Annotated in this window: 44 protein-coding genes, 2 tRNA genes and 1 riboswitch (1 of these 47 only partly in view); of the genes, 26 read left to right on the forward strand and 20 right to left on the reverse strand. The window is 55.8% G+C overall.

Annotation, left to right across the window (positions count from 1 at the left end; all coding sequences use genetic code 11):
- The 4 genes from WJU22_RS10850 to nagB form a co-directional block, all read right to left on the reverse strand.
- Positions 1 to 574 carry the 5' portion of a type 1 glutamine amidotransferase gene (locus tag WJU22_RS10850; protein ID WP_341843257.1) on the reverse strand. The gene continues 104 nt to the left of window position 1, outside the view, so the window shows 574 of its 678 coding nt (coding positions 1-574); its start codon is at positions 572 to 574; its stop codon lies off the left edge, out of view.
- A gap of 6 nt (positions 575 to 580) precedes the next feature.
- A complete protein-coding gene (locus tag WJU22_RS10855; RefSeq protein ID WP_341843258.1) occupies positions 581 to 1,060 on the reverse strand; it encodes a GNAT family N-acetyltransferase in 480 nt (159 codons plus the stop codon).
- 54 nt (positions 1,061 to 1,114) lie between these two features.
- Positions 1,115 to 2,488 carry a DNA recombination protein RmuC gene (locus tag WJU22_RS10860; RefSeq protein WP_341843259.1) on the reverse strand — a complete coding sequence of 458 codons (1,374 nt, stop codon included), beginning with the start codon at positions 2,486 to 2,488 and terminating at the stop codon, positions 1,115 to 1,117.
- A gap of 125 nt (positions 2,489 to 2,613) precedes the next feature.
- The gene (gene nagB / locus WJU22_RS10865; protein ID WP_341843260.1) at positions 2,614 to 4,539 is read right to left on the reverse strand and encodes a glucosamine-6-phosphate deaminase; all 1,926 of its coding nucleotides are present in this window, start codon (positions 4,537 to 4,539) and stop codon (positions 2,614 to 2,616) included.
- Positions 4,540 to 4,763: 224 nt separating this feature from the next.
- On the opposite strand from nagB, the gene WJU22_RS10870 reads away from it, so the two are divergent.
- On the forward strand, positions 4,764 to 5,168 hold the full coding sequence (locus WJU22_RS10870; RefSeq protein WP_341843261.1) for a hypothetical protein: 405 nt from the start codon (positions 4,764 to 4,766) through the stop codon (positions 5,166 to 5,168).
- 235 nt (positions 5,169 to 5,403) lie between these two features.
- On the opposite strand, the gene WJU22_RS10875 is transcribed toward WJU22_RS10870, so the two are convergent.
- Positions 5,404 to 7,701 carry a glycoside hydrolase family 20 protein gene (locus WJU22_RS10875; protein WP_341843262.1) on the reverse strand — a complete coding sequence of 766 codons (2,298 nt, stop codon included), beginning with the start codon at positions 7,699 to 7,701 and terminating at the stop codon, positions 5,404 to 5,406.
- A 237-nt stretch (positions 7,702 to 7,938) separates the two neighbouring features.
- Between WJU22_RS10875 and WJU22_RS10880 the strand changes: the two genes are divergently transcribed.
- The 3 genes from WJU22_RS10880 to WJU22_RS10890 are packed head-to-tail and all read left to right on the forward strand — an operon-like array spanning position 7,939 to position 9,698.
- Positions 7,939 to 9,114, forward strand: coding sequence for an MFS transporter (locus WJU22_RS10880; RefSeq protein ID WP_341843263.1), 1,176 nt, complete (start codon positions 7,939 to 7,941; stop codon positions 9,112 to 9,114).
- Positions 9,115 to 9,129: 15 nt separating this feature from the next.
- Positions 9,130 to 9,312 (forward strand): hypothetical protein, encoded by a 183-nt coding sequence (locus WJU22_RS10885; RefSeq protein ID WP_341843264.1) that lies wholly within the window; start codon positions 9,130 to 9,132, stop codon positions 9,310 to 9,312.
- A complete protein-coding gene (locus WJU22_RS10890; protein WP_341843265.1) occupies positions 9,291 to 9,698 on the forward strand; it encodes a hypothetical protein in 408 nt (135 codons plus the stop codon). The genes WJU22_RS10885 and WJU22_RS10890 overlap by 22 nt, the downstream gene beginning before the upstream one ends.
- A gap of 191 nt (positions 9,699 to 9,889) precedes the next feature.
- Here the strand turns inward: WJU22_RS10890 and WJU22_RS10895 are convergent, their stop codons facing one another.
- Positions 9,890 to 12,817, reverse strand: coding sequence for a GH92 family glycosyl hydrolase (locus WJU22_RS10895; protein ID WP_341843266.1), 2,928 nt, complete (start codon positions 12,815 to 12,817; stop codon positions 9,890 to 9,892).
- Between the two features lie 322 nt (positions 12,818 to 13,139).
- Here WJU22_RS10895 and WJU22_RS10900 point away from each other — a divergent pair, with 322 nt between their 5' ends.
- A complete protein-coding gene (locus WJU22_RS10900) occupies positions 13,140 to 13,901 on the forward strand; it encodes a hypothetical protein (protein WP_341843267.1) in 762 nt (253 codons plus the stop codon).
- Positions 13,902 to 13,962: 61 nt separating this feature from the next.
- Here the strand turns inward: WJU22_RS10900 and WJU22_RS10905 are convergent, their stop codons facing one another.
- From WJU22_RS10905 to WJU22_RS10930, 6 genes are all read right to left on the reverse strand, one after another.
- Entirely contained in the window at positions 13,963 to 14,739 is a 777-nt protein-coding gene (locus WJU22_RS10905; protein ID WP_341843268.1) for an endonuclease/exonuclease/phosphatase family protein, read from the reverse strand.
- Between the two features lie 60 nt (positions 14,740 to 14,799).
- A complete protein-coding gene (locus WJU22_RS10910) occupies positions 14,800 to 15,681 on the reverse strand; it encodes an alkaline phosphatase (protein ID WP_341843269.1) in 882 nt (293 codons plus the stop codon).
- Between the two features lie 165 nt (positions 15,682 to 15,846).
- The gene (locus WJU22_RS10915; RefSeq protein ID WP_341843270.1) at positions 15,847 to 16,605 is read right to left on the reverse strand and encodes a copper homeostasis protein CutC; all 759 of its coding nucleotides are present in this window, start codon (positions 16,603 to 16,605) and stop codon (positions 15,847 to 15,849) included.
- Between the two features lie 75 nt (positions 16,606 to 16,680).
- The gene (locus WJU22_RS10920; RefSeq protein ID WP_341843271.1) at positions 16,681 to 17,721 is read right to left on the reverse strand and encodes a N(4)-(beta-N-acetylglucosaminyl)-L-asparaginase; all 1,041 of its coding nucleotides are present in this window, start codon (positions 17,719 to 17,721) and stop codon (positions 16,681 to 16,683) included.
- Positions 17,722 to 17,745: 24 nt separating this feature from the next.
- Positions 17,746 to 18,711, reverse strand: a complete 966-nt coding sequence (locus WJU22_RS10925) for an ROK family protein (protein ID WP_341843272.1) — start codon at positions 18,709 to 18,711, stop codon at positions 17,746 to 17,748.
- The gene (locus WJU22_RS10930; protein ID WP_341843273.1) at positions 18,683 to 20,311 is read right to left on the reverse strand and encodes an MFS transporter; all 1,629 of its coding nucleotides are present in this window, start codon (positions 20,309 to 20,311) and stop codon (positions 18,683 to 18,685) included. The genes WJU22_RS10925 and WJU22_RS10930 overlap by 29 nt, the downstream gene beginning before the upstream one ends.
- A gap of 186 nt (positions 20,312 to 20,497) precedes the next feature.
- On the opposite strand from WJU22_RS10930, the gene WJU22_RS10935 reads away from it, so the two are divergent.
- Both WJU22_RS10935 and galK read left to right on the forward strand, forming a co-directional pair.
- The gene (locus tag WJU22_RS10935; RefSeq protein ID WP_341843274.1) at positions 20,498 to 21,799 is read left to right on the forward strand and encodes a sugar MFS transporter; all 1,302 of its coding nucleotides are present in this window, start codon (positions 20,498 to 20,500) and stop codon (positions 21,797 to 21,799) included.
- A gap of 141 nt (positions 21,800 to 21,940) precedes the next feature.
- Complete coding sequence (gene galK / locus WJU22_RS10940) at positions 21,941 to 23,107, forward strand: galactokinase (protein ID WP_341843275.1); 1,167 nt, start codon at positions 21,941 to 21,943, stop codon at positions 23,105 to 23,107.
- A gap of 67 nt (positions 23,108 to 23,174) precedes the next feature.
- On the opposite strand, the gene porV is transcribed toward galK, so the two are convergent.
- The 6 genes from porV to WJU22_RS10970 form a co-directional block, all read right to left on the reverse strand.
- The gene (gene porV / locus WJU22_RS10945; protein ID WP_341843276.1) at positions 23,175 to 24,278 is read right to left on the reverse strand and encodes a type IX secretion system outer membrane channel protein PorV; all 1,104 of its coding nucleotides are present in this window, start codon (positions 24,276 to 24,278) and stop codon (positions 23,175 to 23,177) included.
- A 44-nt stretch (positions 24,279 to 24,322) separates the two neighbouring features.
- Positions 24,323 to 24,733 (reverse strand): T9SS type A sorting domain-containing protein, encoded by a 411-nt coding sequence (locus WJU22_RS10950; RefSeq protein WP_341843277.1) that lies wholly within the window; start codon positions 24,731 to 24,733, stop codon positions 24,323 to 24,325.
- The gene (locus WJU22_RS10955; protein ID WP_341843278.1) at positions 24,730 to 29,745 is read right to left on the reverse strand and encodes an MBG domain-containing protein; all 5,016 of its coding nucleotides are present in this window, start codon (positions 29,743 to 29,745) and stop codon (positions 24,730 to 24,732) included. The genes WJU22_RS10950 and WJU22_RS10955 overlap by 4 nt, the downstream gene beginning before the upstream one ends.
- Positions 29,746 to 29,824: 79 nt before the next feature.
- The gene (locus WJU22_RS10960) at positions 29,825 to 31,153 is read right to left on the reverse strand and encodes a RagB/SusD family nutrient uptake outer membrane protein (protein WP_341843279.1); all 1,329 of its coding nucleotides are present in this window, start codon (positions 31,151 to 31,153) and stop codon (positions 29,825 to 29,827) included.
- Between the two features lie 14 nt (positions 31,154 to 31,167).
- On the reverse strand, positions 31,168 to 34,020 hold the full coding sequence (locus WJU22_RS10965; protein WP_341843280.1) for a SusC/RagA family TonB-linked outer membrane protein: 2,853 nt from the start codon (positions 34,018 to 34,020) through the stop codon (positions 31,168 to 31,170).
- 431 nt (positions 34,021 to 34,451) lie between these two features.
- Positions 34,452 to 35,849 carry a Gfo/Idh/MocA family protein gene (locus tag WJU22_RS10970; protein ID WP_341843281.1) on the reverse strand — a complete coding sequence of 466 codons (1,398 nt, stop codon included), beginning with the start codon at positions 35,847 to 35,849 and terminating at the stop codon, positions 34,452 to 34,454.
- A 224-nt stretch (positions 35,850 to 36,073) separates the two neighbouring features.
- Here WJU22_RS10970 and WJU22_RS10975 point away from each other — a divergent pair, with 224 nt between their 5' ends.
- From WJU22_RS10975 to argH, 10 genes are all read left to right on the forward strand, one after another.
- Positions 36,074 to 38,101, forward strand: coding sequence for an alpha-L-fucosidase (locus WJU22_RS10975; RefSeq protein WP_341843282.1), 2,028 nt, complete (start codon positions 36,074 to 36,076; stop codon positions 38,099 to 38,101).
- Positions 38,102 to 38,498: 397 nt separating this feature from the next.
- Complete coding sequence (locus WJU22_RS10980) at positions 38,499 to 39,284, forward strand: GNAT family N-acetyltransferase (RefSeq protein WP_341843283.1); 786 nt, start codon at positions 38,499 to 38,501, stop codon at positions 39,282 to 39,284.
- Positions 39,285 to 39,333: 49 nt separating this feature from the next.
- A complete protein-coding gene (locus tag WJU22_RS10985; protein ID WP_341843284.1) occupies positions 39,334 to 40,530 on the forward strand; it encodes an argininosuccinate synthase in 1,197 nt (398 codons plus the stop codon).
- Between the two features lie 5 nt (positions 40,531 to 40,535).
- Positions 40,536 to 41,510: an N-acetyl-gamma-glutamyl-phosphate reductase gene (argC, locus tag WJU22_RS10990; RefSeq protein ID WP_341843285.1), complete on the forward strand. Its 975-nt coding sequence runs from the start codon at positions 40,536 to 40,538 to the stop codon at positions 41,508 to 41,510.
- Between the two features lie 66 nt (positions 41,511 to 41,576).
- Positions 41,577 to 42,713: an aspartate aminotransferase family protein gene (locus tag WJU22_RS10995; RefSeq protein ID WP_341843286.1), complete on the forward strand. Its 1,137-nt coding sequence runs from the start codon at positions 41,577 to 41,579 to the stop codon at positions 42,711 to 42,713.
- On the forward strand, positions 42,713 to 43,666 hold the full coding sequence (locus WJU22_RS11000) for an acetylornithine carbamoyltransferase (protein ID WP_341843287.1): 954 nt from the start codon (positions 42,713 to 42,715) through the stop codon (positions 43,664 to 43,666). Before WJU22_RS10995 ends, WJU22_RS11000 begins: the two co-directional genes overlap by 1 nt.
- Positions 43,666 to 44,463 (forward strand): acetylglutamate kinase, encoded by a 798-nt coding sequence (argB, locus tag WJU22_RS11005; RefSeq protein ID WP_341843288.1) that lies wholly within the window; start codon positions 43,666 to 43,668, stop codon positions 44,461 to 44,463. The genes WJU22_RS11000 and argB overlap by 1 nt, the downstream gene beginning before the upstream one ends.
- A 4-nt stretch (positions 44,464 to 44,467) precedes the next feature.
- A complete protein-coding gene (locus tag WJU22_RS11010) occupies positions 44,468 to 45,541 on the forward strand; it encodes a M20 family metallo-hydrolase (RefSeq protein WP_341843289.1) in 1,074 nt (357 codons plus the stop codon).
- 5 nt (positions 45,542 to 45,546) lie between these two features.
- On the forward strand, positions 45,547 to 46,125 hold the full coding sequence (locus WJU22_RS11015; protein WP_341843290.1) for a GNAT family protein: 579 nt from the start codon (positions 45,547 to 45,549) through the stop codon (positions 46,123 to 46,125).
- 11 nt (positions 46,126 to 46,136) lie between these two features.
- Positions 46,137 to 47,468 carry an argininosuccinate lyase gene (gene argH, locus WJU22_RS11020; protein ID WP_341843291.1) on the forward strand — a complete coding sequence of 444 codons (1,332 nt, stop codon included), beginning with the start codon at positions 46,137 to 46,139 and terminating at the stop codon, positions 47,466 to 47,468.
- Positions 47,469 to 47,543: 75 nt separating this feature from the next.
- Here the strand turns inward: argH and WJU22_RS11025 are convergent, their stop codons facing one another.
- Positions 47,544 to 47,918: a hypothetical protein gene (locus WJU22_RS11025; RefSeq protein ID WP_341843292.1), complete on the reverse strand. Its 375-nt coding sequence runs from the start codon at positions 47,916 to 47,918 to the stop codon at positions 47,544 to 47,546.
- Positions 47,919 to 48,077: 159 nt separating this feature from the next.
- On the opposite strand from WJU22_RS11025, the gene WJU22_RS11030 reads away from it, so the two are divergent.
- On the forward strand, positions 48,078 to 49,085 hold the full coding sequence (locus WJU22_RS11030) for an AraC family transcriptional regulator (RefSeq protein WP_341843293.1): 1,008 nt from the start codon (positions 48,078 to 48,080) through the stop codon (positions 49,083 to 49,085).
- 63 nt (positions 49,086 to 49,148) lie between these two features.
- Here the strand turns inward: WJU22_RS11030 and WJU22_RS11035 are convergent, their stop codons facing one another.
- Positions 49,149 to 51,521: a TonB-dependent receptor gene (locus tag WJU22_RS11035; protein WP_341843294.1), complete on the reverse strand. Its 2,373-nt coding sequence runs from the start codon at positions 51,519 to 51,521 to the stop codon at positions 49,149 to 49,151.
- A gap of 105 nt (positions 51,522 to 51,626) precedes the next feature.
- Positions 51,627 to 51,719, reverse strand: a riboswitch (TPP riboswitch).
- Between the two features lie 174 nt (positions 51,720 to 51,893).
- Between WJU22_RS11035 and WJU22_RS11040 the strand changes: the two genes are divergently transcribed.
- From WJU22_RS11040 to WJU22_RS11070, 8 genes are all read left to right on the forward strand, one after another.
- Positions 51,894 to 52,301, forward strand: a complete 408-nt coding sequence (locus tag WJU22_RS11040; RefSeq protein WP_341843295.1) for a single-stranded DNA-binding protein — start codon at positions 51,894 to 51,896, stop codon at positions 52,299 to 52,301.
- 827 nt (positions 52,302 to 53,128) lie between these two features.
- Positions 53,129 to 53,362 (forward strand): type II toxin-antitoxin system MqsA family antitoxin, encoded by a 234-nt coding sequence (locus WJU22_RS27255; protein ID WP_425165450.1) that lies wholly within the window; start codon positions 53,129 to 53,131, stop codon positions 53,360 to 53,362.
- Between the two features lie 867 nt (positions 53,363 to 54,229).
- A tRNA-Met gene (locus tag WJU22_RS11045) sits at positions 54,230 to 54,301 on the forward strand.
- 204 nt (positions 54,302 to 54,505) lie between these two features.
- Positions 54,506 to 54,865 (forward strand): hypothetical protein, encoded by a 360-nt coding sequence (locus tag WJU22_RS11050; RefSeq protein ID WP_341843296.1) that lies wholly within the window; start codon positions 54,506 to 54,508, stop codon positions 54,863 to 54,865.
- Positions 54,845 to 54,916: transfer RNA gene (locus WJU22_RS11055), tRNA-Met, on the forward strand. The genes WJU22_RS11050 and WJU22_RS11055 overlap by 21 nt, the downstream gene beginning before the upstream one ends.
- A 199-nt stretch (positions 54,917 to 55,115) precedes the next feature.
- Entirely contained in the window at positions 55,116 to 55,991 is an 876-nt protein-coding gene (gene era / locus WJU22_RS11060) for a GTPase Era (protein ID WP_341843297.1), read from the forward strand.
- Between the two features lie 25 nt (positions 55,992 to 56,016).
- Positions 56,017 to 57,330 carry a ribosome biogenesis GTPase Der gene (gene der, locus WJU22_RS11065; RefSeq protein WP_341843298.1) on the forward strand — a complete coding sequence of 438 codons (1,314 nt, stop codon included), beginning with the start codon at positions 56,017 to 56,019 and terminating at the stop codon, positions 57,328 to 57,330.
- Between the two features lie 80 nt (positions 57,331 to 57,410).
- Positions 57,411 to 57,611 carry a hypothetical protein gene (locus WJU22_RS11070; RefSeq protein WP_341843299.1) on the forward strand — a complete coding sequence of 67 codons (201 nt, stop codon included), beginning with the start codon at positions 57,411 to 57,413 and terminating at the stop codon, positions 57,609 to 57,611.
- Positions 57,612 to 57,671: the final 60 nt, after the last annotated feature.

Genomic DNA, 57,671 nt, shown 5'->3' on the forward strand with positions numbered 1-57,671 from the left:
CCCAATCGCCCGGTTCCAGATCGTGGCCGCAGGCTTTGATCATGCCTTCCATCGATTCCGTCGTCACTTCCAGATGAAATTGCAGCCCCACGGCGTTTTGCCCGAACTGGAAGGCCTGGTGCTTAGTCACGGGCGATTCCGCCAGCAGCTGCGCACCTTCCGGCAGATCGAACGTATCTCCGTGCCAGTGGAACACCACCAGCGAAGCAGGGGCCCATTCGGCGTGGAAGGTTACCGGGAACCACCCGATCTCTTTTTCGCGGTTGGGATACACGTCGGCACCCAATGCGGCGGCGAGCAGTTGCGATCCGAGGCATACGCCCAGAACGGGTTTGCCGGATTCCACGGCATCCGTTATAAAAGCGATTTCATTGCGGATCCAGGGGAATTCGTCGGTATCGTATACGCCCATCGGTCCGCCCATCACCACCAACATATCCAGGTCAGACGCGGCCGGCAGCGGATCGTTGTCGTAAAAGCGGGTATACTCCAGGGTGTGGCCTTTACTTTCCGCCCATTCCGCGATGGCGGCGGGCCCTTCGAACGGTACATGCTGAAAAATGCGGATGCGCATAGGTTGTCAGAGTTGAAAATGATAGAATTTGGTATCTACGGGCAGGATGTACGGCCCGTCGGGGATCGCGCCCCTGCTCACCTGCACGAAGCCGTTCTTTTCGTAAAAGCGGTGCGCGGCGTGGAGGATGTCGGCGGTGCCGAGATAGATGTCGCTGTAATCGTGGCTGCGGGCCCATTCTTTCAAAGTTTCCAGCAAACGGTTGGCCACACCATGCTCGCGGCCCCGGAAATCCTGGTGAACGAACATCTTGCGCAAAGCGCCCTTCCCTTCGCCGAGGTCCATCAGCGCGATGGTCCCGATCAACCGGCCTTCCTGTACCGCGATCCAGAAATTGCTGACGCCCTGCTGGTACACTTCCGGGATGATCGCCAGGTCGGGCTGCTGTTCGCGGGTAACGGGCAGGCCGAATTCCTGCTGCTGGATGTGGAGAATGAAATCGTAAATCTGGTCCGCATAGTCGGACGAAAACGGCTGTACTTGCATATGTTTCGATTTGGGGTTTTTCCTTTTGACGCAAACATCCCGTCATCCATCGGGTCATACATTCCCGTGGACCGCTTTCAGCCCGTCGTCGGGAAAGCGGATGTCCATGTCGTTGGCAACGTCTCTCGGCAGGGATTTGGTCGTTTTGGCGTCCAGTTCCCGGATTTGTTCCAGTTTGCCGATGATGGTATCGCCTTTTCGTTTGCCTTCCTTCAGCCTGTTCATGGCTTCGGCATAGGCAACGCCGGCTTTATTGATATGTTCGCCCATTCCCTGCATTTCTTCCAGGAAGAGGATGAATTTGTCGTACAGTAATCCGCACTGGCGGAAGATCTCATCTACGTTCCGCGCCCTGTTTTCATGCTGCCACAGCTGGCGGATGATCTTGAACGTAGCCACGAGGGTAGACGGTGTGATGAGCACCACTTTTTTGCTGAGCGCGCGGTTGAAAATCTCCGGGCTTTCGTTCAAAGCCAATGTGAGCGCGGGCTCGAAGTGCATGAACATGAATACGAAGTCGGGAGACTTGAGGGTGCCCAAACGCTGGTAATTCCTGGCGCCGAGCTCATCGATATGTTCGTTGATATTGCGGACGAGTTGTTTGAGATGGATTTTTTTCTCTGCGGGGTCCTGCGTGTTGAAATAGGCGACGTAAGCGTTGAGGCTCACTTTGCTGTCGATCACCAGGTGTTTGCCGTCGGGCAGTTTCAGGATGAAATCCGGCCTGAAGTTGCGTTGCTGGTCGTGATCGCGGTGCACTTCTTCGCTGGTGTAATCGATGTATTTCTGGAGGCCTTCGGCTTCGAGGATGAGGCGGAGGCGGTCTTCGCCCCAGTTGCCCTGCACTTTGACGTCGGATTTGAGGGCGCTCGCCAGGCGCTGTGCATCTTCGCTGAGGCGGAGGTTCAGTTGCTGGAGGGATTCGATTTCTTTCTTGAGGGAAGTGAGGTCGTGGATGTCTTCTTTCCGCGTTTGCTCGATGGTTTTTCGGAACTGCCCGATGTCGGTCTGCAAGGGCGTCAGCAGGTGGTCGAGGGAAAGTTTGTTCGTTTCCAGGAGGTCGCGGCTTTTTTGGCGGAGGATGTCGGCCGCGAGGTTCGAGAATTCCTGCCGGTTGCTTTCGTGGATTTTTTTCAGTTGTTCGCCCAGGCCGGATAACTGTTCCTTTTCCTTGTCTGCCGCGGCGAGCCTGGCGGTGAGGGTGCGCAATTCGCTTTCCTGTGCTTTCAGTTCCTGGTCGCGCTGGTGGAGGGTGAACAGCGTGCTGTCGTACATTTCCCGGCTCACATATCCTTCGTCTACCTGTTCGCGGCTCAGCCTTTTGGCCAGTTCGTCTTTCGGGGCGTAGAACCTGCGGAGGAGCAGAAAGCCGCCCAGGCCGCCTGCAAACAGCCCTGCGATCAGTACGGAAAGGAGGGTTAATGTCATATCTATCAAAGTTAACGAATCATAACGATGCGGTGCTCACCGGATTATGCACACCTGTGCATAAAACGAAAAAGGTCCGGGCGTGTTGCCCGGACCGTATCAAACATATCTCCAAAGTTGACTTTTTACATGAAGTGGTAGCGTACGAAAGCCTCCATGGCCGCATATTTCTGCAGGCCCAGTTTGTCGTACAGCTCGGCGGTGTTGGCGTTGCGCTCTTCGGCACGTTGCCAGAACTCGCGTGCGTCGGCGCCCTGGAAGGGAACTACGTCTTTCTGGCTCTGGTGGATGAAGATGCCCAGGCGCTTCTGCATGATCTGGTCGGGGCTCATGGGCACCGCCATTTCGATCTCGTGGATATCCCATTCCTGCCATGCGCCTTTGTAGAGCCAAACCCAGCAATCTTTCGCCCAATCGTCGTTTTTCACGATGTCGAGCGCGGCGAATATGATGTCCAGGCAAACTTTATGGGTGCCATGCGGATCGGCGAGGTCGCCGGCGCAGTAGATCTGTTGAGGTTTCAGCTCGCGGAGCAGTTCCACGGTCAGCTGCACGTCTTCCGGGCCCATGGGTTTCTTTTCCACCAGGCCGGTTTCGTAGAAAGGCAGGTTCTGGAAGTGCGCGTGATCGTCGCCCACGCCTACGTAGCGGCAGGTAGCTTTCGCTTCGCCGCGGCGGATGAGGCCTTTGATGGCGCGGATTTCCGGAGTGTCTTTCTGGCTGGGCTTCTTGCTGCCGATGAATGCTTTTGCGTTCTCCAGGATCTGGGAGCTCTTGCTGCGGTCGATGTCGAACATGCCTTCGAAACCTACGGCGAAGTCGATGAAACGGAGCACAAACTCGTCGGTAACCGCGATGTTGCCGGAAGTCTGGTAAGCAACGTGCACATCGTGGCCCTGTTCATGGAGACGGATAAACGTTCCGCCCATGGAAATGATATCGTCGTCCGGGTGCGGGCTGAAGATGAGGGCGCGCTTGCGCTCGGGAGTCGACCGCTCGGGATGGTTGGGCAGTTCTGCGCCGGGCTTGCCGCCGGGCCAGCCGGTGATGGTGTCGCGGATGGCGTTGAACTCCTTGATATTCAGTTCGTATGCAGAACCGTATTGTACGATCAGGTCGTTCAGGCCGTTGTTATTGTAATCTTTGTCGGTGAGCATGAGAATGGGCTTGTTGAGCTTCAGCGCCAGGCTGGTAACGGCCTTGCGGGTGAGCTTCGGCGTCCATTCGCAGTCGCCGGTGAGCCAGGGTTCCTTGTTACGGGTAAGCTCGGAAGCGGCCTGCTCATCGATAACGAATTTGCAGTTGGGATGCTGTTGCAGCAGGGAAGCGGGCACCTGATCGGTGGTGGAACCTTCCACGGAGCGGCGCACGATCTTGGCTTTGTGCTGGCCCCAGGCGAGGAGGATCACTTTCTTCGCCTTCATGATGGTGCCGATACCGGCCGTGATGGCGAGGCGGGGCACCTGGCTCATGTTGGAGAACTCATAAGCGTTGGCCAGGCGGGTGCTGTTGTCCAGCGTTACGAGGCGGGTGTGGGAGTTAGGCTGCGAACCGGGCTCATTGAAGCCGATGTGGCCGTTGTTCCCGATGCCCAGGATCTGGATATCGATGCCGCCAACGGTCTCGATCTTGCGCTCGTACGCTTCTGCGTAAGCCTTGATCTGCTCTTTGGGAACAGTGCCGTCGGGGATGTTGTAATTTTCTGCGGGAATGTCGATATGATTGAACAGGTGTTCTTTCATAAACCGGTTGTAGCTCTGCAAAGCATCCGGCTCGATAGGGTAGTACTCGTCGAGGTTGAAAGTGACTACGTTTTTAAAGCTCAGTCCTTCTTCTTTGTGAAGACGAACGAGTTCAGCATAAAGGTACTTCGGAGTGGATCCGGTGGCAAGACCTAATACGGCAGGCTCGTTGGCGGCCTGCTTTTCGCGTATAAGAGCAGCGATCTCCCTGGCCACGGCTTTGGAACCCGCTTTGGCATCAAGGTGAATGTCCACGGAAATCTGTTCGAAACTGTCGATCAGTTCAATTTCCTGGTGATTAATGGTCATTGTTCAGTTTTTTAATGCGTTTTCAAAAACGAGCCGGAAAATTAAATAAAATACAGGTAATGTTCTCGAAAATTTATGATTAACTATTTCCTTTCCCCTTTCCTCCTGTCAAATCCAAACCCTTTTATCCTCCGTAATTATTAGCAGTGTTTTATCCCCGACCGGCCCCGGCCCCGGACGGAACCCATAACCGTCAGTAACCAAACCCATTTTACGACCAACGCATGAAAAGAAATTTAATATTTGTGGCCTGCGCCCTCCTGTTTCACGCAACCGGCGCATTATCAGCCGCTTTTCCCGATCCGCCGGCCCCGGCCACCCGCAACGTCAACTGGGTAAAGTCCAAATCCGGTTCCTGGGCGGCTAATAGGGAAGGGAAGTCTTTCTGGTACCGGCTCGACCGCAACGCCCGCATTTGGTGGAGCCCCGACGGGCACGAATGGGCGGAGGTGACAGACGGGATGTGGGCCGATAAACAAGACCGCTGGCTCAAAATCGGGGAAGGGAAATTGTGGTGGACGGCCGACGCCGGCAAAAATTTCGAAGAAGTGCCCGAATGGAAGTGGCAGGGCCCCCGGGGCGAGTGGTACAAATTCGACGCAAAATGGACCCTTTGGGTCGCGCATTGATCACATCATCGCACATCACGCATCAAAACATAGCACATCATCATCTCAAAATAGAGTCACGAATAGCATACAGATGAAGAAACAAGTCCGCCGTTCTTGAACGGTGGTCAGCGAAAGTAAAAAGGCCGTCCCGTCTAAAACCGGGCCGGCCTTTTTATTATTGCTTTTTATGGGATCACTGCGGTGGAACGGTCAGCTCCAATCCCCAGGCCATCCGCGCTAATTGACATCCGATTTACTGAACGATCAGTTCGTCCACGAACAGCCAGGCGGCCTGCCCTTCGCCGGGGGCGCCGTCCGGGATTTTATTGAGCGCCCGCAGGGTGAATTTCACATACCGGCCTTTCACTTCCTGCAACCGCTCGCGGATGTGAATAATGCCCGTGCCGCCGGGGTCTTTTCTTTGCATCACTTCTTTGTAATGCTTCCCGTCTTCCGACACCGAAATCACGATCTCTTTCGGCGGATAGATCCACTGCTCCCGGTTGGCGAGGTAATTCAGGCCCACCACCGCAATGTCTGTGCTATCTCCCAGGTCAACCACCGCTTCCATGGTACCGCCGCTGTAGCCGGTCCACTGGTTGTCGGTAAACGACGTAACGCCTTCGATGCCGTTCACGAGCGCAAACGGGCCCGGGTTGTAGTTCTGGTGGGGCGTTTTGGCCAGGGTCACGGTTTTGCCCATCGCTTTGTGGAACACGAACGATTGCTGCCAGTCGTTGCCGTAAGGCTTGCCGTCTTGCAGCACCGTAGCGCGGATGGTTTCCGTTTTGGTGACGGGGATGGGGCCGGTATACGGTGTGGAAGCCGCGTCTGGCGCGGAACTGTCTGTCGTGAAAACGATCTTACCGCCGTCCAGCTTAGAATCCAGCTTCACCTGCACGCCGTTCTTCCCGGCGTTTTCCACACTGGCGCGCACTTCGAAAACGTGCTTGGCGTAGTTCACGGCTTTTTTATCGAGCCGGGGCAGGTGGCGTTTGAGCCTTTCGAGGAAACCGTCGTAATCCTTCTTGTCTTTGGGCGACCATAAAACCTCGGCCAGCGCCACGGCGCGGGGGTACACCATGTATTCCGCATGCTCGGGGCTGCCGATGTATTCGGTCCACAGGTTGGCCTGCGCGCCCTTGATGTAAGCGGCTTCGGTGCTGGAAAGGCCTTCGGGAACGGGTTCGAAGCTATATACCTTGCTCACGGGCGTGAGCCCGCCGATGGCCAGCGGTTCGTTTTTGCCGAGCGACTGGTAATAATCGAAATACACGAAATTACCGGGCGTCATGATGACATCGTGGTGCTGTTTTGCCGCCGTGATGCCGCCTTCCATCCCGCGCCAGCTCATGACGGTGGCGTTGGGGGCGAGGCCGCCTTCCAGGATTTCGTCCCAGCCGATGATCTGGCGCCCTTTTTCGTTCAGCCATTTTTCCATCCGTTGGATGAAGTAGCTCTGAAGGGCATGCCCGTCCTTGAGTCCGTTAGCTTTCATGCGGGCCTGGCATTTGGGGCATTTGTCCCAACGCACTTTCGGGCATTCGTCGCCGCCGATGTGGATGTATTTGGAAGGGAAGAGGATCATCACTTCCTCCAGTACGTTTTGCAGGAACAGGAAGGTAGAGTCGTTGCCGGCGCAGAAAACGTCGTCGAATACGCCCCATTTGGTGCCAACGGAGTACGGCCCGCCGGTGCAGCCCAGGCTGGGATATGCTGCCAGCGCGGCGAGGGCATGGCCCGGCATTTCGATTTCGGGGATCACGGTCACATGGCGGTCGGTCGCGTATTGCACAACGTCCTTGATGTCTTCCTGGGTGTAGAACCCGCCGTAGGGCTTGCCGTCGAATTTATTGTCTTCGAGCCTTCCGTCGAGGGTTTCCTTTCTTCTGCTGGCGATTTCCTGCAGTTTGGGATAACGCTTGATCTCGATGCGCCAGCCCTGGTCGTCGGTCAGGTGCCAGTGGAAAGTATTCATTTTATGCATCGCCAGGAGGTCGATGTACTTTTTGACGAAGGAAACGGGGAAGAAATGACGGGAAACGTCGAGATGGAGGCCGCGATAGGCGAAGCGGGGCTGGTCGGAAATGTCGACCCCGGGCAGCCAGTACGCCGTGGCGGATTGCACGGGCAACAGCTGGATGAGGGTTTGCATGCCGTAGAAGGTACCGGCTTCATCGTCGCCGTCGATCGTCACAACATCTTTACCGACTTTAAGCCGGTAAGCTTCGGCGATGGCTTTTTCCGCGGCGGGGCGCGTCCTGAACACGATGGCGTTCATCGATCCGCTGTCCTGCATTTTCAGTTCGAACCCTGCGAGCGATTTGAACCATTCATTGAACAGTTCGGCCGTTTTGCGGTCGGCCGGAGTGGCGGCTACGAGCACGGTTTGTTTGTCGAGCAGGAAGGAATCTGCCGATTCGGTGAGCCTTGCGGGCATGGGAATGAGCTGTACGGGCGCTTTGGGCGCGGTGCCCTCGGGCCCGTGCGTGCCGCAGGACGCGAGGCCGGCAAGGGCCAGCAGTGCGATAACGAGCGTTTTAATGGTCATTGTCTGTTGATGGTTTTATGGCGGGAAAAATGGGCCCTGTGCATGGAGCGCTCCTGTCTGGCAGGGCCGTTTTCCCTTCAGCTTATCATTGATGATTTTCAGGCGGATAAGATACAAAGTTTATCGCAGTCGCCGGTGGATTCCTGCAATTTCCGGGCGGTTTTCGATTTTGACTTAAGTCAATGTTTTACGATGCCGGCCGGGCCAATTTTGCGGCTGTAAGTAAACAGAAATTGTATGGAACAAGTAAAAACCACCGAAGTTGGTGGTACCGTCAGCCATTTGCTGATGCTTTGCACGATCGTATTCCTTGGTTTTTTGACGCTGGGGATTTCGCTGGGAACGCTGCCGGATTTTGTGACCTCCGGGCTGGGGTTCAGCAGCCTGATGGTAGGTGTGGTGATCGGCGTCCAATCCGCCGCTACGCTGGCTACACGCCATTATTCCGGCACCGTGAGCGATGTGCGGGGCAGTAAAAGGGCTGTGATGACCGGACTGGCTTTTTGTGCCGGGGCCGGCGTTTTTTATCTCGTGGCAGGCGCCTTCGTGGCGCATCCCGTTGGCAGCTTGCTGCTCCTGATCGTTGGACGGCTGATTTTGGGACTGGGGGAAAGTTTGTTGATCACGGGCGCCTTGTCCTGGGGGATTGGCCTGATGGGCACGCATTATTCCGGTAAAGTGATGGCCTGGAACGGGATTTCGATGTACGGGGCGCTGGCGTTCGGTGCGCCGGTAGGTATGTGGCTGGCCAGTGCGCTGTCGCTGGAGTGGGCGTTCGTGTCGGTGGTGGCATTGCCGCTCATCGCGATGATCGTGGCGGACCGGTTGCAGGGTGTAGCGCCGGCAGGTAACGTCCGGATGCCATTTTACAAGGTGGTAAAATCGATCTGGCGGCAAGGGAGCGGACTGGCGTTGGCTACGATGGGCTTTGGCGTGATCGCGTCTTTCATCACCCTGTATTTTGCGCAGCAGCAATGGGCGAACGCTTCGCTGAGCCTCACTATTTTCGGGGCGTCTTACATACTTGCGCGACTTTGTTTTTCACATTTGCCCGATAAGCATGGCGGCAGGATCATCGCTTTTTATTCCTTGCTGGTGGAAGCTGCGGGCCTCATCTGCATCTGGATGGCCACATCCCCGCAAATGGCTTTCGCAGGGGTGGCGCTGACGGGATTCGGCTTCAGCCTGGTGTTCCCGGCATTTGGTGTGGAGGCCGTAAAGCAGGTGGCGCCGCAAAACCGCGGCGTTGCTTTGGGCGGCTATGTGGCGTTTTTCGACCTGGCGCTGGGCGTTACCGGGCCCGTCACGGGTTGGCTGGCGGGTTTTTACGGGTTTGCCGTCATTTACCTGGTGGCCGCGTTGGCGGCCGTATCGGCGATCCTGTTGAACCAATCCGCCAAAGCGGGTAAATAATCGATATTTGTGAGGATGTACGAACAACTGACTGCATATATCAACAGCAAAATCAGCGTAAGCGATGAAGAAATGGATACCATCCTTTCCTTCTTCAAACCGGTACAGCTCGGTAAGAACGAATTACTGCTGGCGCACGGGCAATCCAGTCAACGGACATACTTCGTTGGCTCGGGTTGCCTGCGCATTTTTTTATAACGGAAGACGGGCAGGACGCCACGCGGTATTTCGCGTTCGAAGGCCAGTTTGCCACCGCGCTGGTGAGCTTCATCACCGGTGAGCGTTCCGAAGAATTCATCCAGGCGGTGGAGGAAACGGAAGTGTTCAGCATTGCGCACGACGATTTTTACCGTTTGCTGGAACTCATTCCGCAATGGGAGAAGTTTTACCGGATATACCTGGAGATCGCCTATGTCACGAACACCAAGCGGCTCATGTCTTTCCTGACGTTGGACGCTAAAGAAAAATACCGCCGGTTGATGGAGGATAGCCCGCATATCGTCCAGCGCCTGTCAAACAAAATGGTTGCCTCTTACCTCAATATTTCGCAGGAAACCCTCAGCCGGTTGAAATCCAAACTATGAGTGCATGCATAAAAAAGGAGCGTTTAACACGCTCCTTTTTTATGCAGTCTTTTTGCCGGATGCAGCCTTTCGTACGGAGCGGTGTATTCCGGCGAAGCCACTTTTCCCTTCAGCTTATCGTTTTCTTGTTTCAGTTTGGAAGGATGATTTCTTCCAAAGAAAAAGGGAGGGTTTCAAGCCCTCCCTTTTCATTATTCGATGATGATTTCATCCGCGAAAATATGGCCGTGCTCGCCCTTTCCGGGGTGCCAGTCGGGGATTACACCGATCGACGTGGCGATCACTTTCACGTACCGGGCTTTCGCGTTCACCGGGAGGCTCAGCTCCTGGATGAAGCTGCCGTGCTCACGCGGGGAGAAGGTGTTTTTCACCACACCGGCCGATTGGAAGGTTTTACCGTCGTCGGACAGCAGGAACTCCACCTGCGTGGGGTACCATATCCACGAACCGATATCCTGCAACACGCCGAGGCCGAGTTTCTTCAGCTGCCGGGGCGATTTCAGGTCTACGATGGCTTCCAGGTTGCCCGGGTAATGGCTTTGCCAGGCGCCGAGGCGGAAGTCTTCCCGCCCGCGGATCCCGTCGATGAGCCCGTCTGGCCCGCCTGCGGTAAACTGCGGGTGGATTTTCGACAGTACCGTAATGGTTTTGTCGGTAGGGATGAGGTAGAACGGTGTTTCCGTCACCTGGCTGTATTTACCGTTGCGGAAAGCCACGGCTTTGAGGCGCACGGATTTTTTCAGCGTAACGGGGCCGGTATATTTTTTCGACTTGTTATCGGGCGTGCTGCCGTCGAGCGTATAGAAAATGGAAGTGTTCGGCTCCACCGCTTTCAGTGTAACCGCCATGGAATTTTTGAACCGGTCTTCCGCAGCCACCACATACGGAACGGCCACGATGAGATCTTCCGTGATGGCGCTCACGGGCACGTGGGGGCCGGTGGCCCAGGTCTTGTTGGGCGTGGCGCTCATGTCAAACGTCAGTTCGCCGCCTTCCATGATGGCGCTGTGGGGAACGACCGAAGTGGCGAGGTTTTCCGTTTTTCCGTTCGCGCTTTTCAGGCTAACGCCTTTCACGTAAAAGTTTTTCGGGCTGAGGTTGTGCGCCTTGATGGTGAAGGTTTTACCGCTTTCGAGAAGGATATTCACTTCGTCGAAAGCGGGCGTGCCGAGGCTGTAGAGGCCGTCGCCGGGGCGCACGGGGTAAATGCCCATGGCGCTCATGATGTACCAGGCGCTCATCTGTCCGCAGTCTTCGTTGCCGCTCAATCCGTCGGGCGCATTATGGTACATGGTGTTCATGACCTGGTGTACCAGTTCCTGCGTTCTCCAGGGCTGGCCGGCGTAGTTGAACAGGTATGCGATATGATGGCTGGGCTCGTTGCCGTGCGCATATTGGCCGATAAGCCCCGTAATGTCGCTCTGGTGGCGGCCGGAGAGTTGATCTTCCGTCGTGAAAAGATGGTTGAGCTTGTCGATGAATTTTTCCCTGCCACCGTTCAGTTGCATGAGGCCGCTTACGTCTTGCGGTGCGTAGAAGCTATACTGCCAGCTGTTGGCTTCGGTGAAGAAATTGTTCACTTCCGTGGGAACGAAGGGGCTCATCCACCTGGCGCCGATTTTGCCGCGCATAAAGCCGGTAGAAGCGTCGTAGAGGTTTTTGTAGGATTGCGCCCGGCGCATATACCGGTCATGCACTTCCATGTCGCCGAGCAATTTACCCATCTGGGCGATGCACCAGTCGTCATAAGAATATTCCAACGTGCGGGAAACCGATTCGGGTTGCGTATCCATGCTGAGGTAGCCCTGGCGGATGTAGTCCTGCATCCCGAAGCGGGTGCCTTCCGCATAGCTGCGCATGGCTTCCAGCGCGTATTTCGCATCATATCCGCGGATGCCTTTCTGGTAGGCGTCCACGATCACGGGCACGGAATGGTAGCCGATCATGCAGAACGTTTCGTTGCCGCTCAGTTCCCAAACGGGCAACATGCCGCCGTTTTTATATTGGGCGAGGAAGGTATTGATCCAGTCGTTTGTCCGGCGTTGATTGATGATGGTCATGAGCGGGTGCAGGGCGCGATGGGTGTCCCACAGCGAAAACACGCTATGGTTCTCGAAACCTTCTGCCTTGTGGACTTTCAGGTCGGTCCCGCGGTACTGCCCGTCTACGTCCATGTAGAGGTTGGGATTGAGGCAGGCGTGGTAAAGCGCGGAGTAGAACATGGTTTGCTGGTCGGGCGTTCCGCCTTTCACTTCGATTTTGCCGAGCTCTTTATTCCATGCGGATACTGTGTTGGCGAGCGTGCCATCGAAGTCGAAACCGGGCATTTCGGCGTCGAGGTTCTTCATGGCGCCGGCTTCGTTCACGCCGCTGATGGCCACTTTCACGTAAACGGGATCTTTCACGTCAAATGTAAAGTACGCCTTGATGTTGCGCCCTTCGGCCTGTTGCAGCGCGCCTTTGGTAGTGTCTCCCAACGCCACGGTGTGACTGCGGAAGGGTTTGCTGAATTTCATGGCGAAATACAGTATCTGTTCCTTCGCCCAGCTGGTGGAAGTGCGCATGCCTACAACGGTGGAGTCGTTGATCACTTTCAGGGAAGAATTGATAACGATATCGCGATGGTAGAGGTCGAGCAGTACGTGGCCTTCTTTGGCGGAGGCGGGGAATTCGTATTTATGCAGGCCAACGCGGCGGGTGGCGGTGAGGCTGGCGCGGATGTCGTATTTGTCGAGCTTCACGCTGTAGAAGCCGGCGTAGGCTTTTTCGTTGGCGTGGGAGAAGGGGGAGGCGTAGGCTTCGTTGTTCCACGCGGGCTGGCCGGTAACGGGCATGAGCAGCACATCGCAGTAATCCTCGATGCCGGTGCCGCTGAGGTGGGTGTGGGAGAAGCCATAGAGCAGGGAATCGGTGTAGTGGTACCCGGAGCAGCCGTCCCAGCCTTTGAGGCGGGTGTCGGGGCTAAGCTGTACCATACCGAAAGGCATACTGGGGCCGGGATACGTGTGGCCGTGGCCGCCTGTGCCGATAAAGGGATTTACTTTCTGCGCATAGTTCAAGGTTTGTGCTTGCGCGGCAGATGCCAGCCCGAGGGCCAGCAAAACCATCCATTTTTTCATTCACTGTTTTTTTAATATCCAACCGCCGGCGCCGCGGCATAGATGCAGCCCGGTCGTAAAAAGCTAAAATAAGGAAAATGATTCGCTAAAACGTTTTAGTGTATTGAAAAATGATGAATGGAGGGGTAGGATGAATGAGGGGATTTCCTTAATTTATATCAGCTTAAAACAATTCCCTTATGAAAAAGACCCTTCAGTTCCGGTCTGCAGTCGGCCAGAAATACCTGGCTTTCACGGTATTACATGTTGCCCGAAAACGAATCCCCGCAATTGTTTCATTTCCGTAACCACCACATTCAATAACGATTAAACCATTGTCCTCATGAAAATTGTTGCTTACTTATCTGGCGCCCTGGTGGCGCTGGCCGCCGCAGGATGCGGCAAATCTTCCATGCCTGAGCCACAGGCGGAGCTCAAATTGCACGATACCCGCTCATCGACTTTTCAGACACTCGGGAGCACGGTTGTGCTCATCAGCTACAATCAGTCGTCTGGCACGCTGAATGTGGATTGGGACGATGATATGGGGCAATTCCAGGGCCCGTATACCCTCATGATCTCGGGCTGCGGCCCCACGCAAACGGCGCATACCGGCAGTATTTCCTACAACACTACGATGTGGTGCACGCCCGGTGCCACGATCACGGTGAAGGTCCAGCCTGCGACCGGCGCCGCGTCAACCGGTTCCATCATCGTCGGTTCCACCAATCCATCCAATCCCGAATTGCTGCCGTATATCGATTGCGCCGTCACCGCAGCGTCGCCATACATCGATATCGAGTACCATTTTACCTGGAGCACAACCCCTTACCAGGGCATGACGGACTCGCTCTACTTTTACATCGAAGACCGGGATTACGTCAACCTGTTACCGGAAAAAGGCATGGGCGGCGCTGCATTCAACGAGGGCAGCTTCACGTTGCGCGTGCCACGCCTGGCGCGGTGGAACGATTCCAACCGCGACCAGATCTGGGTGGCGATCTGTTACAGGCGCATCACGCAAAAATATCCTCCCTTCACGCCAACGATCACGTATCAATACACGATTCCGGGGCTGGACTGGTTCGGCCATTGGACATGGTAACAACCGCAAACGAAAAAGGCTCCCAATCCGGGAGCCTTTTTTTATAGTATATTTTGTGTGCTTACTTCAGCATGAGTTCCGCGATCACGGGCCGGTGGTCAGAGGCGATGGTTTCTTCCACCACGGCTGCCGTACTCACATGCCAGCGCCCTTTCCCGGAAAGCAGGATGTAGTCGAGCTTTTGGGTGGGCTTGTCAGACGGCCATGTGGGCCCCAGTTTTTCGGTAGCGTCCGTGAAATGCGCTTTCAGCTGCACGATCTCTTTCGATGGCGGCAGGGCGTTGAAATCGCCGGCGATCACGAGGGGAACGGGAGAACGGTGGAGTTGCTGCAGGATCAGTTGTACCTGCGAAAGCCGGTCTGCCGGGTCTTCCGTATGATCGAGGTGGGCCGAGGCGAAGCGCAGGAGGCTGTCGCCCGGAAGCTGTACCGTCACGATGGCGGCCGATCTCGGTTCGCCTTCCTTGCCTTTGGACGGGAGCGCGAGCGTGTAGGCCGACTGGATGGGGTATCTCGAAAGTACCCCGTTGCCGTAACCGCCGCCGTCGAAGTCCATGGCTTTGCCGAAGTAGATGTACATCCCGGTGGCATCGGCGAGTTCCCTGAGAATGTCGGATTTGCCGATGCGGAGGGTGGCGGAGTCTACTTCCTGGAGCGCCACGAGGTCTGGGTTGGTGGCGAGGATCACGGTGGCGATGCCCTGGATATCGAGCTTGCCGTTCATGTTTTCGGCGTGGTGGATATTGTAGGTCAACACCTTGATCACCTGGCCCTGGACCTGCGCTTTCGCCGAAAGCGCGCCGGTCATGAAAATCAGATATAGAATAATTCGCTGCATACAGTGGTAAAATGGGATCCGGGCGATCGGCCGCTGTGGCGGATCTGCGCGGATCGCGCTTTATTTGAAAATGCTCTTCACGGGCCGGCCGGTCCAGCTCTGCGGGGTTTTCAGCCCGAAGATATATGCGATCGTTGCGGCCGTATCGTACGTCATCACGCTTTCTGTTACTTCATTGGCTTTTTTGATGCCTTTCCCGGTAAAAATCCAGGGGATCTGCATTTCCACCATCGTTTTGCCGCCATGGCCCTTGTTGATGCCGCCGTGGTCGGAAGAAAGGATGATCACGCTGTTGTCCCACATCCCGGCGTCTTTCACGGCCTGGAGGATCTTACCTAATAAAACGTCGTTCTTATGCACTTGTTCATAGTACGGCGGAATGTTATGCCCGATCTCGTGGCCCACCCCGTCTGGCTGATCGAAATGTACGAAAAGAAAATCCGGTTTCTTTTCTTTCAGGTAAGCAATAGCCGTTTCGGTTGTGGCGCTGTCTGTGGGGCAATTCTGGTCTTTGTTCACCGCCTGTTTCGGGAACAGGTAGCCGATGCCTCCCCAGGAATAGATCACGCCGGTTTCCGCGTTGGGCTTTTGCTCGCGCAGCAGCGTGAAGAGGGAAGGGAAGAGGCCGTATTTGTCCAGCTCCCGGGGTTCCACTTCAGGCGTTTTGCTGCCCCATTCGGTGAAGCCGTGGAGTTCCGGAGGGGCGCCCATGATCATGGAAGCCCAGTTTACCGCGCTGGAAGAAGGAAGTACACTGCGTGCCTTCAACGTCCAGCTGCCGTCGGCCATCATTTGTTTCATGACCGGGTTGTCCGATTTTTCCATGGCGTAAGCCCCGAGCCCGTCCATTCCGATCAGGATCACATGTTTAACACCTTTCACCTGCGCGTTCGCGCCAAGCGCCATACACAACAATAAAGCTAAGTAGCGAGCTTTTCTCATGTTTCGACTAATTTAAAATTTATTTAATGTATTAACCCTGCCGCGTTTTTCACAAAGCGGAATTGTGGATAAATGTAGGGAATGATTGTTGGCTTTTGTTTAATATTTATATACAAGGATGGGTTTTTGGATAACCGGCGTATACTTTAAATCATCGTGTGCCAATCAACCGTTCAATCCGGCCTCGGCGCCTTCCCGGATTGCGCGGACGATGGGGGTCTGCGTTACGGAAATACCGTATTCCGGCACGCCGGGAATGCCGCCCATGCTCACGTTGGGATTGCGGTACTCCATGCGGCTGTCGATATAATCGCGGGCGGTGGAATGGTATTCCGGCGCGCCGCTGGCTTTGGCGAGGGCTTCGGCGTTGTGGGCGCGCAGTCCGGAACCGGCCATGATGCGGATGCGCCCGGCAGATTTTTCCACCAGCTCGCGGATGAGGGCAGCCCCTTCCAGGGCGGTATTGCGTTGGCCGGAAGTAAGGATGCGCTCGCAACCGGTGGCGATCACGTCTTCCAGCGCCTGGAACGGATCGTCGGTCATATCGAACGCCCTGTGGAACGTAACGCCCATGGGCCTGGCAAGGTCTACCAGCGCGCGGGTGCGCTCCACGTCCACCTTTCCATCTGCCGTCAGCAACCCGATCACTACACCGTCGCAGCCCAGGTCTTTGCAGGCCCGGATGTCGCGCTGCATGATATCGAGCTCGGCGTCGTCATACAGAAAATCGCCTCCGCGTGGCCGGATGATCGGGTAGATCTTCAATCCGCATTTTTCCCGCACTGCGGCGATCATGCCGTAGCTGGGCGTGGTGCCGCCTTCGAGGAGATTGTCGCACAGTTCGATCCTGTCCGCACCGCCTTCTTCGGCAGCTATGCAGGAGGCCACGGAAGTGGCGCATATTTCCAGCGTGATCTTTTTCAAAGTCCAGATTTTTACAAAAATAAGGATCGGCTACCAGCGTTTGCCGGGTAGCCGATCCAAAGTTTCGAACATAAATTATTGGAAGTAATATTTGCCTTTGATGAGCTCTTCCTCTTTTTCGCCGGTGGTGCAGGCGTAGCTGAACCCGGGATGGAGGCAGTACGCGCCGTGCTCGCCTTTTTTGTTGAGGGCGAGGAAGCCGATCTGGATCTCCTTCGCCTTGGCGGGTTTTTTCTTCACGATGCGCAGCACCGCTTCCTTGCAGGCGGCTTCGGGGGAATATCCCTGGCGCATCAGTTCCACCACCAAAAAGCTCCCTACTACACGGATCACTTCTTCTCCCACACCGGTTGCCGTGGCGGCGCCTATTTCGTTATCGACGTACAAACCCGCACCGATAATAGGCGAATCGCCCACCCGGCCGTGCATCTTGAAGGCCATGCCGCTGGTAGTGCAGGCGCCGGAAAGGTTCCCGGCCGCGTCGAGGGCTACCATGCCGATGGTATCGTGGTTCCAGGCGTTGCCGGGCAGGCGCAGCGGGTTGAACGCCGTGGTGCCTTTGCCTTCGTACGACTGGTTCTCGATATTGATGACGGGTTTATATTCCGCTTTTTTCAGCCATTCTTTCCACGCTTTTTCGGATTCGGGCGTGAGGAGGTTTTCTTTCTGGAAACCGTTCTCCAGCGCAAATTGCAGTGCGCCGTCGCCCACGAGCATCACGTGCGGCGTTTTCTCCATGACTTTGCGGGCCACGGAGATCGGGTGTTTGATGTGCTCTATGGCAGCCACGGAACCGCAGTTCCCGAACTCGTCCATGATGCAGGCGTCCAGCGTAACGCGGCCGTCGCGGTCGGGATAACCGCCGTAACCAACGGTTACGTTCTTTTCGTCGGCCTCGGGCACGTGTACACCGGCTTCAACGGCGTCGAGCGCACGGCCGCCTTTGCCCAGTACGCCCCATGCGGCACGGTTGGCGGCGATACCGAAATCCCACGTCGAAACAACGATCGGTTTACGGGCCTTGCCGCGGGATGCGGCCGCTGCGGGGATACCGTCCAGCGAAAGTGCGGCGGCGCCCAGTGCGGCGGTTTTCAAGAAATTCCTTCTGCTCTTCATACTACACTAAAGGTTATGTCACTGTTAATCTTTCATTTCCCAGGCCATGGCGCTGGCGCCGAGAATGGCGGCGTCGCTTTCCTTGAGCTCGGAGAACAGCAATTTAACTTTATTCTGGAAGATGGGGAGCAGGTTTACTTCCATGTGCTCGCGAACGGGGCGCATGATAAGGTCGCCTGCCTGCGTCAGGCCGCCGAACAGCACGATGGCTTCGGGGCTGGAGAACATCACGAAGTTGGCGAGCGCTTCCCCGAGTACCTTACCGGTGAACTCGTAGATCTCGATGGCCAGTTTATCGCCTTTGATGGCGGCTTCGTAAATGAGCTTGGAATCGATCTCCTCGCGGCTGTGGTTGCGAAGCATGGAATCCAGTTCCGGATGGGCTTCGAGCAGTTCCAGCGCGGTATTGGTAACACCGGTTGCGGAAGCGTACGATTCGAGGGAGCCACGGGCGCCGGTGCCAGGATGGAGACGGCCGCCGGGCACTACGATCACGTGGCCGAGCTCGCCGGCGAAGCCGTCGTGGCCATAGATCAGCTGTCCGTTAGCGACGATGCCGCTGCCTACGCCAGTGCCGAGCGTGATGGTGATAAAGTCTTTCATGCCGCGGGCGGAGCCGTAGGTCATTTCACCGAGGGCGGCCGCGTTGGCGTCGTTGGTAAGGACCGTGGGAAGGCCGAAGAGGTCTTCCAGCATTTGCGCCAGGGGCACGATGCCTTTCCAGCGCAGGTTCGGAGCGTATTCGATGTTGCCGGTATAGTAGTTGCCGTTGGGGGCGCCTACGCCGATACCGCGGATGTTTTCGATGCCGCCGACCTGTTCGATCAGTTTGGTGAGCCGCTGGTGCAGCTCTTCGAGAAACATGGTAACTTCTTCGTGTGCTTTGGTTGACATGCGGTCCTGGCAAAGGATGTTGCCACGACGGTCTACAATACCGAATTTAGTGTTCGTTCCACCGATATCAATGCCCACCGCTAGTTGCTGACTCATAGTCTATTCCTTGGGATTTTAAAATTGATTTTACGCGTAATGCAAAGAATGCCAGGTATGCGAAGCATGCCACCGGCACGATATAAGACGTGTGAATGCCGATCGAGTCTGCGATACCGCCCTGTAACGGGGGAACCAGCGCGCCGCCGAGGATCATCATGATGAGGAACGACGAGCCCTGGCCGGTATATTTACCCAGGCCGGCGATCGAGAGGCTGAAGATGCAGGGCCACATCACCGAGCAGAACAGGCCGCCGCTGATGAATGCGAACGTGGCCACCTGGCCGGTCGTGAACAGGCCGATGATCATGGCCGCAACGCCCATCACACCGAAGGTGAGCAGCGTTTTGGCCGGCTTTTCCTGACCGTAGAAGAAACCCAGGATCTGGATCACGATACAGATCGCGAAGGGGTACAGGATGGTAATGTCGTTCCCTTTCATGGCGTTGGCACCGAGGATGACGGCGTAAGCGATGAAAGGTACTACAACCGACAGCACCTGGCGGGCGATTTTCGAGATATTGAACACGCTGATGGCGCCCGTCCACCGGCCGATCATCAAACCGCCCCAGAAGATCGAGATATAGGGGCTGATCTCGGATTCATGCAGGCCTTCCGGCGTGAGGAACCCGGGTGTTTTCAGCAGTTCGCCGAGGTTGGAGGAAGTGCTCACTTCCACGCCTACATACACGAAGATGGCGATCATCCCCATGATAAGCTGCGGATATTTCATGGCGCCCCATCCGTCGCCGTTGGAGCGGGCCGTGAACTGGCTGTAGAAAAGGATTACCAGGATACCTACGATCCCGGCGATGAAGTAGGGCAGGGGGTGGGTGGTAACGCCCGTCCCGATGGCGATCACGACGAACATCAGGGTGATGCCCAGCAGGGAGCGCGTAGCCTTGGGGGAAGATTCGAAATGATCGTCTTCCGTGCCCTTCGGCATTTTGGTAGCTGCGAAAATACCTGCCGCTGCGAGGAAGAGGCCTACGAGCGTGAGGTACAATACGTTGATCTTGCTGATATCGGTGTCTCCGGAATCGCCGCTCACTTTAGCGGAGCCGAACAGGAGGATGGATACGATGATGGGGCCGATGGTAGTGCCGAAGGAGTTCACACCGCCGGCGAGATTGAGCCGGTGCGCGCCGCCGGCGGGGTCGCCCAGGAGGATGGCGAAGGGATTGGCGGCCGTTTGCTGGAGCGAGAAGCCGAGGGCCACGATGAAGTAGGCGCCCAGGATCAGGTAGAAGGCTGCGGTTTTGTCGGTCATGCCCAGGCCGAGGTTCACGGCACCGATAGTGGCGGCCGCGCCTACGCCGGAAATGATCAGGCCATATATGATCCCTTTCTTGAAACCGATACGGTTCAGGATGTCGACCCCTTTCATGGCAGAAAGGAGGTACAGGATGAGAGACCCTACGAAGTAAGCCCCGTAAAATGCGAAGTCGATGAGCTGCGACTGGATTTGCGTCAGCTCGAAGTGCGCTTTACAGAAGGGAATAAGTATACTGTTGGAGGCCGCTACGAATCCCCAGAAAAAGAAAACGAGGACCAGTACGGAAAACGACGGATGCGTACCCTGTTTTTGTGGCGTGGACATATACCGTTAAATTTTGGTAAAATTAGGGTCTAAATGTATAATTATTTTTTTGAGAAAAGGTCAAAAAGAAACCGGAACAGCTTATTTTTTTACATTGCTCAAACGTTTTAGCTAATATATTTATGAATTTAGCGAATTGTTCATTATGTTCGTGGCTATTCTTTGAACAATCAACCTTTGTCATTCATGAGTAATCAGACAGCTGCAGCTCCTCCCGTGGCCGCGCAACGTAACAACTACGCCCAGGCGATGGTGATCATCGCGGCGCTATTCTTTATTTTCGGCTTTGTGACCTGGCTGAACTCCGTACTGATCCCGTTCCTGCAACAGGCCTGTGAATTGACGGACACCGTAGCTTACCTCGTTACTTTCGCCTTTTATATTTCATATGTAGTGATGGCGATCCCTTCTTCCGTGATCCTCAAGAAGATAGGCTTCCCCAAGGGCATGTCGCTCGGGTTGCTGATCATCGCTGCCGGTTCGCTCATCTTCATTCCCGCGGCGCAGATGCGTTCGTACCCGCTGTTCCTGGTCGGGCTTTTCACCCAGGGCACCGGCCTTGCGCTCCTGCAAACCGCTTCCAACCCTTATGTTACGATCCTCGGCCCCATCGAAAGCGCCGCTAAACGTATTAGCATCATGGGTATCTGTAATAAACTGGCCGGCATCATCGGTATTTTCGTGCTGGCGAAGCTGCTGTTCAGCGACACCGAAGCCGTTTCCGCCAAAATCGCCACCCTCGTGGGCGCAGAGCGCGAAGCGGAGCTCGACCTGCTGGCCGGCCGCCTCGTAGTTCCTTACGCTGTTATGGCTGGTGTGCTCGTGCTGCTCGCCATTTTCGTTCGCCGCTCCCACCTGCCTGAAATCAACCAGGACGAAGACGCCGCCCAAGCCGGAGGCGCAGACAAATACGGTCGCAAATCCGTGTTCGACATTCCCTATCTGCTGATCGGCGTACTGAGCATCTTCCTCTACGTTGGCGTGGAAGTACTGGCGATCGATACCCTCACGAACTATGGAACTTACACCGGCCTGGCGAAAGACGTGGCCTCCCACCTCGCTATCTACTGCCTGTTCGCTTTCGGCGTAGGCTATATGCTCGGCGTGGCACTGGTGCCCAAAGTCCTGTCCCAGAAAAACGCACTGATGATCTGCGCGATCATGGGCATCGTATTCACTGCCGGCGCGCTGCTGACCAGTGGTATGACCTCCATCGTCTTCATCATTCTCCTCAGCTTCGCCCATTCGCTCATGTGGCCTGGCATCTGGCCCCTGGCGATCGATAAGCTCGGTCGTTTCACCAAAACCGGTTCCGCATTACTGGTAATGGGTATCGGCGGTGGCGCCATCCTGCCGCTGATCTACGGTGCCATCGTAGACGCCATGGGCGGCAACCGCCAGATCCCCTACGCGATCATGATCCCCTGCTACCTGGTGATCCTGTATTTCGCTGTAGCCGGTCACAAAAAAGGACTGCCTGCCAAATAAGCCTGGTAAAGATATAATATGGAAAGCCCCCGGAGACCGCAGTCCCGGGGGCTTTTCCTTTCCCGCCAACCCCTCCCGGCCAACAATTTTCAGAATTCTCCGCCTTTTTATTATTTTTAGGTGTAAAATTTACCCTTATAAATGATCGCAACAGCCACAGCCGAGTTCCGCAAGCGTTTTAACCGGGAGCCCCTCATCGTCAGCTCCCCCGGAAGGATCAACCTCATCGGAGAACACACCGACTATAACGAAGGGTTCGTGTTGCCCGCCGCCATCGACAAGCGTATCGTGTACGCCATTGCACTGAACGGTACAGACACCTGCAACGCCCACGCCCTGTTCAACGGCGAAACACAGTCTTTCTCCCTCGAAAACATCGAGCCCGGCGGCGATTGGATCAATTATATCAAAGGCGTAGTGTACCATTTGCAGCAACAGGGGTACGATGTGAAAGGGTTCGATTGCGTCATCACCGGCGATATCCCCATCGGCGCAGGCATGAGCAGCTCCGCCGCTGTAGAAGGTGGCCTGGCCGTAGGGCTCGACCATCTCCTGAACTTCAACCTTTCCCGCATGGAAATGGCCCGCATCGGTCAGTTGGCGGAACATACCTTCCCGGGTGTGAAATGCGGCATTATGGACCAGTTCGCGAATCTGCACGGCCGTAAAGACAGCGTCATGCTGCTCGATTGCCGCAGCCTCGATTATCAATATTTCCCCTTCCGGTTTTCGGACGAAGTGAAAGTGGTGCTGGTGAACTCGATGGTCCACCATTCCCTCGCATCTTCGGAATACAACGTTCGCCGCGCGCAGTGCGAAGAAGGGGTGAAGATCCTGCGGGATGTGTACCCCGGCATCAACAGCCTCCGCGATCTCACGTCGGAACAGATCATCCAGCAAAAACATATACTGCCCGCCAAAGTGTACGACCGCTGCCTCTACGTGACCCAGGAAAACGAGCGGGTAGAAAAAGCCTGCGCACATTTACAACGCAACGAGCTGAAAGAAGCCGGCGCGCTCATGTTCGCTTCCCACGAAGGATTGAGCAAACTCTACGAAGTATCCTGCCCGGAGCTGGATTTCCTGGCCCAGCTGGCCGCGCAACGCCCCGAAGTGGCCGGCGCGCGCATGATGGGCGGTGGCTTCGGCGGATGCACCATCAACCTCGTTCAAACAGACAAAGTCGGGGATTTCTGCGATTTCGTGCAGGAACAGTTCCGCCAGCGTTACGGCGTTTCGCCGGAGATCTATATTACTTCCATCGAAGACGGCGCCAAAGTCCAGTTGACCGCCGAAGCCGTGGCATAAAAATCTTCCGGGCAACAAAAAAGCCGGCTGCACATCGCGGCCGGCTTTTTTATGTATAAAAGTCGCATTAACGTGGCGCTGCAAAATCAACGGTGAGGCCGATGCGCAGGGTGTTGGACAGCGGGTTGCGGTTGGTGCCGTTGCCGGTTGGCACCAGGTACGACAAGTTCATGCCCACCATGCGGTAGCGACCGCCGATGCCGGCCGTGATCTCGTGCACGCTGCCTTCGCGCTTCTTGCCGGAAACATAACCCAGCCTTGCGCTGAACGCATTCCGGAACGAATATTCCGCGCCGCCCGAAAAGCGCCAGGTATTGTTGCTGAAAGATTTGAACCAGGCTTCCATGGCGCCCGTTTCATAATATTCCTTCACGTCGGTCATCTTCGGTACCATCAGTTTATTCACTTCCGCGCCCAGCATCAGTTTATGATCTTCCTGCATGGCGAAGGTGTAAGCCGCGCCCAGGCCGAGGTTCGCGGGAAGGAACTCCTTCTGGTCGGAATCGCCGCGGTAAGCAATGCGCGAACCGAGATTGCTCAACGCCAGGCCCGCCGTAAAACCCTGTCCTGCATCGTTCAACCCGGAATAAAACAACGAAACGTCGCCCGCTACGGCCGTGGCGGCTTTGTAGCGTACCGCGTTCAGGTTGCCGCGCACCAGGCTGGAGTTGATGTAGCGGAACGCCACGCCGATGCCGAAACGGTCGGTCAGCTTGCGCGCATACCCCACGTCGAACGACATTTCACGGGGATACGAAGTTTTCAGCAACTGGCCGTTATGGTCTGTCAGCGGCAGGTTGCCCAGGCTGAAATAGCGGATGTTGGCGGAGATGGCCTGTTTGTCGTCCAGTTTGTAATACCCGCCGGCATGCAGGAGGTACACGCTTTCGGTGATGTCGCGCAGCCATGGGCTGTAATTCACGGCCAGCGATCCCGTGCTGTCGGCGAAGGGCGTTTTGGCGAGGTTCCACAGGCCGCTGTTCGCATCCGGACTGGTGGCGAGGCCCATATTGCCCATACCCGTCGAACGCGCATCCGGTGCAATGCGAAGGAAGGGAACGGCGGATGAGGTGATATCGACGGTATTGTTCGTTGATTGTCCGCTGGCGGCGCCGGCGCAGGTAAGCAGCAGCGCAGCGATCGAATGGCGGAACAGGTGTATCTTTTTCATGTATCTCTTTTTGAAGCCGGGCCACGCGGGCCCGGCTATTTGTTTTAGTTAATCGCTACGTTTTGGGTCAGCTTGATCTTGTCTCCCAGTACCTGCAGGATGTACATACCGGTCGGGATGTTGGAAACATTCAGTTGGAAAGTATTGTTCCGGTTGTCGAGGCTGATGTATTCATGATACACGCGTTGGCCGGAGGTGGAGAAGAGCATGATGCTCGCTTTTTGTCTTTCCATGACTGTAACGTTTACCTGCAGCGTGTTGCGGCTGCTGGCCCAGGCTTTCACGATGTCTTTCGGTTTTTCCGTCACCCTGAGCACACCGGCCACGGTAGTGATGTTGTAGTTACGGTCGATGCCGGTGGTGATGGTGATGGGATAGCTTCCTGCGCGGCTGTATTCCGTGGCGGCCGTCCGCAGGATCACGGGAGCCGTGAGCGCGGAGGGGCCTTCGTTCAATACAAACCCGATGTAAGTCGCGTTGAGGGCCGGGTTGGCGGCGCCAACTTCCTGGTTTTGTCGGCGGCCCTGATCGTCAATGGCGCTTTGGCTACCGTGAGCGTCCGGGTAACGGGCGTTGCGGGCAGCCATTCGTTGTTGCCGGCCTGGCGCGCCGTGATCACGGCGGTGCCTGCGCCTACGATGTGGAGCTGGCCATTGATGATGGTGGCCACGTTCGGATTGCCGCTGGTATACGTCACGGCCAGGTTCGAAGACGCGCTGGCACCCGCCGCGAAGTCGCCGTCGCCGTAGGTTTTCGGCGCGAGGTTCGGGAAGGTGATGGTTTGCGTCCGTGAGCGCGGCGTAACGGTCAGCGTGCCTGGAACGTAGGTCAGCGTATAATTGCCGGAAGCTGCGCCGGTCGCGGTGATCGGGTAGTTGCCGGGCGTGGAGTTGCGGTCGGCGGTAGTGGAAACGATGGGCGCGGTTTGCAGATCGCTGGCGTTGTCACCATTCACGAAACCGGTGTAACGAACGGTCAGTGGCGGATTGTCGGTGCCCTGGACTTTCGTCTTATCCTCGGCGGTGACGGTCAGCGAAGCTTTGGCGATGGCGAAGCTGTGAATGGCCGGTGTAGCGGCTTCCCAGTTGTTGTCGCCGGGCTGCTCTGCCCTGATCCGCGCGGTCCCTGCTTTGAGGATGCGGACCGTTGCGCCGGTAATTGCTACGATATCCGGCGTTTCGCTTACAAAACGAACGGGCAGATTGGAAGTGGCGGCGGCGGTCAGCGCGAAATTGGCGTTGCCGTACACTTTATTGGCAGGTGCGGTAAACTGGAGCTGCTGTGCGCGCCGCGTGATGGTAAGATTGGCTTCGGTGTAGCTGAACTGGTAATTTTCAGCCGTGCCACCCGTCAACCGGATGCGGTAAACGCCCGCGGGCGATTGCTGGTTGGCCGGAGTGTTGACGATCGGCGCGGTCAGGATTACGCCTGCGTTTTCCCCCTTCACGAAACCTGTATACCGGATATCGATAGCGGGCATGGGATCGAGGTATACCTTGCTGGCGTTCTGCGGGCTGGCGGTGATGGTTGCCTTGGCGACCACGACCGACCGGGTTACCGCTGTTGCGGGCAGGTAGTCGTTATTGCCGTCCTGTTCCGCGCGGATGGTGGCCGTGCCGGCTTTGAGGATGTGTACCTGTCCGTTCACGATGCTGGCCACCGCAGGCGTGAGCGAAACGAGGCGTACCGCGAGTTGCGAGGAGGCGGTAGCTCCCGCCGCAAAGTCTGCGTCGCCGTACGTTTTGGCGGTGATCAGCGGGAAGGTGATGTTTTGCGTTTGTTTCGGTTTAGCCGTTACCGTGAGCGTACCGTTTACGTACTGCATGGTGTAGTTGGCGGCTGCTGCGCTTCCCGGGAAAATGGGGTAGCTGCCGGCCGGCGTGCTGGTGGTAACCGCAGTGGTGGGCGTGGCCCTTTGCGTGAGGACGTTCACCGTTTCATTTTTTACGAATCCGGTGTAAGTCACGGTGAGCGCGGGATTGGTGGCGCCTTCCACTTTGGATTTATCGTCTGCCTTCACTTCCAGTGTAGCGCGGCGCACCACGAAAGTGCGGCTCACGTCCAGCGCAGGATCGAAGTCGTTGTCTCCGGCCTGGCTGGCGATGATCACAGCATTGCCGGAACCGAGGATGGTGACCTGCCCGTTGGTAATGGAAATAACGGCAGGGGTGGTTGTCCGGTAGGTGACGGGGAGCTGGGAGCTGGAAGTGCCGTCCAGCAGGATGTTCGCATCGCCATAAGTTTTATCGGCGATGGGCGTGAAGGTGATCGTTTGCGATTGTTTGGGGCGCGGCTGCACGAGCAGCGTGCCTTTGGTCATGGTAATCGCATAGTTCGGCGATGTGGCGCCGGTAACGGTAATATCGTACGTGCCGGGAGCGGGGGTGTTGCCGGCTGTGGAGGCCAATACGGCGGGCGTTGTCAGCACCGTGGGCTGTTCGCCATACACCAGGCCGATGTATTTCGCCGTGAAGGCGGGAACGGCCTGCCCCTGCGTCATTGTTTTATTTTCAGCGAGGATAGCCAGGTCGGCTTTGTTGACGGTAACGGTGATGGATACCGGCGGCGCGTCTTCCCAGGTCTGGTCGCCGGGACAGTTGGCGGTGATCCGTGCCGTGCCCGTGCCCTTGATCTGCAATTCCCCGTTCACGATCTGCGCTACACCGGTGTTATCGCTTTGGTAGAATACCTGCAATTGCGAGCTGGCGGTTGCGCGGAGGGCAACTGGCACCATGCCGTAGCGAAGCGCGGCGAGAGCCGGGAAGGTAATGGTTTGCGGCTTGCGCGGCGGCGGCTTGATGGTAAGGATGCCGGGGATATGGGTGATGGCGTAATTCGCGGCCTGGGCGCCGGAGATGCTGATGGTATAATCGCCCGGTGCGTCGCCGGTTTTGGCGGTGGTGCCCAGTTTTGGCTGGGTTTGCAGTACCGCGCTCGTTTCACCCAGCACGAATCCGGTGTAGGTAGCGGTAAGCGCCGGAATGGCGGCGTTGAAATCGATAGACTGGTTATCTGCCCGGATGGTCAGCGGCGCGCTGCCGATGCGGAGGGTTTTGCTCACGGGCGTGGCCGGTGCATAGGTGGCGTCTCCGTCCTGTTTTGCCGTGATGGTGATGGTTCCGGCTTTGAGGATGTGGACTTTCCCGTTAACGACTTCCGCGTATCCGGCGGTACTGAATTCATACGATACGGGCAGGTTCGAGCTGGCGGTGGCCTGCGGGTCGAAGTCGGCATCGCCGTATGTCAGTGTGGGAAGATCGGGGAAGGTGATGGTCTGCGTAGTCCCGGTTGTGGTGGCCGATCCCCGCAGCGGCGGTGTCGTGTAATAATAGAGGTTCGGCAGCATTTCGTACACGGCGAAATGATAGTTGGTACCAGCCGTGAGGCCGGTGGCCGTGAACTCGCCGTTCGAAGTATATCCCAATACGAAATTCCCGTTGCCGAGGGAGCTTCCGGTGCCGTAGCCGGTTCCATCCTGCGGGTTCGCATCCACCGGTGCACCGATCTTGTAAACCACGAGCCTCCGCGCTCCACCACCTACGGTGAAGTTCAGTTTCATGGTGGTATGTGCGATGTCGGTGAAGGTGAGGTTGCTCGCTTGCGGGCGGGCGTAATCGATGGTAGTGCCGCTGCCGTCGGTCATGGGATCGGCGGTGTAATAGAAAGGTTCCCCGTTGATCTCGTTATAGTTGATCACGCGGAAATGATAGGTGGTATTGGGTTCCAGGGTGTTGACGGTGGGAGCGTTCCAGGTGTCTGCATGAATGACGAACTCACCGGGAGCGATCTCTTCGCCGTCTGCCCATTTCCAGCTGGGCCGGTATACTTTTTTGTCGACGGGGACTGCCGTAACGGGGGAGCCCTTCTTCCCGATCACCAGCAATTTCGTTCCGTTCCCCATGTTGCAGTAAACGCGCAGGGAGCTGATGGCGCGGCTGTCGATCTGAAGGCCGGAGGGGTGCGTCGTCGGTTTTGCCTGGGTAGTGGCGCTGAATGTGGCTGCGGGCTTAAGGTACATGGGGTTCACGGTGCCATTCGCTTCGTACAGGGCGAAGTGATAGGTGACGCCTGCCTGCAGTTGGTATACCGTGGTCTGCGTGTACGCGCCCCAGCTCATCACGTAGTTGCCGTTCCCGATCTGTTGGCCGTACCCGAAGCTGGGATTGGCGGCATAAGCCTGAAACTCGTCTGGGGTAATATCCACAGGCGAGTTCGCTTTCGCGATGAGAAGGCGGTTGGCGCCATCACCCTTCGTCCATTTGAGGGTGAGCTGAAAAGCGCGGATATCATCGGCCGAAATGGCGGTAGGGCCGGTTGTAGGCGTAGTGAGCGTTTTAGTGGAACCTTCGCTGAACGCGGATGTGAGGTAATCGGGCGTGCTGGCGTCTTCATATTCGAAGGCGCGGAAATGGTACATGGTGCCCGGTTCCAGGCCGGTCACCGTTCCCAGCCAGTCTGTTCCGGCATACACAACGAATTCGTCCGTCCCGAGCTTCGAGCCCTGGCCGAACACGGCGTTGGCCGTATAGGTAACGCCATCCTGCGGAACGGTGGTTACCGCAGCGCCTTTGCGGCCGATGACGAGGCGTTTGCTACCGTTCCCCGCAGGGAACAGCAGGCGGAACTGTTTGGTGTCGTGACTGTCGGAATACAGGTTGGTAGGTGGCTGTGTGGGTTCCGACGGCGTTTTGAAAGACCCCGTGGCGGCGGGCCTTGTATATGCGGGCGCATTGAAACCATTATACTCGTAAATGGCCACATGATAGGTGGTGTTGTTCTTGAACCCGTAAATGGTCTGGGTCTGCTGTGAACCATACCAGTTGTACACCACGTAGTTCCCGGTGCCTACCTGGTGCCCGTTACCGAAGGTGTAATTGGGATTGTAGAATTTGAATTCATCCGGGGTCGCGTCCACCGCACTGCCTTCCCTTACCACGATGATCCGGCCGTAGCCGTTCCCGTTCGTCCAGTTGAAAGTAGCCTTGCTGCCTGTCAGGTTGGTGAAGGTAAGTGTGGAGGCCTGCTGTGTGGGAGGCGCCATGGTGGCTTTGCTGCCGGTAAGGAAGCCGGAATTCAGGTATTCGGTCGTAGTGCCGGTACCGTTATATTCGAACACGGCGATGTAGTATTCCACACCGGATGTCAGCCCTGTCAGGCTGATCTGGTTGATATTACCGTCGCCGATCACGTATTCACCGGGTTTGATGGCCTCTCCCTGCCCGAAAGCGGCATCGGCGGTGTACGTTTTTCCGTCTTGCGGACGGGCAGACACGGGCTGGCCCGCCCGGGCGATGACGATGCGCCGCGCGCCGTCGCCACGCGTCCAGTAGAAGTTCAGATAATTCCCTTCAATGCCGTTCCAGACAACATTGGTGGATGGCAGCGTAGGCGCTGCAGCATGTGTTTCCGTGAGGCTGCCGAACAGCAGCAGCACCAACGGGAGGATCCGTAGTAGTAGATGCTTCATGAGAGATGTGTTTGACTGGGGTTATGGCAGAAGGCTGCACGGGGGCAGCCTTCTGTGTTAATCGTTAATATTTTCAGGATCAGCGGTTGGCTTCTGCTTCCGGCAGCGGAAGCTCTTTCCATACATTATCGTCGGGCCGGTCGATCGGCAGCTGTGCCAGCCTGTTGTACCGGCGCATGTCGATCCAGCGGTGGCCTTCTCCCCAAAGGGAATAGCGGCGTTGCTTCAGCATTTCGTTGATCACTTTGTCTTTGGTGTCCAGGTCGAGGCGGGCGGTCAGGCCGTGTCGCGTGCGGATGATGTTGAGCGCATCTGCGGCGTTGGCGAGTTGGTTGCTTTGCGCTGCCGCTTCTGCGTAGATAAGGATCAGCTCTTCGTTCCGGATGATGGGGAAGGGCGATTCGAGAGACGCGCTGATGGGGAAATCGCGGGGGCTTTCAGGAAGATCGTCTACCGAAAGCGGTGTGGCGCGCGGCGCACTGGCTTTGTTGATCCGGTCGTCTCCCGCTTCCAGGTCCAGCGCGAAGCTCGGGTGGATGAGCCGGATGTTGGCGTCAGACATGTTATTGATGAACACATCGTTTTCCTCGTCGCCGCTGGCGGAAGAATAAAGGTGTTTAGGCCCGGTGTTCAGATTGGCGCCGGCCGTCTGGTCGATGAAGCTGGCGGTGAGGGCCGTGAGCGCGGCGCCCCATTGTTCGCGGTAAACAGCCACCCGGGCGGCAAGCGCGCGGTTGAACTTGCGGAAGCCGGCCACATCGTCGAAACCTTCAAATCCCGACGAAAGCTCAAACTCGAATTCAGCGCTGTTCAGCAGTGTGTTGGCGTCGTCCAGCAGTTTGGCGATGCCTTCCAGGGCTTGCGCGCGGTTAACTTTGGGGCCGGGATTGTTGGGGTCGGTCACCTCCAGCCTGAGCCCATTGTCATAGCTGAGGTTCAATACCATCAACAGCTGGTGGGCCATGATGGTTTTAGCGTAAGCGTTGTATCCGTTGCGCTGCTGGTCGCGGGTGAGGGCTTTGGAATTCTTTACGCCTGTCATCAACAGGTTGCAGGTTTTGATGGTGTTGTACCGCATGGTCCAGGGCGTGCTGGCGAGGAAGTCGGCGCCGCTGATCACGAGCGATCCTTTGCCGAGCATGGAGCCCGAAAGCCGCGGGTCTGTCGTTGAATAACGGAAGAACTCCCGGCCGATAGACCCGGTAATGTCGATATACAAACCCATCCGGCTCCGCATCGATGCTTCCACGCCGGTCACCAGGTTGTTCAATTCGCCGATCGTGGGGTTCTTGGTGATCTCCTCCATCGTAGGCGCGTTAGGGTTGGGGATCGCTTCGTTCTTGCATGCGCTGAATGCCAGACCGGCTGCGATGATAGATATGTAAAGGCTATTCTGTTTCATCTTCATTTTCAGCTTTTGAATTAAAAATTAACGGCAAGGTGTAACTGGAAACGCTTGGACGGCGGATAAGGCGCCACGTCGATGCCGGTCCCGAAAGTGGTACCGAAGTTGGACACCTCAGGGTCATAACCGCTGTAGTCGCTGATGGTCAAAACGTTGTTGGCCGAAGCGCCGATCTGCAGGTGCTCGATGCCTTTCCATTTCAACGGCACACGGTAAAACAGCGCGATCTCGCGGAGGCGGAGGTAAGTGCCGTCTTCGATGTACTGCGTTACGTCATCCTGGCGGGCAAGACCTTTCCGCACGCCTTTCTCGTTCAGCTCATCCCAATCTTTCGACATACGGCTGCCATCTCTCAGCAGGCGTGTCAGGTTGATGTTGTCGCCGCCTTTCTTGTAATGCAACAGCGCGCGGAAGGTGAAGTTCTGCAGGAAAGTCACTTCGTTCGTCCAGTTCGCCTGGAAGTCGGGCTCGGAATTGCCGACAGAAGACAGCTGGCCGTCTGCGTTGTTGATCTTGATCTGCGTTACCGGTTTGCCTTTCTCGATGTAGTAAGTGCCGTAGGTATTGCCGAAGCCGTCGCCCTGGTCGAAGGTGGGCACGTCCAGCGTCAGCACTTTGGAGCGGTTGAGCCAGAAGTTCGCGCCGGTAGACCAGCGGATGGCGCGCACGCTCACCGGCGTGGCGCGCACGGAAAGCTCGATGCCGCGGTTGCGCAGCGATCCGCCGTTGATCCATTTGGTGGCAAAGCCGGTGGAAGAAGGCCAGTCGGCCGCTACCAGCAGGTCTTTGATGACTTTGTTATAGAAAGTTCCCTCGAAAGTGAGCCTGCCGTTAAACAGTGCGATGTCTACACCGCCTTCCAGCTCCGTCTGCCGTTCGGAATTGATGTCGGGGTTGCCGAGCGTGAGGCTGGTGCTGGTGCCGGGAAGCCCGCCGATGTTGCTGCCGGGCATGAGGGTAAAGCGGCTGTTGAAAGTGGGGAAGCCGCTGCTCTCGCCATAAGCCACGCGCAGCTTCAGGTCGGAAAGAATGGAACTGTTCCAATCGGCCATCCGCGTGATATTCCAGGACACGTTGGCTTTGGGGTACAGGTTGTATTTCTTGTGGTCACCGTTGTTGGTCGATTTGTCGAGACGCAGGCCGGCCGTTACGTTCAGGAATTCGTTGAAGGCAAATTCTTCCTGGAAGAAAAAGCCATCGTTCCGGTACGATTGCCGTGTTTGCTGGGCGCGCACCTGTGCGGCTTGTCCCTGGCCGGTTTGCGAGCCGATGAGCCTTTGCGCCAAACTGATGAGCTGGTCGTAATTGCCGTATTCGTGCGTAATACCGAGCGTGGTGGTAAAGATGCTTTTGCCTGCGCCCGGCGTGAAGGTGTTCACGAGGAAGCCGGCCCAGCTGGTGTTGATGTCAAAAATATTTCCCTGGATGTTCCTGCCGCCGGTTTCGCCTTCGATGTTGAGGATCGCGGGGAAAAGCAGGGAGGTTTTGGTATTGTAGAAATCCACCCCGGCGCGGCCGATGAAGCGCGTTACCGACGATTGCGATTGCTGGAGCAGTGCTTCTGCGTTCAGTCCGTTGATGGTACGGTTCACCTTTTCATTGTTCTTCATGTGCGCGATGGTCTGCAGGAAGTTGGGGACCCCGGGGTCGGGGAAGTTGCCCTGTGCGTCTGCGTGCAGCTCCCGGTAAGGGATCGCGCTGGTGAGGCCGCCGCCAACGGTAATGCCGTTGTTGTCGTTATTGAACAGGCCGCGGTCGGCTGCCGTGTTCATGTAAGAGCTGGAAAGGCTGAATTTCAACCGGTCGGAAACGCGGTGGTTGATGTTGAAACGGATGCTGTTGTTGGAATAGCCGGTGTTGTCGACGATACCATCTTCTTTCCGCATACCGCCCGAAATATGGAACTGCGTTTTTTCATTACCGCCGCTTACGCTCAGGTTGGTGTTGCGGAGGAAACCCTTGTTCCCGAACACTTCCTTCTCATAATCGTACAAACGGCCGTTCGCTTCGGCGGTCCTCCAGCGGTTGATGTTCCAGCGGCGGGCCGTGAGGTCTGCGTCAGACAGCTCGAGGTCGGTGCCCAGCAGTTTGATGGCCGACGATTGGCCGATATCCTGGTTGAATGCGAACCGGGTTTTACCGGCGCGGCCGCGCTTGGTGGTGATGATCACCACACCGGCGGAGGCCTGCGAACCATAGATCGCGGAAGCGGAAGCGCCTTTGAGGATCTCCACATTTTCGATATCCGCGGGGTTGATATCTGCGATACGGGATGTGGAGTTGTCTTGTGTTGACGTGGCGCTGCCGCCCGGAGAAGCCAATGTTACGGCGTTGAGGCCGGTAGAGCTGGCGCGGTTAGACACCACAACGCCGTCGATCACGAACAGCGGCTGGATCGTTCCATAAATAGAGGATGCACCGCGCAGTTTAAAGGAAAGGCCGCCGCCCGGTGCGCCGGAGTTAGCCACGATGTTGGCGCCGCTGATCTTCCCGCTGAGCGCCGCGTCGAAAGTCTGCGCAGGCGCCGCGCCGGTCAGCTCCTTGGCGGAAACGGTAGACACGGAGTTGGCCGCATTCCTCCTTTTAACCGTGGTAGCCAGGCCCGTCACGATCACTTCGTCGAGCTTGGCGATGTCGTCTTCCAGTACCACCTGCAACGGTTCGGCAGGATTGGCGGCAACGGTGACAGATTTGAAACCGGTAAAATTGATGGTGAGTTTGGTACCGGCGGCCACGTCCAGTTCGAACCGGCCTTCGGCATTGGTAACCGCGCCCTGGCGGCCTTTCTGCGCTACCACGCTGGCGCCCGGTAACGGATTTCCGGCCACATCCGTGACCCTCCCCTTAACGGTTTGATTTTGTGCTTGCATGACAAGCGGAAGTAACAGGCATAAGAGTGATAGGATGCCTTTGAGCTTTTTTCTCATTTGCGTTTGTTTTGATTGAAGCGATGAATCGTTTACCCGTGTATAGCTTGTGTGATTGCATGATTAGGGTGCATGGTCCTTTCGTATTGGCTGATATTTATCCTTCAGGGTCAGATTGATTTGTAAATGTAATCCCCGCCCCGCCTACGGGAATTTGCGGCGGATGCGAGTTGCGGGATGAATTGACTGAAGCGGCGGATTTGATGGCTGAAGAGGGCCGGCGCGCAAACGAGGGATAGGGTATTTGACGTTTCGTCCGTCAAAATGAAGGGCTTATCGTTAATAAAACATCGTTAAAGCGGCATTTCGCCGGAAATGAAAAAGCCCCGGCAAAATGTGCCGGGGCTGTCTTTCAATATGTTAGCTGTTACGGATCAGTACTCTCCGTTCAGCGCGAAGTTCGGTTTGCGGTTGATCCACTTGCCACGCGTAAAGTCGGGGATGTATTGAACGCTCCCTCCCTCCAACACGCTCTGCTCGCTCAGCGGGGTGATCGCATACCAGGTAGCCAGGTCGTACACGTCCATCTGGTAATCCGTTCCGCGCTTGATCGATTCGATGAAGGAATTGATGACGAACCAGTCCATACCGCCATGTCCCGCGCCGGAAGCGTCGTTACCATAGCGCTTCCACAGCGGGTGGTCGTATTTGCCCATGTAGCTCTCCGGATCTTTCTCGCTGCCGGCCTTTTCCCAGCTGTGCGGCTTGCTCGTTCCTTCGATGTGGATGCTGTCGAAATCGTCCATCCACAGCCCGTTCGTTCCCTGTACGCGGAAGTTCAGCGAATAGGGGCGGGGGAGGTTCGTGTCGTGGGACAGCAGGATGGTTTCGCCGTTATTGGTCTTGATGAGCGTGCTCACGATATCGCCCAGCTTGAATTCCACTTTGGCGTTCGGGTGATTGGGCCCGCCCTGCGGATGGTCTACGATATATTTGTGGAGCCCGCGCGATTTGGTGGCTACGCTCGTGAGCGACAGCAGCCTGTTGCCGCGGTTGGTGTTGATCATGTTGTTCACCGGCCCCAGCCCGTGCGTGGGGTACAGATCGCCGTTGCGGTGCACGCTGTGGTTGGTGCGCCATTTCGCTTCCGAAAGGCCCTTCTCCCCGAATTCCACGCCGCCGCCGTAATACTGCTTGCCGTCGTTGAACTTCACGGCGCGGAGATCGTGCTGGTAGCCACCCTGGAGGTGCACCAGTTCACCGAAAAGGCCCTGGCGTACCATGTTCAGCACGGCCAGCACATCGCGGCGGTAATTCACGTTTTCCATGCCGAACACCGGGATGCCGGTAGATTCGGAAGTGTTCACCAGCTCCCAGCACTCCTGGATATCCGCCGCACCGCAAACTTCCACGGCCGGCGTAACGCCCGCGCGCATGGCGGCTACGGCCTGGATGGTATGCCATTCCCAGGGCGTGGCGATGATCACGGCGTCGATGTCGCCGCGCTTGAGGAGGTTTTTATAGTCGTGCGGCCCATTCGTGTATTCCGCTACCTTGCGCTTGGCGCCGTACGCGGCCTGGATTTCCTTGCGGACCAGCGGCATGGCGAAATCGTTGTCCGGGTCGGCAACGGCAACCACGTCTACGTCACTGCGCTTGAGGCACAGCTTCAGGTGCTCGATCCCGCGGGCGCCCACGCCGATCACGCCCAGTCTTACTTTTTCTTTCTTGATCCCGGCGAAAATGCGTGCCGGCGTATTCATCAAACCCAGGCCCACTCCTGCGGCCACGGTGTTGCGGAGAAATTTTCTGCGATGCAATGGCTTGTTCATATCAGCTCGATTGTAATAAATAAAGAGTAACGGGATACAATGTAGCGTTTTCAGGCAAAACACTTTCCACCGGATAGGAAAATTGTGACATTCGTGTGATGGACGGCAAATCCGGAAGGCTGTTCCCATAGTATTTTCTCATTCTTTTTCATGATATTGACAATGTTCGCGAAATGCGCGCCGGATACTTATTTTGAGGGATATCACGTCTACAAACCCGAATTATGAAAAAAACGATACTTCTCGCACTCCTGCTGGCCGGGAGCAAAGCGTGGGCGCAGCCGGAAATCAAACCGGTGGGGGCTTTGCCTTCGGCTGCACAGGTGAAATGGCAGCAGCTCGAATATTACATGTTCATCCATTTCGGCCCGAACACCTTTACTGACAAGGAATGGGGGCATGGGGACGAAGACCCCAAAGTCTTCAATCCCACCGAGCTGGACGCGCGCCAGTGGGCCCGCACGGCGAAACTGGCGGGAATGAAAGGCATCATCATCACAGCCAAGCACCACGACGGGTTCTGCCTCTGGCCCAGCGAATTCAGCAAGCACACCGTGCGCGAAAGCGCCTGGAAAAACGGGAAGGGCGACGTGCTGGCGGAACTTTCCGCCGCCTGCCGCGAATACGGCCTGCTCTTCGGAGTGTACCTTTCGCCGTGGGACCGCAACCATCCGGCCTACGGGACCCCGGAATATAACCAGGTGTTCGCCAACCAGCTGAAGGAAGTACATACTAAATATGGAGACGTGTTCGAACAGTGGTTCGACGGCGCCAACGGCGAAGGCCCCAACGGCAAAAAACAGGTGTACGACTGGAACCTGTTCGAATCCACCGTTACCAACATCCACCCCAACGTGATCTTCTTCAGCGACGCCGGCCCCGGCTGCCGCTGGATCGGGAACGAAAGCGGATATGCCGGCGTTACCAACTGGAGCACGCTCAACCGCGCCGATTTCAAACCCGGCATGGGCGGCATCACCGAAACGCTGAATAAAGGGCAGGAAGACGGCACGCACTGGGTACCCGGTGAAGCCGACGTGTCTATCCGCCCGGGATGGTTCTATAGCGCCGCTACCGATGGCCAGGTGAAAACGCTGCCCCATCTGCTCGACATTTACTATGGTTCCGTTGGCCGCAATGCCAACCTGCTGCTCAATATCCCGGTAGACCGCCGCGGGCGCATCCATGCCAATGACTCTACCCGCCTGATGGAGCTGCGCCGCGCGCTGGACGCCGATTTCAGGGAGAACCTGGCCCGCAAGGCCCGCATCGCCGCCACCAACACCCGCCAGGGCAATACCATGATCAGCGCGGTTTACCTGGCAGACGGGAACTACAATACCTATTGGGCCGCAGCCGATGGCAAAACCACCGGGGATATTACCCTCAGCTACGCCAACCCGGTGACGTTCAACCGCGTTTCCGTGCAGGAATTCATCCCCCTGGGCCAACGCGTACGGGCGTTTTCCGTGAGCGTGCTGCAAGGGAAGGAATGGAAAGAGATCGCGCGGGAAACGACCATCGGCTACAAGCGCATCCTGCGCCTGCCGCTGACTACCGCCAAATCCATCCGCATTTCCATCCTCGACGCCAAGGCGAGCCCGGTGATCAGCGAAGTTGCGCTGTTCCGCGCGCCCGAACTGATCGCCGATCCGGAAGTGAGCCGCGATAGAAGCGGGATGGTGAGCATCAAAACGCAATCCCCCGACCCCGTGATCCATTACACGCTCGATGGTTCCGTACCCACAACGGCATCGCCTAAATACGAACAGCCGTTTTCCATGCCGGGAGCCGGCACCGTGTCTGCCAAAGCGTTCGTGAACAATGGGAAGGAAGGAAGCACGGTGATCGACGCCGTTTTCGGGATCGCGCCCGCCGGATTTAAAGCCGTAACGCCCGGCGCCGATGCGGCGATCGACGCTTCCCGCCGTGCCTGGACCACCAAGGAGAACGCCTATCCGGCAGAACTGGTGATAGACCTGGGCAGGGAGCAGGAGGTGAAAGCCTTCTCCTACACGCCGAATACCCATGGCGGCATCGTGTACAAATATGCGCTGTATGTCAGCAAAGACGGAAAGGAGTGGGGGAAACCCGCGGTGGAAGGTACATTTGCCAATGTTTTGAATAATCCGATCCCTCAATACATAAAACTTTCATCTCCAGTCACTTGCAAGTATATTAAGTTCGTTGCCCTGGAGCCGGCAGACCCGAAGGATACGCGTGTGTCCGTGTCGGAACTGGAAGTCTATTAATCCGGCCGGGCCGGACGATCGGAATGGAAGGGAAACTCAGGCTGGGCCTGGGTTTCCCTTCTTTCGTCAATGTCAAAAAAAATCGGTTGCATATGTAAATATGTTATAACTTTGCAGATACTTTAAAACTAAAGACACTTTTTTATCACAATTTAACGTCGAACTGAAGTTGGAATATACCGCGACCCATACCAACGTACTCGCTTTTCACCCGTCTCTCGAAGAGGGTGTTTATGCTATTGGGTTTCCTGTCTTTAGATATCTTTCCCGACGACCTCGTATTTGATAGCGGCCACACCCCGGTCGTATAACCCATCCATGGCACCTGTCATGGGCCCATCCCGGCAATGGGAACCTCCAATCAATTTATTGCATCACAATTTTCAATTGTAAAAAGTTGGAAAACAAAGATATCATCGTTCGGGCAGCTACTGCCGACGATAAGCATTATGCTAATACCATCACCGACGAGATGGAGGCTTCTGCTAAAGCGCGTGGGACCGGCATTGCCAAGCGTTCCCCGGAATACGTGCAGCTGAAAATGGACGAAGGAAAGGCCGTTATCGCGCTCACCGCATCGGGTGAATGGGTCGGGTTTTGCTACATCGAGGCCTGGGGGCACGAGAAGTTCGTCGCCAATTCCGGCCTGATCGTAAACCCCGCATTCCGCGGTCATGGCGTGGCCAAAGCCATCAAGGAAAAGATCTTCGAACTGTCGAGAAAGAAATACCCCGACGCCAAGATCTTCGGGCTCACCACCGGCCTCGCCGTAATGAAGATCAACTCCGACCTGGGCTACGAGCCCGTTACCTATTCCGAGCTCACCGACGACGAGGAGTTCTGGAAAGGCTGCCGCAGCTGCGTGAACTACGAAGTGCTCATGTCCAAAAACCGGAAAAACTGCCTGTGCACCGCCATGCTGTACGACCCGGTAGAGAAAGCGAAGGAGATCGAAGAGCGGGCCGCCAAACTGCTGGCCGCCCAACAGGCCCAGCCTGCCGTCAAAGCAGCGGCCGTAGCCGTGGAGCCGCCATCCCGGAAACGGAAATTTAAAGGAAACTTTTCCCTGTTCGAGCGGTGGATGCGGTATAAAAAATACATCTTGCTGAAGGCAGCCCGGAAATCGGGCAGCGGAGGCGCCGGAGCTTCCCGGAAAAGGTTCTTCCTTTTCAGCTGGCTCTGATCCAATTAGAAACTATTTACGAATTACCAAATACAAGCAAAAAATTACCATGAGAAAAGTTGTACTGGGTTTCAGCGGAGGATTGGATACATCGTACTGCGTGAAATACCTGACCGAAGAAAAGGGTTATGAAGTACATTCCGTGATCGTGAATACGGGCGGTTTTACTGCGGAAGAACTGCAGGAGATCGAGAAACGCGCCTACAGTCTGGGTGTGAAAAGTCACAAGGCCGTAGATGCGGTTCGCTCTTATTACGATAAAGTGATCCGCTACCTCGTATTTGGTAACGTTCTCAAAAACAACACCTACCCCCTCAGCGTGAGCGCAGAGCGGATGAGCCAGGCCCTCGCCATCGCCGAATACGTGAAGGAAGTAGGCGCAGACGCCGTGGCACATGGTTCCACCGGCGCGGGCAACGACCAGGTACGGTTCGATATGATCTTCCACATCATGATCCCCGGTGTGGAAATCATCACCCCCATCCGCGACCTGAAACTCTCCCGCGAAGAAGAAATTTCCTATCTCCAGTCCAAAGGCGTGGAAATGAACTTCACCAAAGCGATGTACTCCATCAACAAAGGTATCTGGGGTACATCCGTGGGCGGTAAGGAAACGCTGACCTCCAACGGCATGCTGCCGGAAGAAGCCTGGCCCACACAACTCACTAAAAACGATCCCGAGCAGGTACAACTGACTTTCGAGAAAGGCGAACTGACCGGTGTTAACGATAAAAAATTCGATCACCCGACAGCCGCGATCGTATACCTGCAAAGCCTGGCCGGCGGTTTCGCCATCGGCCGCGACATTCACGTGGGCGATACCATCATCGGCATCAAAGGCCGCGTAGGCTTCGAAGCCGCCGCGCCCATGGTGATCCTCAAAGCGCACCACGCCCTGGAAAAGCACGTGCTCTCGAAATGGCAGCTCACCTGGAAAGACCAGCTGGCTACTTTCTACGGCAACTGGATGCACGAAGGCCAGATCCTCGACCCCGTTATGCGCGACATCGAAGCGTACCTCCAGCACAGCCAGGAAAACGTGACCGGTAAAGTGTTCGTAACATTGATGCCGTACCGTTTCCAGGTAACGGGCATCGAATCGCCGTACGATCTCATGAGCAGCAAATTCGGCAAGTATGGTGAAATGAACAGCGGATGGAGCGGCGAAGACGTGAGAGGCTTCAGCAAGATTTTCGGTAACCAGACCATGATCTGGAACCAGGTTAACGAATCCAACAAAAAATAAAAGGCATGAAAACGAGAAAGGCAGGCATTATCGGCGGGGCGGGATACACTGGCGGCGAAGCCATCCGGCTGCTGCTCAACCACCCCGATGTGGAACTGGCATTCGTTCATTCCCGCTCCAACGCGGGCAATCCGCTCCATGCCGTTCACGGCGACCTCCTCGGCGAAACAGACCTGCTGTTTACCGGAGAGATCGATAACTCCGTGGACGTGATCTTCCTTTGCCTCGGCCACGGAGAATCCAAAAAATTCCTCGAAGCCAACGATATCGCCGCATCCGTGAAGGTGGTAGACCTCAGCCAGGATTTCAGGCTGGGAGAATCCGTAAAAGGCCGCGAATTCGTGTACGGCCTGCCCGAAGCGAACCGCGACGCCATCCGTTCCGCCTCCAACATCGCCAATCCCGGTTGCTTCGCCACGGCCATCCAGCTCGGATTGCTGCCCCTGGCGAAAGCAGGGCTCCTCACCGAAGTGCACACCACCGGCATCACCGGCTCCACCGGCGCCGGCCAGAGCCTCCAGGCCACGTCGCACTTCACCTGGAGGGCCAACAACATCTCTACGTATAAAGTATTGCAGCACCAGCACCTGAAGGAAATCCGACGAACCCTGCAGGCCATACAGCCTGCTTTCGGCGGAGGTGTCCACTTCGTGCCCGTTCGCGGGGATTTCCCGCGCGGCATCTGGATCACTTCCTACCTGGACTGCAACCTTTCGCTCGACGAAGCCTACGCCCTGTATGAAGCGTATTACGAAGGCCACCCCTTCACCCACGTCAGCCGCAAACAAATCGACCTCAAGCAGGTTGTCAACACCAATAAAGTGCTCGTACAGCTGGAAAAACAAGACGGCAAACTCGTCATCCATTCCATCGAAGACAACCTGGTGAAAGGCGCCTCAGGGCAAGCGGTCCAGAATATGAACCTGATGCTCGGCCTCGAAGAAACGGCCGGCCTCAAACTGAAATCCATCGTATTCTAAACACCTTAGCTGCAAATTGGGGCCACCAGGCTCCATTTGTCAACTGAAAAGTCAAACGATTACAAAATGAAGTTATTCGACGTATATCCGGTTAACGATATCACCATCACCAAAGCGGAAGGCTCGCATGTCTGGGATGACCAGGGCAACCAATACCTCGACCTCTACGGCGGCCACGCGGTGATCTCCATCGGTCACACCCACCCGCATTACGTGCAGCGGCTGACCGACCAGCTGAACAAAGTAGGTTTCTATTCCAACTCCATCCACATCCCCCTGCAACAGCAGCTGGCGGAAAAGCTGGGCAAGGTGTCGGGGAAAGAAGACTACCAGCTGTTCCTCGTGAATTCCGGTGCGGAAGCGAATGAGAACGCGCTGAAACTCGCGTCTTTCTACAACGGTAAAAAGAAGATCATCGCTTTCAAAAAAGCTTTCCACGGGCGGACATCGCTCGCCGTGGCGGCTACCGACAATCCGAAGATCGTGGCGCCGGTGAACGAGACCGACAATGTCGTGTTCCTTCCCTGGGAAGATCTCGCTGCGCTGGAAGCTGCTTTCGATAAATATGAAGTGTCTTCCGTGATCATCGAAGGCATCCAGGGCGTGGGTGGCATCAACGTGGCGTCGGCAGCTTTCCTGCAGAAGATCCGCAGCCTGTGCGATCAGCACAACGCCGTGTTCATCGCGGATTCCGTGCAGTGCGGATATGGCCGGAGCGGTAAATTCTTCAGTCACGACCATGCCGGCGTGAATGCGGACATCTATACCATGGCCAAAGGCATGGGCAACGGTTTCCCCATCGGCGGCATCATCATCGCCCCCAAATTCCAGCCGAGCTACGGCATGCTGGGCACCACTTTCGGCGGTAACCACCTGGCATGCGCGGCGGCGCTCGCGGTGCTGGAAGTGATCGAAAAGGACCACCTCATCGCCAACGCGGAAAATGTGGGCAATTACCTCATGGACGAACTGCGGAAATTCCCCGAAGTGAAGGAAGTGAGGGGCAAGGGCCTGATGATCGGGATCGAACTGCCGGAAGAACTGGCGCATGTAAGAAAAGAACTGCTCTTCAAATACAGGATCTTCACCGGCGAAGCCAAGCCGAACGTCATCCGCCTGCTGCCTTCGCTGGCGCTGACGAAAGACCAGGCCGATCAGTTCTTAACCGCATTCAAACAAGCTTTAAAACCGGTACACGCGTAATGAAACAGTTTATTTCCGTGGAGGATGTGCCTGGCGTGCCACAAATGGTGGATATCGCGCTGGATTACAAGAAAAATCCTTTCAAAGAAAAAGGCCTGGGGGAAAATAAAACCCTCGGCATGATATTTCTCAATCCCAGCCTCCGCACCCGCCTCAGTACGCAGGTAGCCGCGCGGAACCTGGGCATGGAAGTAGTCGTGTTCAATATCGATAAAGAAGGTTGGGCGCTGGAAATGAACGACGGCGTTGTCATGAACGGCAATACCACCGAACACGTGAAAGAAGCCGCCGCCGTGATGGGCCAGTATTTCGATATCCTGTCCATCCGCACCTTCCCCGGACTGAAGAACAAGGAAGAAGACTATACGGAAAAATATATCAACCAGTTCATCAAATACGCCGGCAAACCGGTGATCAGCCTGGAAAGCGCCACCCTGCACCCGCTGCAGAGCCTCACAGACGCCATCACCATCCGCGAACAGTGGAACCAGCCGCGCAAGCCGAAAGTGGTGATGACATGGGCGCCCCACGTAAAACCGCTCCCGCAGGCCGTTCCCAACTCCTTCGCGCAGTGGATGAACGCCTGGGACGAAGTGGATTTCTCCATCGCACATCCCGAAGGCTACGAGCTCGACCCGAAATTTTCCGGCAACGCGAAAATTTATCACAACCAACAGGAAGCGATGGAAGGGGCTGATTTCGTGTATGTGAAGAACTGGTCGTCTTACACCGACTACGGCAAGATCCTCAACTCCGATCCCGCCTGGATGGTGACCAACGAGACGCTCAAAAATACCAGCAACGCCAAAGTCATGCACTGCCTGCCCGTTCGCCGCAACGTGGTGATCGCCGACGAAGTGCTCGACGGGCCGCAGTCGATCGTGATCCCCGAAGCGGGCAACCGCACCTGGGCCGCGCAGGCCGTGATCAGTGAAATCCTAAAAAACCGCTGATGGCTGCAAAAGAAAAAGTATTCGTCGTGAAAGTGGGCGGGAATGTCATCGACAATCCCGCCCTCCTCGATACGTTCCTCGCCGATTTCGCTAAAGTTCCCGGCAGAAAGGTCCTCATCCACGGCGGCGGAAAAATCGCTACCCGGATCGGGGACAAGCTGGGCATCGAATCGAAATACCTCAACGGCAGAAGGATCACCGACGCCGAAACGGTAGACGTGGTAACGATGGTCTATGGCGGCCTCGTCAACAAACAGATCGTCGCCAAACTGCAGGCCGCCGGCGCCAACGCCATCGGCCTCACCGGCGCGGATGCCAACATCATCCCCGCAGTGAAGCGCCCGGTCAAAGACGTCGATTATGGTTTCGTGGGAGACATTCCCGCCGGCACCGTGCAGACCGCTCCGCTGCAACTCTTGCTGGACGCGGGCCTCACACCGGTACTGTCTCCGCTCACGCACGACGGGAAAGGACAAATCCTCAATACCAACGCCGATACCATCGCCTCTTCGGTGGCCGTGGCCCTCGCTTCGCATTACGACGTTCGCCTGGTTTTCTGTTTCGAGAAGAAAGGCGTGCTGCGCGATGCGAACGACGATGATTCGGTGATCAACCTGATCAACCAGGACGTGTACCGCGAGCTACTGGCCGCCGGCGCACTGTCTGACGGCATTCTCCCCAAACTGGAGAACGCCTTCGCGGCCATCGGGAACGGGGTGAAAGAAGTGCTGATCGGCCATGCGGACGATCTGCGCCGCAACACCTCCGACGCCGTGGCCGGTACCTTAATATGCTGACTATATGTGGAATCAACAACGCTATGAAGACGCCGTTCAGCTACTGAAAACGCTCATCGCCACGCCTTCCTTTTCCAAAGAGGAAGACGGCACCGCCGCTATCCTGGCGGGCTTCATGGAAGATCACGGGGTAAAGCACCACCGTCATCTCAACAATGTATGGGCGCTCAATAAGCATTTCGATCCGGCGAAGCCCACCATCCTCCTCAATTCCCATCACGACACCGTTAAGCCCAACCCGCAATATACCCGCGATCCGTTCGCGCCCACCGTGGAAGACGGCAAGCTTTTCGGCCTCGGTTCCAACGACGCCGGCGGCTGCCTGGTGAGCCTCATCGCGGCGTTCCTGCATTTTTACGAAACGGAAAATCTCCCTTACAATATCGCCATCGCCGCCACGGCGGAAGAAGAAATAAGCGGCGTTAACGGCATCGAAAGCGTATTGCCCCTGTTGCCGGAAATCGACTTCGCCATCGTGGGCGAGCCCACGAAAACCGACCTCGCCATCGCCGAAAAAGGCTTGATGGTGCTGGATTGCGTGGCGCACGGCAAAGCCGGCCACGCCGCCCGCGACGAGGGAGACAATGCCGTGTATCATGCGATCGACGATATCAACTGGTTCCGCAATTACCGCTTCCCCAACGTGAGCGAAACGCTGGGGCCGGTAAAAATGAGCGTGACCGTGATCCATACTTCCAACAAGGCGCACAACGTGGTGCCGGCGGAATGCTCGTTTGTGGTGGATTGCCGCGCTACCGACCAGTACACCCTGGAAGAAATGCTGGAGACCGTCCGCGCGAACGTGAAATGCGACGTAAAGCCGCGCTCCATGCGCATGCGGCCTTCCTTTATCCCGAAAGAGCATCCGCTCGTGCAGGCAGGCATTGGCCTGGGAAAACAGCTGTATGGCTCGCCCACCACGTCTGACCAGGCGCTGATACCGGCTACCTCGGTGAAAGTGGGCCCGGGCGACAGTGCGCGCTCGCATTCGGCTGATGAATTCATTTACCTCGACGAGATCCGCCAGGGCATCGATACCTACATCCGCCTGCTGTCTGTCGTGAATGGCGTAAATTAGTGGCTATGAAACAGCTCATCCTCGAAAATAAACGTGTACTGCTTCGTCCGCTGGAAATGGGGGATGTCGACAGTCTGCTGGAAGTGTCGCTCGAACCGGAGATGTGGGCCGTTGGCTCCACGGCCATCCGCGACCGCGCAGAACTGGAGCGCTACATCCAGACGGCTTTGGCCGAAAGGGACCGCGGAGAGTCTGTCCCGTTTACGATCGTCGACAAGCAAAACGGCCGGATCGCAGGCAGCACCCGCTACGCGGCGATTTCGAGCCAGCACAAGCGCGCCGAGATCGGCTACACCTGGATCCATCCCGATTTTCAGCGCACTGGCCTCAACCGCGCCATGAAATTCGCCATGCTGCAACACGCATTCGAAGTCTGGCAGCTGAACCGGATAGAACTGAAAACGGACGAGCGCAACGAAAAATCCCGCAACGCCATGCTGGGCATCGGTTGCAAGCAGGAAGGGATTTTGCGGCACCATATGGTCACCTGGACGGGCCATCTGCGCAATTCCGTGTATTTCAGCATGCTCCGCGAAGAATGGCCGGACGTCCGCCAGCGGATTTTCGGCAAATATGATTTTTAAACTGATTGACGATGAAACTTTGGCAGAAAGATAAAGCCTCCCTCGCGGCGGTAGAACAGTTCACCGTAGGCCGCGACCGCGAAATGGACGCCTACCTCGCGCCCTTCGACGTGCTCGGCTCGCTGGCGCACATCGCCATGCTGGAATCTGTAGGGCTGCTGCCCGCGGAAGACCTGGCCGTGCTGCAAAAGGAACTGAAAAATATCTACCGCGAAATCGCCGAAGGGAATTTTGTGCTGGAAGACGGGGTGGAAGACATCCACTCGCAGGTGGAGCTGCTGCTCACCCGCCGCGTGGGCGAATCCGGCAAGAAGATCCACAGTGGCCGGTCCCGCAACGACCAGGTACTGGTAGACCTCAAGCTGTTCCTCCGCCATGAACTGGAAACGATCGTCGGCGAAACGAAAGAACTTTTCGACCTGCTGCAAAAGCAGAGCGAGCAGTATAAAGGCTCCCTGTTGCCCGGGTACACCCATCTCCAGATCGCGATGCCCAGTTCGTTCGGGCTGTGGTTCGGCGCGTATGCGGAAAGTCTGGTAGACGACCTGATCATGCTGCAGGGCGCTTACCGGGTGGTGAACAAGAACCCCCTGGGCTCGGCGGCTGGCTACGGCTCCTCGTTCCCGCTAAACCGTACGATGACCACGAGGCTCCTGGGCTTCGAGGCGCTCAACCACAATGTGGTGTACGCACAGATGGGCCGCGGAAAAACGGAGAAACTGGTAGCCTTCGCGCTGGCCGGCATCGCCGCTACCGTGTCGCGCATGGCCATGGACGCTACGCTGTTCATGAACCAGAACTTCGGGTTCATCGGTTTCCCCGATGAGCTGACGACCGGTTCGTCTATCATGCCCCACAAAAAGAACCCCGACGTTTGGGAGCTCATCCGCTCGCATTGCAACAAATTGCAGGCGCTGCCCAATGAGATCGCCATGATGACGGTAAACCTGCCGTCTGGTTACCACCGCGATCTGCAGCTGCTGAAGGAAAATCTGTTCCCCGCGTTCGAAACGCTGCGCAGCTGCCTGCGGATGAGCCGCCTCATGCTGGAAAACATCCGCATCAAGGAAGATATCCTCAAAGACGAAAAATACCGTTACCTGTTCAGCGTGGAAGTCGTGAACCGCCTCGTGCTGGAGGGCACGCCGTTCCGCGAAGCGTATAAACAGGTTGGGCTCGACATCGAAAGCGGCAAGTTCGAACCGGATACAGACATCCGCCATACCCACGAAGGCAGCATCGGCAACTTGCAGAACGATGCCATCAAAGCCCAGATGGACGCGGTGATCGGCGGATTTCCCTTTGCCTCGGTACACGCGGCGATCGATGCGCTCGTTAAATAATTTCGAAAGTATTTCCGGAAATAGAAAAGGGACGTCTGCTGAAGACGTCCCTTTTTTCATCTGTATATCGTGATGTCAGGCGGTGGCGAAGCTGCGCATTCCTTTCTGCTGGAGAACGGCCATGGCGGCCACCCACAGCGCCGCACCGGCGATCAGTACCGTGCCAATGCCGGAGATCAGCGAAAAGAGGAAGATGATGGCCACGGCGCTCCCGATCACCCAGATCGTATCCAGCCGGATGATCCATTTTACGGCGGCAGGAGTAGGACGTTGCGCCACAAAAAGCACGCCCGAAGCGAAAACGACGAGGAACAGCCCGACGGCGACGAAGGGAGCGGTGGCGGTAACGCCGAAGATGTTTGCGGCTACACCGGGGAAAATTGCCAGCAGCAGGCCGGTTGCCAGGGAAGAAATGCCGTTGATGCGTAAGGTGGTGGTTAAAGGTATCATGGTGTTTGTGTTTTGATTTGTTTTCGTTTGATTTGATGATACAAAAGTAGCGCGGCCCACCCGCCCGGGAGTTATCCGCAGGCGACAATCAATTGTCATTTCACGACAACCATCGTATCTTCCCGCCACGCCGTTCTAACTTTGGTGAAAACTTCCGCCATGCAGGATTATCAGCAACAATTACTTCGCGCATTATTAGCCTACGCCACGCAACGCGGCGCCGATCCCAAACGATTATGCGCCCTGTCCAACATCGATGCTCGCATTCTTCAGCAAGGGCATAAGGTGAGCGTAACCGCCACCGAAATCAACAGCCTCTGGAAAAACGCCGCCCATGCGGCAGATGATCCGCTCTTCGGGTTGCATTTCGGCGAAGCCATGCAACTGGCGGCCCTGGGCGTGGTGGGCCAGATCATCCAGACCAGCAATTCCGTGGGCGAAGCTGTGGCGCACGCCGGTGCATTGACGCCGCTGCTCACCGATATGTTCCGCATGCAGACCGATCACGGTGCCCAACAGTTTTCCATGAGCTTCGTGGCCGATCCCGTCAAAGCCGCCGATCATCCCCATACTTTCAAACATTTCAGCGCCTTCATCGCCGTGTTCGCGGTGCATGAACTGGACGGCCTGCTCATGCGCCGGCTGTCGCCCATCACCGTGCAATTGCCTTACGATGTGGAGGAAACGGCGGAGTTCGAACGGGTGCTGCGATGCCCGCTGAAAAAGAAAGGCGAAGCGCTCATCCTTACGTTCGACAACAGCTGGCTGCACCAGGAAATCCTGTCGGCCAACTACGAACTGCAAAGCATTTTGCTGCAACAGGTCCATGCGCTGCAAGCCGGTGCCCAGCCGGCGGGAGACTTTCATGCACGCATCTTTCAATACCTGCTAACCAATTCCTATCTCTATTCCGCGTCCCTCGAATCCGTGGCGGCAAATTTCAGCATGAGCCCGCGGAGCCTGCAACGTAAGCTCGCAGGCGAGGGTGTTACTTTCCTGCAGGTGCAGGACGAAGTCCGCAAAGCCCTGGCGCTGGATTATCTCCGTTCCGGCCATCATTCCGTCAAAGACATCGCGTATATGCTCGGCTACAACGAGTCGAGCGCTTTCCTCAAAGCCTTCAAACGGTGGACGGGCAAGACGCCCGGCGAAATGCGCACGGCATAAAAAGACGAAGCCGGCGTTGTGCGCCGGCTTCAATACTTGGTTCGGATATGGTTTTCATAAACGTTACAGACCGATTTTCACACCGGCCATAAAATTGATGCCCGCCATGGGGAAATAATTATTGATCGCTTTCATGGTGCCGCCTTCCAGGTAACCGTAGGTGTAGCCATTGGGCGCGTATTGTTTGTCGGTAAGATTGTAGGCGATGAACTGGAGGCCCAGCTCGCGGAAGATCCGCTGCGGAACGGTGTAGTTGAGGCGCAGGTCGGTAACGGCGTAGCCATCGAGCCGGCGGTTTTTATCGCCTGAATTGTCGAGGTACTGCGGGCCTACGCCTTTCTCCACGAGGTCTGCCGAAAACCCTTTGAACGGCCGGAACGTCAGCGTAGCGCCGCCCACGAAAGAAGGGGAGAACGCGATTTCCGTGCTTTCGTATGTCTGCGGTTTCTGGCCGCCGTTGTCCCAATCGTCGAGGTACTCGGTGAATGCGCTGAGCCGGTTGCGGCTGAAAGCAGCGTTCGCCTGAACGGTGAACCATGCGGCGGGCGTGTATTGTCCTTCCACTTCGATCCCCAGGCGATAGCTTTCCGGGATGTTGGTGCGGGCATAAGCGCCCACATCGTTGATGCGGCCGGTGGGCACGAGCTGGTTGCGGTAGTTCATGTAGTACACGTTCGCCTGAACGCCGGCGTTGGCGCCGCGCCAAACGTAGCCTGCTTCCAGGTTGCGGAGGGTTTCATGCAGCGGGGCCTGCGCGCCGCCCACTTCGAAATCGTCGCGGTTCGGTTCCTTGTTGCCGATGGCGTAAGAAGCGTATACGTGCTGTTTTTCGTTGATGGTGAAAGTGGCGCCGCCTTTGGGATTGAAGAAATCGTATTTCTTATGTTGACGGATGCCCGGGTTCTTGCGGAAGCCGTCGAGTTCGTAGTTGACGTGCCTGTATTGCAGGTCGGCAAAGAGTTTCAGCTTGCTGGTCACCGCGTATTCACCTTTCCAGTATACGTTCAGGTCGGTCTTGAGCGCGTCGAGGTCATACCAGCGGAAGTCTTTATCGAACCCGCCTTTTTCCGCCCAGATCACTTTGCCATAGTGGTTTCCTTCGTACTTGTTCCAGCCGCCGCCTGCCGTCCAGGTGAATTTTTTGAGGTCGTGACGGATGGAAAAGATGCCGCCATAGAAGTGGTTGTCGAGCCACAACTGGCGGATAAGGTCGCTTTGGTGGGTGGTATCGCCATCGTGTACGGGGCCGGTGATGCCATAATCCACGTACCAGTCGTTTTCCCGCCAGTTTTCATAGTAACCCTTGCCGCGGGTGTAATGCAGTGCGGCGTTGAAATGGAGGTTCGTCCGGAAGGCGTGGTTGAACAGCAGCTGGTAATGGTCTTGCTGATAATTATCGGTTTCGTTGTCGTAGAACCCGCCTTTGTCCATTTTCCCGTTGGGGTTGTACGTCCGGCCGAATTCCTTGATTTCTGCGTCGGTGGAGCCGGTCCAGGCCTGGTAGGTTTTTTCCTTGCCGGAGAAGACGTTGAGGCGGATGGAGGATTTGCCGGCGATGTAGGCGAAGGAGGTGTAGAAGGATTTCAGGTCGGAGGTGGCGCGGTCTATATACCCGTTAGACGAAACCTTTGACAGGCGCACATCGGCGGTGAAGTGATCGTTGATCAGGCCAGACCCTGCGCTGATGGTGGTTTTCCAGCTGTCGAACGAGCCGTAGGAGGCGTTGATTTCGCCGTATGCCTTGTCGCGGAATTCGTTGGTAGACAGGTTGAGTGATGCGCCGAAAGCGCCGGCGCCATTGGTGGAGGTGCCTACGCCGCGTTGCAGCTGGATGCTGGAAACGGAGGAGGCGAAGTCGGGCATGTTCACGAAGAAGGTGCCTTGCGATTCCGCGTCGTTTATGGGTATGCCGTTCACGGTGACGTTGATGCGGGTGATGTCGGAGCCACGGACGCGCAGGCCGGTGTATCCGATACCGGCCCCGGCGTCGGAGTTGGTGGTGACGGACGGGAGTTGGTTGAGGAGGAGGGGGAGGTCTTGTCCCAGGTTTTGTTTGGCGATGTCTTCGCGGCGGAGCTCGGACTTGGTGAAGGGTGAGTTGGTGCCGGCGCGGAGGGAGGTGATTTCCACGGGTTTCACGAACAGTCCGGTTTCGGAGAGGGTGAAATGCAGTGTGGAGGTGCCTTTGCGGAGGGTGTCCCTGCTGGGGGCGTATCCGAGGAAGCTGGCCTGAACGATGGCGGGCTGCTGTTTGGGAAGTGGGAGGGAGAATCGGCCGCTGGCGTCGGTGATGGCGGAGGGGCCGTTAAGAATGGCGATGGTGGCGCCTTCCAGTGGTTGGCCGGTGCGCGCGTCGGTGGCGGTGCCGGAGAGTGTTCTTTGTGCCAGTGCGGCGGTGGTGCAGCAAAGCAGGGCAAAGAGCAGGAGATGTTTCATGATCGGTTCCTGTTTATGACGGTTTTAAGGTTCGATGACCAATAGCGGAGCTGGGCCGGTGAGGGCCGCGCCGATGTACTATCGCAATAAAAACAGGTAAGTAGGAAATGAGCCGCTTACCTTTCCTTACCAGCATTACCTGGTTAGGTTCAACGGGTTTGATCTCAGCCTGATAGTAAGGCACCCCGAGGTGAAAAGGGCCGTTTACGGGCCCGTATTCTGGGCAAAGGTAGCTATAGCGCCTGAAAAATGCCGAAATAATTTTTCGTGTTTAAAAATTGCTTTAACTTACAATTCGTTAACCCGATACTGCTTTCTGATAGAATAATTCCCATAGCCAACTTTTTTATTTGTTAACCTAAATCACAAACAATGATTAAGATTCAATTGATCGGTCACCTGGGCAAGAATGCTGTTTTGCATGAGGTGAACGGTAAGCAGGTGCTGAATTTCAGTGTGGCGCATAATGAGCGTTACAAGAATGCGCAGGGCGTGGCGCAGGAGCGCACGATCTGGGCAGACTGTGCGATGTGGGCGCCGAATGCGGTGGGGGCATATCTGCTGCAGGGGACGTACGTGTATGTGGAGGGAGTGCCCTTCCTGGATATGTACACGACGCAGAATGGTTCGCCGGCTTGTGCGCTGAAGGTGCGGGTCACGAACGTGCAGTTGTTGAATCACGGTCCGCGGCTGGAAGGGAAGCCTGGGGGCGAGGGTTCTCCGGAGGGTGGACTGGCGGTTCCGGTGTCGGAAGACGTGACGGAGGAGCTGCCGTTTTGATGCGTCACTAAACTAATCCATGTTATTTCGATGATAAGTACAGGCAGCCGGCTGGAACGGCCTGGCTGCCTGCATCCATATCCCTGGGCTGGTGTGCGGCTTGGGGTGGGAGAGGTGTGTGCTTTCGTGAGTGGGGAGGTTGTTGGGTGAAACTGGCAATTCAAAGGATTACGGATAGGTGCTAAAAATGAACGGATGGATAGGATGGAAATGAGCGGATGGATAGAATGGTAAAGAGTGTGGTGGATTGACTGGTGAAACAGCCAATTCAAAGGATGATGGATAGGATACTAAAACGAGCGGATTGAAGGATGGTGAAATGTGCGGATTGATAAAATAGTGACAGATATGGGTGATTGATGGATGAAACAGCCAATTCAAAAGGATGATGTATAGGATACTAAAATGAGCTTATTGGAAGGATGGTAGAATGTGCGGATTGATAGAATGGTGGTGGGTATGGGTGATTAATGGGTGAAACAGCCAATTCAAAAAGGATGATGGATAAGATACTAAAACGAGCGGATTGAAGGGATGGTAGAATGTGCGGATTGATAGAATAGTGGCGGGTATGGGTGATTGATGGGTGAAATAGCCCATGAAAAAAGGATGATGGAAGGGATATTAAATGAGCGGATTAATTGAATGGTAAAATGAAAGATAGGGTAGGTGATATTACGGTATATGTGCAGTGATGAAAGTTGATGTATGAAGTTGAAAGCAAGGATATTCCAGATATACTCGATGCATCTGTTTGTTCTGAGCGAATTCGGTAAAAATGAGCCGGTAAGGAAACGAGCTTTATTCACCGAAAATTTTGACGAACCATGGAATGTACACAATGCAAAAAAGGAAAAAGAGAACGAGGACAAGTCAACGTTTATCTTGAAAGAGATGACGCCGTATTCGTAGTACATGGTGTACCTGCGGATATCTGCGACGCATGCGGATTTTACGATGTGTCTCCTGAAATTATGGATATACTGGAAAAGAAAGCCACGAACATTCTGCAGCATGAAGCGCATATGAAGTTAATGCATTTGCGACCGGGATCGGCATAGCTGGCTGTGATAACTGCGGTAAGTACGGTTTGCCGAACGCATCCATTCATTTCCGATTTTGCTGTATAGCTTCCGAGCAGGAATGCCATGCCAGTATCCAATTTCCGCGTCGATGAGATGGCCGCGGTATGTTTGTATTATTTCATGATTGTATTGTTTCATTGGAAATTGACATTACTGCCATCCAATTTCAAAGGCACAATTGAAATTGTCGCATTTCGATCGGGTGTTCCATGGCGAGTAGTGGCAACAGAAATAAGCCCGACTCGCGGAACACATTTAATCATTTCCAATTTGACGGTATAACTTCCGGGCAGGAATGCCATGTCAGTATTCAATTTCCACGGTGATGGAGATGGTCGCGGTATGTTTGTATTATTTCGTGATTGTATTGTTACAATGGAATTGACATTGCAGTCATCCAGTATAAAGGACAGAATTGAAATTGTCGCATTTCGATCGGGTGTCTTGGCGAGTAGTGGCAACAGAAATAAGCCCGACTCGTGGACACATACATTCATTTCCGATTTGGTTGAACAACTTCCAAACAGGAAAGGCTATGCCTGTTTCAGTTTCCTCGGCGACGGAAATGGCTACGGCCTGAATGTGTTGTTTTACATGTACGTATTGTTCCATGGGAATTGAAATTGCCGCCAAACTGCAGCAAGAAACACAAATGAGATTGTTATTAGCAAGGATGTTTCGTGTGTCAACGGTTGATCATTGCATGCATTCGAGAGAAAATATTTTTTCGGCTGTGATCCTTTGTAGTGGATGGTTTTGGTGTAGTTTAAATAAATTTCCCCTGGAAGAATGGAAAATAAATTTCGCTTTAGGAAATATTTTCACTTACATTTGCACCCACATTGCGAGGTAGAGCAGAGGTAGCTCGTCGGGCTCATAACCCGAAGGTCAGAGGTTCGAATCCCCTCCTCGCTACAGCAGAAACCGCGATCACAGTAATAAGTGTTCGCGGTTTTTTTATGCGTTTTTTTTCTCAAGCCCCAATCACAATCCAATACCCGAATGGATTGATCATTTCTTTACCTACTATCTCGGTTTTTCCCCAACACAACTGATTTTGTAGATAAATTCACTGGCTCCCCAACGCAACTGTTTGTGTAGATAAATTCACCGGCAGAAATGATGGCTTCACCCGTAAATGGCGATGGCTGGTTTGAATGGCGCATGACGCATTTCTGCCAGGAACTCAAAGAGAGGAAAAACTTCGAGATCATCCCGGATTTCTTTCAAATAGACCCGGCGGGCGCTGGCGACACTGGTAAAGAATATTGGATGGGGTGGGTGAATATGTTGCGGTTTTCATCACCCGAACACAATTTTGTACAGCGTGTAAATTTTTTTTATTCCCTTGTAATCAGCCGCAGGGAAGACTTCCGCCCAATCGCCAACAACAGTAATCCCCCGATTCCCAAAAAATATTTGGCAACAGAAATAATTCCCTTACCTTTGCAACCACATTGCGAGGTAGAGCAGAGGTAGCTCGTCGGGCTCATAACCCGAAGGTCAGAGGTTCGAATCCCCTCCTCGCTACGAAAGAAAGTCGGAATCCCGCTCCCGGAGCGGGATTCACTTTTTTATAAACATCAGGGTCACACGTACGGATATCCGCAAAAATGCACCGTCTATCGAATCTTGCCGAACCACTTCGGCTTTTTTTATTTGTGCTACCTTTGCAGCCGAACTCCCCGGTATCACATCCCCGAGGCCGTTCAACGAATTAAATTTTATAATGATGCATCGCGCAGGTTTTGTCAATATTTTCGGGAAACCGAACGCAGGAAAATCAACCCTCCTGAACGCCATCCTCGGCGAAAAACTCGCCATCGTTTCCCCCAAAGTCCAAACCACCCGCCACCGCATCACCGGCGTTCTCACCGAGCCCGGCTACCAGATCGTCTTCTCAGACACCCCCGGCATCATCGACCCAAAGTATAAAATGCACGAGAAAATGATGTCGGCCGTGAAATCCGCACTCGAAGACGCCGATATCGCCCTCCTCCTCATGGATGGCCGCGATAACCTCGACGAATGCCTCGAACTCTTCGGTTCCCTCAAGCTCAAAGGCACCTCCATCCTCGTTATCAACAAGATGGACAACCTCGAAGCCCCCGCCATCGAAGACATCAAAGCCAAATGCCTCGCATGGGGCAAAGCCAAATCCGTCATCTTCATCTCCGCCATCCAGAAGAAAAATATCGACCTCCTCAAAAAGGAAATCGTGCAGCTCCTCCCGGAAAGCGAGCCCTTCTACCCGGAAGACACACTCACCGACCGCTCTACCCGGTTCTTCGTAGCCGAAATGGTCCGTGAACAAATCTTCCACCTCTTCGAAGACGAAATCCCCTATCACACCGCCGTGGTAGTCACCCTCTTCCAGGAAAAACAAACACTGACCAAAATATCCGCCGATATCGTCGTAACCCGCGAAACGCAAAAAGGCATCATCCTCGGCGAAAGAGGAAGGTCCATCCGCGAAATCGGGTCCCGCGCCAGACAGGAAATCGAAAAATTCCTCGACCGGAAAGTTTTCCTCGAGCTCCATGTCAAAGTGCGCGACAAATGGCGTGATAACGATAATTACCTCCGTGAATACGGATTATTGTAAACAACGACTTTAAAATCTGAATAATATGCCAGGGTTCACAGTAGCCATCGTCGGACGCCCGAACGTTGGGAAATCCACCCTCTTCAACCGCCTGCTCGAACAACGCAAGGCCATCGTCGACGACGTCAGCGGCGTTACCCGAGACCGCCAGTACGGCATCGCCGATTGGAACGGCAAAACCTTCAACGTCATCGACACCGGCGGGTTCGTATCCCGCTCCGAAGACGTGTTCGAACGCGAGATCCGCAAACAGGTAAAAATCGCCATGGAAGAAGCAAACGTGCTGATCTTCATGTGCGACGTTACCACCGGCATCACCGATCTCGATGCCGATGTGGCCGACCTGCTCCGCCGCTCCTCCAAACCCGTGTACCTCGCCGTTAACAAGGTAGACAACCACGAACGCCAGCTCGAAGCCACCGAATTCTATTCCCTGGGCTTCGAAAACATACATTTCCTGTCTTCCATGACCGGCAGCGGTACGGGCGAACTGCTCGACGATATCGCCGCCCTCATCCCCGAAGAAGAACAGGCGACCAATGAAAACGACGGCATCCCCAAGATCGCCATCATCGGCCAGCCGAACGTAGGGAAATCCTCGCTCCTCAACGCCCTCATCGGCGAAGAACGCAACATCGTTTCCGACATCGCCGGTACCACCCGCGACACCATCCATACCCGCTACCGCCTGTTCCAGAAGGATTTCATGCTGATCGACACGGCCGGTATCCGCCGCAAGGCCAAAGTACACGAAGACCTGGAATTCTATTCCGTGATCCGTGCCATCAAGGCGCTGGACGAAGCCGATGTATGCCTCCTCATCCTCGACGCCGAAAAAGGCATCGCAGGGCAAGACCTCAGCATCTTCAGCCTCGCCGCCCGCAAAGGCAAGGGCCTGGTGATTTTCGTGAATAAATGGGATTTGGTGGATAAACAGACCAACACCGCCCGCGATTACGAAAAGGCACTGCGTGAGCGCATCGCGCCGTTTACCGACGTGCCCATCATCTTCGGTTCCGTGATCGAGAAGCAGCGTATCTTCAAAGCCGTGGAAACCGCCCTGGAAGTGTATGACAACCGCCAACGCAAGGTGCAGACCTCCGTGTTGAACGATATTATGCTCAAGGCGATCGAAGCGCACCGTCCGCCCGTAGTCCGCGGCACGGCCATCAAAATCAAATACGTAACGCAACTGCCCACGCATACGCCGGCCTTCGCGTTTTTCGCCAATTTGCCCGACGATATCAAAACGCCGTATAAAAATTACCTGGAGAACAAACTCCGCGAAAACTTTAATTTCCAGGGAGTTCCGATCCGGATTTTCTTCCGGAAGAAATAATTTCTCCGTATTACATTAAAATTTATTTTGTAATACAGGAATTTTGAATACCTTTGCGGCGTTTTAAAACAAACATCAACATGAAAAAATTATTCGTACTCGCTATCGCTGTTGGCGCATTCGTAGCTTGCAACAACGCTGCTACCACTTCTAACGACTCTACCAACGTAGCTACCGATTCTCCGGCTGTTGCTCCCGTTGTTGCTGATTCCGCTGTTGTAGCTGACTCCGCTGTAGTTGCTGACTCTGCTGTTGTAGCTGATAGCACTCACAAACACTAATTAGCGTTTGATGAAAGTATATGGTCCTTCCGGTGCAAACCGGAAGGATTTTTTTGTTTG

The organism is Chitinophaga caseinilytica, from assembly GCF_038396765.1.
GTDB lineage: Bacteria > Bacteroidota > Bacteroidia > Chitinophagales > Chitinophagaceae > Chitinophaga > Chitinophaga caseinilytica.

Bases quoted from the DNA above. Each gene is read 5' to 3' on its own strand.
- argH (WP_341843291.1), top strand. From the start codon at position 46,137: ATGAAACTTTGGCAGAAAGATAAAGCCTCCCTCGCGGCGGTAGAACAG.
- WJU22_RS10955 (WP_341843278.1), bottom strand. From the start codon at position 29,745: ATGAAGCATCTACTACTACGGATCCTCCCGTTGGTGCTGCTGCTGTTC.
- WJU22_RS10930 (WP_341843273.1), bottom strand. From the start codon at position 20,311: ATGTCCACGCCACAAAAACAGGGTACGCATCCGTCGTTTTCCGTACTG.
- WJU22_RS10920 (WP_341843271.1), bottom strand. From the start codon at position 17,721: ATGAAGAGCAGAAGGAATTTCTTGAAAACCGCCGCACTGGGCGCCGCC.
- WJU22_RS10970 (WP_341843281.1), bottom strand. From the start codon at position 35,849: ATGAACAAGCCATTGCATCGCAGAAAATTTCTCCGCAACACCGTGGCC.
- WJU22_RS10900 (WP_341843267.1), top strand. From the start codon at position 13,140: ATGAAAATTGTTGCTTACTTATCTGGCGCCCTGGTGGCGCTGGCCGCC.
- WJU22_RS10870 (WP_341843261.1), top strand. From the start codon at position 4,764: ATGAAAAGAAATTTAATATTTGTGGCCTGCGCCCTCCTGTTTCACGCA.
- galK (WP_341843275.1), top strand. From the start codon at position 21,941: ATGATCGCAACAGCCACAGCCGAGTTCCGCAAGCGTTTTAACCGGGAG.
- WJU22_RS10895 (WP_341843266.1), bottom strand. From the start codon at position 12,817: ATGAAAAAATGGATGGTTTTGCTGGCCCTCGGGCTGGCATCTGCCGCG.
- WJU22_RS10885 (WP_341843264.1), top strand. From the start codon at position 9,130: ATGTACGAACAACTGACTGCATATATCAACAGCAAAATCAGCGTAAGC.
- porV (WP_341843276.1), bottom strand. From the start codon at position 24,278: ATGAAAAAGATACACCTGTTCCGCCATTCGATCGCTGCGCTGCTGCTT.
- WJU22_RS27255 (WP_425165450.1), top strand. From the start codon at position 53,129: ATGGAATGTACACAATGCAAAAAAGGAAAAAGAGAACGAGGACAAGTC.
- WJU22_RS10880 (WP_341843263.1), top strand. From the start codon at position 7,939: ATGGAACAAGTAAAAACCACCGAAGTTGGTGGTACCGTCAGCCATTTG.
- WJU22_RS11070 (WP_341843299.1), top strand. From the start codon at position 57,411: ATGAAAAAATTATTCGTACTCGCTATCGCTGTTGGCGCATTCGTAGCT.
- WJU22_RS11000 (WP_341843287.1), top strand. From the start codon at position 42,713: ATGAAACAGTTTATTTCCGTGGAGGATGTGCCTGGCGTGCCACAAATG.
- WJU22_RS11035 (WP_341843294.1), bottom strand. From the start codon at position 51,521: ATGAAACATCTCCTGCTCTTTGCCCTGCTTTGCTGCACCACCGCCGCA.
- WJU22_RS10855 (WP_341843258.1), bottom strand. From the start codon at position 1,060: ATGCAAGTACAGCCGTTTTCGTCCGACTATGCGGACCAGATTTACGAT.
- argB (WP_341843288.1), top strand. From the start codon at position 43,666: ATGGCTGCAAAAGAAAAAGTATTCGTCGTGAAAGTGGGCGGGAATGTC.
- WJU22_RS11025 (WP_341843292.1), bottom strand. From the start codon at position 47,918: ATGATACCTTTAACCACCACCTTACGCATCAACGGCATTTCTTCCCTG.
- WJU22_RS11040 (WP_341843295.1), top strand. From the start codon at position 51,894: ATGATTAAGATTCAATTGATCGGTCACCTGGGCAAGAATGCTGTTTTG.
- WJU22_RS10860 (WP_341843259.1), bottom strand. From the start codon at position 2,488: ATGACATTAACCCTCCTTTCCGTACTGATCGCAGGGCTGTTTGCAGGC.
- WJU22_RS11030 (WP_341843293.1), top strand. From the start codon at position 48,078: ATGCAGGATTATCAGCAACAATTACTTCGCGCATTATTAGCCTACGCC.
- WJU22_RS10995 (WP_341843286.1), top strand. From the start codon at position 41,577: ATGAAGTTATTCGACGTATATCCGGTTAACGATATCACCATCACCAAA.
- WJU22_RS10905 (WP_341843268.1), bottom strand. From the start codon at position 14,739: ATGCAGCGAATTATTCTATATCTGATTTTCATGACCGGCGCGCTTTCG.
- WJU22_RS11050 (WP_341843296.1), top strand. From the start codon at position 54,506: ATGATGGCTTCACCCGTAAATGGCGATGGCTGGTTTGAATGGCGCATG.
- WJU22_RS10910 (WP_341843269.1), bottom strand. From the start codon at position 15,681: ATGAGAAAAGCTCGCTACTTAGCTTTATTGTTGTGTATGGCGCTTGGC.
- era (WP_341843297.1), top strand. From the start codon at position 55,116: ATGATGCATCGCGCAGGTTTTGTCAATATTTTCGGGAAACCGAACGCA.
- nagB (WP_341843260.1), bottom strand. From the start codon at position 4,539: ATGACCATTAATCACCAGGAAATTGAACTGATCGACAGTTTCGAACAG.
- argC (WP_341843285.1), top strand. From the start codon at position 40,536: ATGAAAACGAGAAAGGCAGGCATTATCGGCGGGGCGGGATACACTGGC.
- WJU22_RS11015 (WP_341843290.1), top strand. From the start codon at position 45,547: ATGAAACAGCTCATCCTCGAAAATAAACGTGTACTGCTTCGTCCGCTG.
- WJU22_RS10960 (WP_341843279.1), bottom strand. From the start codon at position 31,153: ATGAAGATGAAACAGAATAGCCTTTACATATCTATCATCGCAGCCGGT.
- WJU22_RS10925 (WP_341843272.1), bottom strand. From the start codon at position 18,711: ATGAGTCAGCAACTAGCGGTGGGCATTGATATCGGTGGAACGAACACT.
- WJU22_RS10975 (WP_341843282.1), top strand. From the start codon at position 36,074: ATGAAAAAAACGATACTTCTCGCACTCCTGCTGGCCGGGAGCAAAGCG.
- der (WP_341843298.1), top strand. From the start codon at position 56,017: ATGCCAGGGTTCACAGTAGCCATCGTCGGACGCCCGAACGTTGGGAAA.
- WJU22_RS10965 (WP_341843280.1), bottom strand. From the start codon at position 34,020: ATGCAAGCACAAAATCAAACCGTTAAGGGGAGGGTCACGGATGTGGCC.
- WJU22_RS10935 (WP_341843274.1), top strand. From the start codon at position 20,498: ATGAGTAATCAGACAGCTGCAGCTCCTCCCGTGGCCGCGCAACGTAAC.
- WJU22_RS10985 (WP_341843284.1), top strand. From the start codon at position 39,334: ATGAGAAAAGTTGTACTGGGTTTCAGCGGAGGATTGGATACATCGTAC.
- WJU22_RS10875 (WP_341843262.1), bottom strand. From the start codon at position 7,701: ATGACCATTAAAACGCTCGTTATCGCACTGCTGGCCCTTGCCGGCCTC.
- WJU22_RS11010 (WP_341843289.1), top strand. From the start codon at position 44,468: ATGTGGAATCAACAACGCTATGAAGACGCCGTTCAGCTACTGAAAACG.